The 53,057-nt window shown below is 41.8% G+C and carries 39 protein-coding genes, 1 rRNA gene and 2 pseudogenes; 7 read left to right on the plus strand and 35 right to left on the minus strand.

Annotated features, from left to right (window positions below; genetic code table 11):
• Positions 1-66: 66 nt before the first annotated feature.
• The 13 genes from EKM61_RS02395 to pth all read right to left on the minus strand — a co-directional run bounded on the left by EKM61_RS02395 (position 67) and on the right by pth (position 18,222).
• A 16S ribosomal RNA gene (locus EKM61_RS02395) occupies positions 67-1,635 on the minus strand.
• A gap of 893 nt (positions 1,636-2,528) precedes the next feature.
• Positions 2,529-4,022, minus strand: coding sequence for a lysine--tRNA ligase (gene lysS, locus EKM61_RS02400; RefSeq protein ID WP_164505759.1), 1,494 nt, complete (start codon positions 4,020-4,022; stop codon positions 2,529-2,531).
• A gap of 107 nt (positions 4,023-4,129) precedes the next feature.
• The gene (gene dusB / locus EKM61_RS02405) at positions 4,130-5,149 is read right to left on the minus strand and encodes a tRNA dihydrouridine synthase DusB (RefSeq protein WP_068222759.1); all 1,020 of its coding nucleotides are present in this window, start codon (positions 5,147-5,149) and stop codon (positions 4,130-4,132) included.
• A 385-nt stretch (positions 5,150-5,534) separates the two neighbouring features.
• The gene (gene hslO / locus EKM61_RS02410; protein ID WP_068222757.1) at positions 5,535-6,428 is read right to left on the minus strand and encodes an Hsp33 family molecular chaperone HslO; all 894 of its coding nucleotides are present in this window, start codon (positions 6,426-6,428) and stop codon (positions 5,535-5,537) included.
• Between the two features lie 151 nt (positions 6,429-6,579).
• Entirely contained in the window at positions 6,580-8,694 is a 2,115-nt protein-coding gene (gene ftsH, locus EKM61_RS02415; RefSeq protein ID WP_068222754.1) for an ATP-dependent zinc metalloprotease FtsH, read from the minus strand.
• A 93-nt stretch (positions 8,695-8,787) separates the two neighbouring features.
• Positions 8,788-9,330, minus strand: coding sequence for a hypoxanthine phosphoribosyltransferase (gene hpt / locus EKM61_RS02420; RefSeq protein WP_068222750.1), 543 nt, complete (start codon positions 9,328-9,330; stop codon positions 8,788-8,790).
• A gap of 13 nt (positions 9,331-9,343) precedes the next feature.
• A complete protein-coding gene (gene tilS / locus EKM61_RS02425; RefSeq protein WP_068222748.1) occupies positions 9,344-10,705 on the minus strand; it encodes a tRNA lysidine(34) synthetase TilS in 1,362 nt (453 codons plus the stop codon).
• A gap of 366 nt (positions 10,706-11,071) precedes the next feature.
• Entirely contained in the window at positions 11,072-11,557 is a 486-nt protein-coding gene (locus EKM61_RS02430; protein ID WP_068222743.1) for a S1 domain-containing RNA-binding protein, read from the minus strand.
• An 82-nt stretch (positions 11,558-11,639) separates the two neighbouring features.
• Positions 11,640-12,041: an FtsB family cell division protein gene (locus tag EKM61_RS02435; protein ID WP_068222741.1), complete on the minus strand. Its 402-nt coding sequence runs from the start codon at positions 12,039-12,041 to the stop codon at positions 11,640-11,642.
• Positions 12,042-12,262: 221 nt separating this feature from the next.
• On the minus strand, positions 12,263-12,526 hold the full coding sequence (locus tag EKM61_RS02440; protein ID WP_068222740.1) for an RNA-binding S4 domain-containing protein: 264 nt from the start codon (positions 12,524-12,526) through the stop codon (positions 12,263-12,265).
• A gap of 21 nt (positions 12,527-12,547) precedes the next feature.
• Positions 12,548-14,119: a putative polysaccharide biosynthesis protein gene (locus tag EKM61_RS02445; protein ID WP_068376585.1), complete on the minus strand. Its 1,572-nt coding sequence runs from the start codon at positions 14,117-14,119 to the stop codon at positions 12,548-12,550.
• A complete protein-coding gene (gene mfd / locus EKM61_RS02450; RefSeq protein WP_068222737.1) occupies positions 14,116-17,646 on the minus strand; it encodes a transcription-repair coupling factor in 3,531 nt (1,176 codons plus the stop codon). Before mfd ends, EKM61_RS02445 begins: the two co-directional genes overlap by 4 nt.
• 9 nt (positions 17,647-17,655) lie before the next feature.
• Complete coding sequence (gene pth, locus EKM61_RS02455) at positions 17,656-18,222, minus strand: aminoacyl-tRNA hydrolase (RefSeq protein WP_068222731.1); 567 nt, start codon at positions 18,220-18,222, stop codon at positions 17,656-17,658.
• A 334-nt stretch (positions 18,223-18,556) separates the two neighbouring features.
• Between pth and EKM61_RS02460 the strand changes: the two genes are divergently transcribed.
• From EKM61_RS02460 to EKM61_RS02470, 3 genes are all read left to right on the plus strand, one after another.
• Positions 18,557-19,528: an L-lactate dehydrogenase gene (locus EKM61_RS02460; RefSeq protein WP_068222730.1), complete on the plus strand. Its 972-nt coding sequence runs from the start codon at positions 18,557-18,559 to the stop codon at positions 19,526-19,528.
• 228 nt (positions 19,529-19,756) lie between these two features.
• The gene (locus tag EKM61_RS02465; protein ID WP_068222727.1) at positions 19,757-21,121 is read left to right on the plus strand and encodes a L,D-transpeptidase family protein; all 1,365 of its coding nucleotides are present in this window, start codon (positions 19,757-19,759) and stop codon (positions 21,119-21,121) included.
• A gap of 381 nt (positions 21,122-21,502) precedes the next feature.
• On the plus strand, positions 21,503-23,137 hold the full coding sequence (locus tag EKM61_RS02470; RefSeq protein WP_068222724.1) for an APC family permease: 1,635 nt from the start codon (positions 21,503-21,505) through the stop codon (positions 23,135-23,137).
• A gap of 966 nt (positions 23,138-24,103) precedes the next feature.
• Here the strand turns inward: EKM61_RS02470 and EKM61_RS02475 are convergent.
• Positions 24,104-24,475 (minus strand): PTS sugar transporter subunit IIA domain-containing protein, encoded by a 372-nt coding sequence (locus EKM61_RS02475; RefSeq protein ID WP_068222721.1) that lies wholly within the window; start codon positions 24,473-24,475, stop codon positions 24,104-24,106.
• A gap of 376 nt (positions 24,476-24,851) precedes the next feature.
• Here EKM61_RS02475 and EKM61_RS02480 point away from each other — a divergent pair, with 376 nt between their 5' ends.
• Both EKM61_RS02480 and EKM61_RS02485 read left to right on the plus strand, forming a co-directional pair.
• Positions 24,852-26,192 (plus strand): APC family permease, encoded by a 1,341-nt coding sequence (locus tag EKM61_RS02480; RefSeq protein ID WP_068222718.1) that lies wholly within the window; start codon positions 24,852-24,854, stop codon positions 26,190-26,192.
• 520 nt (positions 26,193-26,712) lie between these two features.
• Positions 26,713-27,920, plus strand: a pseudogene (locus EKM61_RS02485) (IS110 family RNA-guided transposase).
• Positions 27,921-28,363: 443 nt separating this feature from the next.
• On the opposite strand, the gene EKM61_RS02490 reads toward EKM61_RS02485, so the two are convergent.
• From EKM61_RS02490 to EKM61_RS02530, 9 genes are all read right to left on the minus strand, one after another.
• Positions 28,364-29,020, minus strand: coding sequence for an amino acid ABC transporter permease (locus EKM61_RS02490; RefSeq protein ID WP_068222715.1), 657 nt, complete (start codon positions 29,018-29,020; stop codon positions 28,364-28,366).
• An 18-nt stretch (positions 29,021-29,038) separates the two neighbouring features.
• Positions 29,039-29,677: an amino acid ABC transporter permease gene (locus tag EKM61_RS02495; RefSeq protein WP_068222713.1), complete on the minus strand. Its 639-nt coding sequence runs from the start codon at positions 29,675-29,677 to the stop codon at positions 29,039-29,041.
• A 2-nt stretch (positions 29,678-29,679) separates the two neighbouring features.
• Entirely contained in the window at positions 29,680-30,507 is an 828-nt protein-coding gene (locus EKM61_RS02500; protein ID WP_068222710.1) for a transporter substrate-binding domain-containing protein, read from the minus strand.
• Positions 30,508-30,521: 14 nt separating this feature from the next.
• Positions 30,522-31,256, minus strand: a complete 735-nt coding sequence (locus EKM61_RS02505; RefSeq protein ID WP_100071502.1) for an amino acid ABC transporter ATP-binding protein — start codon at positions 31,254-31,256, stop codon at positions 30,522-30,524.
• An 880-nt stretch (positions 31,257-32,136) separates the two neighbouring features.
• Complete coding sequence (locus EKM61_RS02510; RefSeq protein ID WP_068222708.1) at positions 32,137-33,126, minus strand: D-2-hydroxyacid dehydrogenase; 990 nt, start codon at positions 33,124-33,126, stop codon at positions 32,137-32,139.
• A 17-nt stretch (positions 33,127-33,143) separates the two neighbouring features.
• Positions 33,144-34,328, minus strand: a complete 1,185-nt coding sequence (locus EKM61_RS02515; RefSeq protein ID WP_068222705.1) for an aminotransferase class I/II-fold pyridoxal phosphate-dependent enzyme — start codon at positions 34,326-34,328, stop codon at positions 33,144-33,146.
• Positions 34,329-34,623: 295 nt separating this feature from the next.
• Complete coding sequence (locus EKM61_RS02520) at positions 34,624-35,568, minus strand: DUF6681 family protein (protein WP_068222702.1); 945 nt, start codon at positions 35,566-35,568, stop codon at positions 34,624-34,626.
• A 21-nt stretch (positions 35,569-35,589) separates the two neighbouring features.
• Positions 35,590-36,096 carry a hypothetical protein gene (locus EKM61_RS02525; RefSeq protein WP_068222695.1) on the minus strand — a complete coding sequence of 169 codons (507 nt, stop codon included), beginning with the start codon at positions 36,094-36,096 and terminating at the stop codon, positions 35,590-35,592.
• 175 nt (positions 36,097-36,271) lie between these two features.
• Positions 36,272-36,703, minus strand: coding sequence for a Fur family transcriptional regulator (locus EKM61_RS02530; RefSeq protein ID WP_068222690.1), 432 nt, complete (start codon positions 36,701-36,703; stop codon positions 36,272-36,274).
• 330 nt (positions 36,704-37,033) lie between these two features.
• Between EKM61_RS02530 and EKM61_RS02535 the strand changes: the two genes are divergently transcribed.
• Positions 37,034-37,231, plus strand: coding sequence for a hypothetical protein (locus EKM61_RS02535; protein WP_068222688.1), 198 nt, complete (start codon positions 37,034-37,036; stop codon positions 37,229-37,231).
• Positions 37,232-37,379: 148 nt separating this feature from the next.
• Here EKM61_RS02535 and EKM61_RS02540 read toward each other — a convergent pair whose 3' ends face one another.
• From EKM61_RS02540 to EKM61_RS02575, 8 genes are all read right to left on the minus strand, one after another.
• Positions 37,380-37,955 (minus strand): guanylate kinase, encoded by a 576-nt coding sequence (locus EKM61_RS02540; RefSeq protein WP_068222686.1) that lies wholly within the window; start codon positions 37,953-37,955, stop codon positions 37,380-37,382.
• A gap of 233 nt (positions 37,956-38,188) precedes the next feature.
• The gene (locus EKM61_RS02545; protein WP_068222684.1) at positions 38,189-38,743 is read right to left on the minus strand and encodes an ECF transporter S component; all 555 of its coding nucleotides are present in this window, start codon (positions 38,741-38,743) and stop codon (positions 38,189-38,191) included.
• Between the two features lie 4 nt (positions 38,744-38,747).
• Positions 38,748-39,608: a pyridoxamine kinase gene (locus tag EKM61_RS02550; protein ID WP_068222682.1), complete on the minus strand. Its 861-nt coding sequence runs from the start codon at positions 39,606-39,608 to the stop codon at positions 38,748-38,750.
• A 3-nt stretch (positions 39,609-39,611) separates the two neighbouring features.
• On the minus strand, positions 39,612-40,958 hold the full coding sequence (gene gdhA / locus EKM61_RS02555; protein ID WP_068222680.1) for an NADP-specific glutamate dehydrogenase: 1,347 nt from the start codon (positions 40,956-40,958) through the stop codon (positions 39,612-39,614).
• Between the two features lie 578 nt (positions 40,959-41,536).
• The gene (eno, locus tag EKM61_RS02560) at positions 41,537-42,826 is read right to left on the minus strand and encodes a phosphopyruvate hydratase (RefSeq protein WP_068222676.1); all 1,290 of its coding nucleotides are present in this window, start codon (positions 42,824-42,826) and stop codon (positions 41,537-41,539) included.
• 163 nt (positions 42,827-42,989) lie between these two features.
• Complete coding sequence (aroA, locus tag EKM61_RS02565) at positions 42,990-44,282, minus strand: 3-phosphoshikimate 1-carboxyvinyltransferase (RefSeq protein WP_068222667.1); 1,293 nt, start codon at positions 44,280-44,282, stop codon at positions 42,990-42,992.
• 15 nt (positions 44,283-44,297) lie between these two features.
• The gene (aroC, locus tag EKM61_RS02570; protein WP_068222661.1) at positions 44,298-45,473 is read right to left on the minus strand and encodes a chorismate synthase; all 1,176 of its coding nucleotides are present in this window, start codon (positions 45,471-45,473) and stop codon (positions 44,298-44,300) included.
• Positions 45,474-46,470: 997 nt separating this feature from the next.
• Positions 46,471-47,211, minus strand: a complete 741-nt coding sequence (locus EKM61_RS02575; protein WP_068222658.1) for a DUF975 family protein — start codon at positions 47,209-47,211, stop codon at positions 46,471-46,473.
• A gap of 561 nt (positions 47,212-47,772) precedes the next feature.
• Here EKM61_RS02575 and EKM61_RS02580 point away from each other — a divergent pair.
• Positions 47,773-49,157, plus strand: a pseudogene (locus tag EKM61_RS02580) (APC family permease).
• Between the two features lie 451 nt (positions 49,158-49,608).
• Here EKM61_RS02580 and tyrS read toward each other — a convergent pair.
• From tyrS to EKM61_RS02600, 4 genes are all read right to left on the minus strand, one after another.
• Positions 49,609-50,865, minus strand: a complete 1,257-nt coding sequence (gene tyrS, locus EKM61_RS02585) for a tyrosine--tRNA ligase (protein ID WP_068222656.1) — start codon at positions 50,863-50,865, stop codon at positions 49,609-49,611.
• Between the two features lie 415 nt (positions 50,866-51,280).
• Positions 51,281-51,856, minus strand: a complete 576-nt coding sequence (locus EKM61_RS02590) for an NADPH-dependent F420 reductase (protein ID WP_068222653.1) — start codon at positions 51,854-51,856, stop codon at positions 51,281-51,283.
• A 120-nt stretch (positions 51,857-51,976) separates the two neighbouring features.
• Positions 51,977-52,309, minus strand: a complete 333-nt coding sequence (locus EKM61_RS02595; protein ID WP_143445938.1) for a hypothetical protein — start codon at positions 52,307-52,309, stop codon at positions 51,977-51,979.
• A gap of 102 nt (positions 52,310-52,411) precedes the next feature.
• The gene (locus tag EKM61_RS02600) at positions 52,412-52,873 is read right to left on the minus strand and encodes a CinA family protein (RefSeq protein WP_068222647.1); all 462 of its coding nucleotides are present in this window, start codon (positions 52,871-52,873) and stop codon (positions 52,412-52,414) included.
• Positions 52,874-53,057: the final 184 nt, after the last annotated feature.

Below are 53,057 nucleotides of genomic sequence, written 5' to 3' on the forward strand. Positions count from 1 at the left end.
AGTAAACCTCTCAAAACTAAACAAAGTTTCAACAAATCGTGTAGGTTTCCGTAATATTTTCCTTAGAAAGGAGGTGATCCAGCCGCAGGTTCTCCTACGGCTACCTTGTTACGACTTCACCCCAATCATCTGTCCCACCTTAGACGGTTAGCTCCTCATAGAGGTTACCCCACCGGCTTCGGGTGTTACAAACTCTCATGGTGTGACGGGCGGTGTGTACAAGGCCCGGGAACGTATTCACCGCGGCGTGCTGATCCGCGATTACTAGCGATTCCGACTTCATGTAGGCGAGTTGCAGCCTACAATCCGAACTGAGATTGGCTTTAAGAGATTAGCTTACCCTCGCGGGTTCGCAACTCGTTGTACCAACCATTGTAGCACGTGTGTAGCCCAGGTCATAAGGGGCATGCTGATTTGACGTCATCCCCACCTTCCTCCGGTTTGTCACCGGCAGTCTCACTAGAGTGCCCAACTTAATGCTGGCAACTAGTCATAAGGGTTGCGCTCGTTGCGGGACTTAACCCAACATCTCACGACACGAGCTGACGACAACCATGCACCACCTGTCACTTTGTCCCCGAAGGGAAAGCTGTATCTCTACAGTGGTCAAAGGATGTCAAGACCTGGTAAGGTTCTTCGCGTAGCTTCGAATTAAACCACATGCTCCACCGCTTGTGCGGGCCCCCGTCAATTCCTTTGAGTTTCAACCTTGCGGTCGTACTCCCCAGGCGGAATGCTTAATGCGTTAGCTGCAGCACTGAAGGGCGGAAACCCTCCAACACTTAGCATTCATCGTTTACGGTATGGACTACCAGGGTATCTAATCCTGTTCGCTCCCCATACTTTCGAGCCTCAGCGTCAGTTACAGACCAGAGAGCCGCCTTCGCCACTGGTGTTCTTCCATATATCTACGCATTTCACCGCTACACATGGAGTTCCACTCTCCTCTTCTGCACTCAAGTTTCCCAGTTTCTAATGCACTTCTTCGGTTAAGCCGAAGGCTTTCACATCAGACTTAAAAAACCGCCTGCGCTCGCTTTACGCCCAATAAATCCGGACAACGCTTGCCACCTACGTATTACCGCGGCTGCTGGCACGTAGTTAGCCGTGGCTTTCTGGTTGGATACCGTCATAGGACTAACAGTTACTCTAGTCCCTGTTCTTCTCCAACAACAGAGTTTTACGATCCGAAAACCTTCTTCACTCACGCGGCGTTGCTCCATCAGACTTTCGTCCATTGTGGAAGATTCCCTACTGCTGCCTCCCGTAGGAGTTTGGGCCGTGTCTCAGTCCCAATGTGGCCGATTACCCTCTCAGGTCGGCTACGTATCATCGCCTTGGTAGGCCGTTATCCCACCAACTAGCTAATACGCCGCGGGTCCATCCAAAAGTGATAGCCGAAACCATCTTTCATTAAGTGACCATGTGGTCACTTAAATTATGCGGTATTAGCATCTGTTTCCAAATGTTATCCCCCACTTTTGGGTAGGTTACCCACGTGTTACTCACCCGTCCGCCACTCACATCAATTAACTTCCACTGCAAGCAGCTTCTGTTGATATCTGTGCGTTCGACTTGCATGTATTAGGCACGCCGCCAGCGTTCGTCCTGAGCCAGGATCAAACTCTCATATAAAATGAAAATTGATTGCTCAATTGATTTTGTTGCTAGCGAGTTATAATTCAAATTGAATTGACTTCGCAAATGTTTGCTTCTTCCAACCGGTCCGAAGAACGGTTAAAAAAAGACCCTACACATTTGATTTGTCGAAACTTTGTTCAGTTTTCAAAGGTCTACTTCATTGAATCATTGTCAGCGACAACTCAATCAGTATAGCAGATTAAGCGGTTGCTTGTCAAGCAGTAATTTGAATTTTTATTCAATCAATATTCAAGTTTGCTTAACGCGACAACTTTTATAGTTTAGCAAGAATCTAATTTGTTGTCAAGAACTTTTTTCAAAGCTCAGAGCAACTTATGCAGTCGCTTTGACAACAGAGATAACTATACCAAGTTTTTTAGTGTTCGTCAACAATATTTATTTAAAAAAATAAGTCTATTTTAAAGTACAAACATTAGCCTAGTGACTTGCATAAAAGTTCGCTTTTTTAATATAAATTCGTTCTATTCGGTCTATTTCCTTCTCCATTAGTAGCATTCAACCAATACTTAATTAATGCCAAAATAAAAAGAGTCTGGGACCAAAGCCCTAGCCTCTTATATTTCTGATCATTACTCTAGAACGTGTGCCAAAAGTCTAGGGTCACGTGCCCTATTTTAGTTACGATCGCCAAATTATCTGTTGCACAGATAATTTGGCGATCGTAACTACTATTCCGCAATTGAAGATTATTAGCCAAGTACGCTAATAATCCTGATGTTCCATCCGTTGTCCATTCAACTATGGCAAGCACAGAAAACTGCTTTTTCAAACACGGCTACAGCTAATTCAATAACCGTACAATGGTTATTGAATTAGCCTGTGTTACGTAGTGAACCCAAAACCGACTTTTGTTCCGCTCCTTTTATCTATAATTCATCATCCGTTAAAGTCTTTTCAGGTCGCATTGTTGGGAACAGCAAAACATCGCGAATTGAATCAACATCGGTTAATAACATTACTAGACGATCGATACCGATACCCAATCCACCAGTTGGCGGCATACCGTACTCTAACGCCTCAACGTAATCTTCATCAATCCCATGTGCTTCATCATTACCTTCTTCACGTTCCTTGGCCTGCGCCTCAAAGCGTTCACGCTGATCAATTGGATCATTTAATTCAGTGAAGGCATTTGCGTACTCACCACCATGAATAAATAATTCAAAACGACCAACAAAACGTGGATCTTTAGGATCTTTTTTGGCTAATGGGGAAATTTCAATTGGATGTCCGTAAATGAACGTTGGTTGTGTCAGTGTTTCTTCAACAAAGGTCTCAAAGAAAGCATTAATAATATGCCCAACCGTCCACCACTCTTGATACTCCACGTGATGCTCATCCGCTAATTTTTGTGCATCCGCAACGCTCATCTTTGGCCAGAAATCAACACCAGTCTGTTCTTTAATGGCGTCAACCATGTGAATTCGTTTAAATGGTTTATCAAGATCAATTGATTGACCTTGATACGTTATTTGGCCAGAACCGTTTACCTTTTGGGCCGCAAAACGGAAAATTCCTTCAGTTTCGTCCATCACATCAGTTAAATCCCAATAGGCAGCATAAGTTTCTAGCATCGTAAATTCGGGGTTATGTCTTGTATCAATCCCTTCATTCCGGAAAACACGTCCAATTTCGTAGACCCGCTCCATGCCACCAACAATTAGGCGCTTCAAATGAAGTTCCAACGCAATTCGCAAGTAAAGATCAATGTTCAACGCATTATGGTGCGTTGTAAATGGTCGTGCCGAAGCGCCCCCTGCTTGCGTATGTAAAACAGGTGTTTCCACTTCAGTAAACTCATGTTGATCTAAGTATTCACGAACGGCACTAATAATGTGACTTCGTTTCATGAACCGATCAAAACTTTCCCGGTTTGAAATCAGATCCAAATAACGCTGTCGGTACTTTTGCTCAACGTTTTGGAGACCATGATACTTATCAGGTAGTGGCCGTAATGCCTTACTAAGAAAAGTAACGTGGTTGGCCCGAATGGTTAATTCACCAGTATCAGTTTTCATGATACTGCCAGTAATTCCCATGATGTCGCCAATGTCCGAGCACTTAAAGATGTGGTAATTCTCTTCCCCAACTTCGTCTTTACGTACGTAAACTTGAATTCGTCCGTCGCGATCAGCAAAATCGGCAAAACCAACCTTACCCTTACCACGTTTAGTCATCATTCGACCAGCAATTGTAACAATATGTTCTTCTTCTTCAAGTTGTTCTTTAGTTGTCTCACCGTATTTATCATGCAATCCTTGTGTCATTGCATCACGATCAAAACGGTGACCAAAAGGATCAATGCCCTCATCGCGCAGTTCCTGCATCTTCTGCCGGCGAACGCGTAATTGGTCATTCATCTCGTTTGGCTTTTGACCCTTATTTGCCAATTAAAATTCCTCCATTCAACATGCTTCACTACTTATCTTGCCAATTTAATCATGAAAAAGCAAGTGCAAACTCACGATTACACTTGCTTAGCCTTTAAATAAGCCGCTTTTTTAGCTTCGCGCTGTTCTGTCTTTTCAACGAAATCATCAAAAATAGTATCTACTTCTTGTTCCGTTTCGGCCTTATTAACGGCTACCTTAGTTTTAGCCGCACGGGAAATACCTTTTAGATAGTACGCGGAAGAAGTTCGAAATTCATGAACGCCAATCTTTTCACCTTTTAATTCAACTAACCGATCCAAATGGAGTTTAGCCGTCTGAATTTTTTCTCTTGGTGTGGGCTCAGGCAGTAAAACGCCATCACGTAAATATTCATTTGTCCGCTTAAGAATCCACGGATTGCCTAGAGCAGCACGACCAATCATCACTGCCGTGGCACCAACTTCATCAAGCATTCGCTTCGCATCTTCAGGCGTTCGAACGTCACCGTTTCCCATAAATGGAATCGTCAGGTGATCCCGAACATCCTTTAGAATATTCCAATCAGCGTGGCCGGTATACATTTGTTTGCGGGTACGCCCGTGCATGGCCAGTGCTGCAGCACCAGCTTTTTGGGCGGCCACAGCATTTTCAACGGCAAAAATATGGTCTTCATCCCAGCCAGTTCGCATCTTAACCGTTACTGGTTTGCTAACGGCGGCCGTCACTGCGGCCACCATTTCGTATACTTTATTGGGATCCAGCAACCATTTGGCACCAGCATCGGTTTTAACAACCTTGTTCACGGGACAGCCCATATTAATATCAATAATGTCGGCCGTAGTGTGCTGATCCACAAATTCTGCGGCCGCAACCAAGGTTTCCTTGGTCCCACCAAATATCTGAACACTAACTGGGTGCTCGTTGGGATCGACAAAAAGCATACTCATCGTTTTCGCATTATGGTGCATAATGCCACGGTCGCTGATCATTTCGCAGACAACTAGACCGGCACCAAATTCACGACAAGTTAACCGAAAGGCAGCATTCGTTATGCCAGCCATTGGTGCCACAACAACTTGATTTGGAATCGTGACGTTACCAATTTTCCATTCCATAAATTTCCCACCTTATTTAAAACTACTCGAATTTAAAACATCTTACGTATAATAGCACAAATGCTCATTTGACAAAAGAAGTCAGCTAAGAAGTGTCTAGACTAGCTAATTTAAACCTAATTCTATTATCAAATATGGCCCAAAAATAACTTACGGCCGCATTAAAAGAACTTAACAACCGCAAATGAATTTAGATCTTTAATAAAAAGGGGCCGGACAAAAGTCCTAGCCTCTAATTGTTTCCGAAAAATCACTCTAGAACGTGCGCCAAAAGTCTGGGTTTACGTGTCTTAATTCAATACCCCATAGTACGGTTATTGAATTGGTCTACCTTACGCAGTAAACCCAAAACCGACTTTTTGTCCCGCTCCCCTGCTTCAATCTCCTAGTTATTCTTCTTTACTTCAGCGGCCATTTTTAACGTTTTTAGTTCCGCAACTGAAAATTCATATTTATTACCGCAAAATTGGCAAACGGCCTCTGCACCACCATCTTCATCAATCATTGCTTGAATTTCTTCCGGATTCAAACTAGCAATCGATTTACCAAAACGTGCCTTTGAACAGTCACACTTATAGGCAACCGGCATTTTTTCAATGATTTTTAATTCGGCACCAAAAATATCGGTTAAAATTGCCGCTGGTGTTTTACCAGCACGCAACATATCCGAAACTAATGGTAACGCCTTTATTTTCTGTTCCAGCTCTTGTGCGGTTGCGTCGGTTGCACCAGGCATCATTTCAATCAAAAAGCCACCAGCAACATCAATCGAATTATCTGGCTTAACAAAAACCGAAACCCCGATTGATGAAGGAATTTGTTCAGAAGCGGCCATATAGTAGGTAAAGTCATCACCTAACTCCCCGGAAACAATCGGCGTTTGTCCGGTAAATGGTTTACCTAGGCCCATATCCTTAGTCACCGCAATCGTACCATTCTTGCCAACTGCACCGGCCACATCGATATGGTGCTTCTTATTCAATGGCAGGTGGACATGAGGATTTTGTGCGTAACCCTTGACCGTGCCGCTGGTGTTACCATCCGCAACAATTGCACCCACTGGGCCGTCACCCATTACCTTTACTGTCATTTTTTCTGATCCCTGCAGCCCGGCTGAGCTCATTAAAAGTGTTGCAATAAGCGTTCGCCCAAGTGCTGCCGAAGACGCACTCCAAGTACCATGCCGCCGCTGTGCCTCCGCGACTAGCTGACTGGCATCAACTGCGTAAGCACGAACCGTATCATTGTACGCTAGGCTCTTAATTAAATAATCCGCCATTCTTAATTCCTCCGTTTGCTTATTTCTATTTATCTTTGTCTTATAAAACTGCAACTCAGTAACATAAGAAAAGAGTGCGCCAAAAGACATTTTCCGCTAGAAAATCTAGCCTGAAAGTAAGTTGCCTTTTGTCCCACTCTTTATAAATCAGTTAATCATCTTGCTGATCATCTTTTGGTGCTTCACTAGTTGGCGCTGCATCGGCTGATTCGGGACCAGCTGACTCAGGTTTACTAGTATCATCGGAATTATCCGTTTGATCATTTTTCTTTTCCTCAGCTTGTTTTTCAGCATCTTGTCGTTCCAATTCTTTCTTGGATTCTTCAAAAGTTGCTGCCTTTTCACTAGGAAATTCGCTGGAGCCACCCATATTGGGCATAACACCATCTTTAAACAGGCTCATGATTTGCTTTTCATCAAGCGTCTCATACTTGAGCAAACTTTCAGCAATTAACTTATGCTGCGCACGATGAGATTGAATAATGTCGTAAGCACGTTGATGTGCCTCGTTCATAATTCGCCGAACTTCATCATCAATGGCGGTTGCAGTTGCTTCAGAATATGGCCGTACACCAAATTCTTGTTGCTGCATTGCGCGACCTTCATACTGAATATTACCCAATTTCGAGCTCATCCCGTACTGCGTAACCATTGAGCGAGCGAGTGATGTTGCCTGTTCAAAGTCATTAGAGGCACCAGTTGATTGCGTACCAAAGATAATTTCTTCAGCTGCTCGACCACCAAGTAAACCGACAAGCTGCTCGTTCAATTCTTTCTTAGTCATCAAGAATTGATCTTCCCGTGGCAACATAATGGCATAACCACCTGCACGCCCACGAGGAACAATCGTAACTTTACGAACAGTTCGTGAATCACTGAGCACCATGCCAACAACTGTATGCCCTGCTTCATGGAAAGCAACCATGTTACGTTCTTTAGGACTAATAACACGATCACGCTTGGCTGGGCCAGCGATAACACGGTCTTCTGCTTCATCAACATCAGAAGCATCAATTTTTTGCTTACCACGACGTGCGGCAACTAAGGCAGCTTCATTAAGTACATTTTCTAGATCAGCACCCACGAAACCTGGTGTTTGCTGAGCAACTACCTTGAGATCAACATCGTCAGCAAACGGTTTGTTTTTAGCATGAACCTTTAAGATTGCCTCACGACCCTTAACGTCAGGACTACCAACTAAAATCTTCCGGTCAAAACGGCCTGGACGAAGTAAGGCTGGATCCAAAACATCAGAACGGTTAGTTGCAGCAATTACAATGACACCTTCATTACCTGTAAAACCATCTAATTCAACCAATAACTGGTTCAATGTTTGTTCACGTTCATCGTGTCCGCCACCGACACCACTACCACGTTGGCGACCTACGGCATCAATTTCATCAATAAAGATGATTGCTGGTGCATTTTTCTTAGCCTGTTCAAATAAATCACGAACACGACTAGCACCAACACCGACGAACATTTCAACGAAGTCAGAACCTGAAATTGAGAAGAATGGGACGCCAGCTTCACCGGCAACAGCTTTGGCAAGTAAAGTTTTACCAGTACCAGGCGGTCCCTCTAAAAGTACCCCCGCTGGAATTCGCGCCCCTAAGGAAACAAACTTCCGCGGATCTTTCAAGAATTCAACAACCTCAACTAATTCCTGTTTTTCTTCTTCCGCACCTGCGACGTCAGAAAAACGTACTTTGTTAGCTTTTTTATCAGCTGGTTTTACCTTGGACTTCCCAAAATTCATAACCCGATTGTTGCCACCGCCACCTTGGCCTGATTGGCTCATCATCATATAGAAGAAGAAGATGAACATCACAATTGGTAAGGCATAAAGTAACATCTGAACCCAAAAGCCGCTGGATTCTTCCGCTTTAGTATTCATGGTGACATTGTTTTTAGAAGCAGCTTGCGTCATTTGCGATACTTGAGAATCACTGTCAAGCATTGTTGTTGTGAAACTCTTAACGCTGGAACTGGAACTAGGAACAAGGCCAAAACCACCGCCCGTCGACTTCGACTTTTGTGCTTTGCGGTATTCACCGGTAATCTTATAGACCCCGTTATTTGGCTGAACACTAAAGTTTTTAATCTTGTTATCTTTTAACTGAGTGACAAACGCACTAGATTGAATTTCCTTTGATTGCGTGTTGGACTGTCCATTCGTAAAGAAATAGATAACACCCATCAACGCGAGGAAGATAACAATGTAAAATAGACTGTTACGAAAAAGCCCATTTTTCTTATTATTCATATGTGACCTCCGTTCCCGTTTTCTTTTTATAGAAATGATAACTTGTCATATCATTTACTAATTGATAATAGCATAACTGACTTTCATTGACCATTATTTCGTCTGATAAACGGAAGATTTTAAAATGCCGATATACGGCAGGTTACGGTAGTGTTCGGCATAATCTAAGCCGTATCCAACTAAGAATGCATTGGGTACTTTAAAGCCAGAATAATCAACGTGCACTGGGACAACTCGTGTTTCTGGCTTATCCAATAACGTACAAATTTTAACTGACTTTGCTTTGCGATATTTAAACAGATCAGCAATGTAATTCAACGTTCGTCCGGTATCCACAATATCTTCAACAATTAAAACATCACGATTTTCAACACTTGTGTCTAAATCCTTAACGATTTTAACTTCGCCTGAAGAAACTGTTGCGCCACCATAACTTGAAACATCCATAAAATCAAGTTCAACGTGGGTATCAATTTGGCGAACTAGATCAGCCATGAACAAAATGGCCCCCTTTAAAACACAGACAACTAAGGGATTCTTACCGGCGTAATCAACCGTCAGTTGTGCGCCAAGGGATTTAGTGACTTCAGTAAGTGCTTTTTGATCGTATAACACCTGCTCAATATCTTGATGCATAAACGAACTCCTCTCAAACATTTCTCAATACAAGTCTGTAATGTATTTTATCAGTTTGTATTTGATTAAACAATTGTGCTTTTTTTAAATTTAATAACCATAACCCTTTATTTTGGGCCGTTGTAACTAACCAAAGTCGTTCCCGTTTTTCACTTGGAACTTTTTCATTAATCAATAGTCGTTTAACCGACTGGTGACCAGTTTTTATAGCTAATTGATCACCTGGTTGCCGGTGACGCACAATTAACGGTAGCTCTGTTGGTGCTAGGTAAACCGATAATACGTCATCGCCTGGCCTCAAAGTTGCTTGCTCCGTCACCAGCCCAATCTGCTGCTGATCAACTTGCTGCCACTGACCAACGTTCAATTGACACACCGCTGTTTCAGATACTTTTTTCATCTGCCTCGGCCTAAACGCAAATAAATCATAGCTTCTTTCAAACCGCCACGAATTAGCCAAATCAATCCGACTCTGGGGTTTAGTAACCGATAAAATTGCCCGCAATAATTGCTGTTTTTGGCTCTCTTTAACGGTGGTGCCTTGCTGGATCAAGCAGCGCTCAACAATTCGATCTAATAACAACACTTGCTGATCGGGTGAGAAAATTTTAAAGGCACTCACTTTACCCTGAAATCCCGCTACACTAAACTGGCCAATCTGTTGCAATTGTTCATCCGTAAATTGTTGGTTCACCCGAAGTAGTCGCTGCAGGCGCTCCGAAAACGCAACTGCATGTGCCAATACTTGCTGATTATCCTGCTTTAAAATGGGCACAACTTGATGCCGAATTTGATTGCGCATAAAGGTTAAATCATTATTGGTGACGTCATCAAAATACTTAATTTGTTGTTGATTCGCGTAGTCGCGTAACTCTTGCTTCGAGAAAATAAGTAACGGCCGCATTAGCCTTCCGCTGGCAAAAGTACGTTGGCTTCTAATACCGGTCATCGTTTGAATATCACCACCACGAACCAAGTTCATTAAAATTGTTTCCAATTCATCATCACCATGATGCGCCGTTAATAGGATTGAATAGTGATGTTGGCGCATTATATCCGCAAAAAAATGGTAGCGAAACTGCCTTGCCGCCTGTTCAACGCCCGTTAGTGGATGATCCAGCCAACGTGTTTTAAAAAGCGGTAATCGCTGCCTTTGACAGTAAGCAGTTAAAAATACTTCTTCTTGCTCACTTTGTTGCCGTAATTGATGATTAACGTGTACAACACCAATCTTTGGCCGCAAATTTAGCGGTAACCGTTGTAGCAGTGTTAATAGGACCATCGAATCTGCCCCAGTCGACACTGCCACCAAAACGCGTTGACCTGCCGACCAAAAATGATTTGTTTGAACGTGCTGCCGAAAGCGTCTTTCCACGATCTACCTCCTACATTTATAAGAGTGTTGGAAAAAGCGGTTAGCTTCCGAGGATTAGCCTAGATTGACGAATTATCTGTGAAACAGATGATTTGGCGATCGTAACTAAGCACAGGAAGCTGCCTTTCCCAACACGTTTACCCCAAATTGGTCAGATAAACACGATTAAAAGTATTTTCCTAACATAATCCAGATCATTCTCTTAGTATAAAATTTACCACTTCAAAAACCGGACTTCTTCTAAAACTAAAATAGTGGATCAAAAATACTGGTCATTAGTATTAGTGATCTCATAATCACTAACCGAGCCCTAAGACTCGTTACCTAAGTACACAGGATTTCTTGATCCACTCATATTTTTAAAAATTAACTGCGCCGGCCACCACGGCCACCGCGTTTACCTTCAGTATTTCGTTTTAAGTCAGTTAAACGTGACTCACTGTCTTTAAGGAAGTTTGACAATAAATCATCAAAGTCTTCTTTCTTGTTTTCTTGGAAATGTTTTCGGCCACCGCCACCACTGTTACCGTGACTCTGAGAACGACCATTGGAACCTGAATGGTTCGAATTATGATGATTTTCATGATTATGCTCTGGGCGGTGTTCCGTCGCTGGCTTATCAACTGCATGTCGAATTGAAAGTCCGACCTTGCCATCATCACCAACCGACATAACTTTAACCGTTACTTCATCACCAACAGATAACACATCATGAATATCTTTGACATAACTATCAGAAATTTCACTGATATGAACTAACCCAGTTTTGTGGTCACCCAAATCAACAAAGGCCCCGAAATTCGTTATCCCAGAAACTTTACCAGAAACTTTAGCTCCGACTTCAATTGCCATAAAAAAGTTTTTCCTCCTTAGATCATGTAGCTATAAGTATAGCATAGGTCAGCAACAGTGCAAGCGTCAACCTCTTAACAAACTATTCTCCCGGGATCGTTGCCGCTTTATCAGTCGGTAAACTGTAAATTGTTTCGTTTCCTTTTGAATAATAGTATTTTTGGCGAATAACCTTCTGCAAATAGTCATTATTTTGCAGCTGTTTGACTTGTAACTTTAAATCTGCCTTATTCGTTTTAACTTGTTTTAACTTAACGGACTGCAGCGCGACTTGCTGATTAGTTTGCGCCAACGTTTGGTTGGAACGATAAATCTGAAAGCCACAAACTGCAAGAATAACAACGAGTAAGCCTAACAAAAGCGCGATCCGTCTTTTATGTACTTTTTTAACGTGTTCCAAGTACGCCGCCTTTTGATGTCTAGCACCAGCCAACTTTTGGTATGGATTAACATTATCTGCAATTGGTCGTCTAGATTGTAGCATACCCAGTCCTTCTTTCTAAAAAGTCATCGTTAAAACTTAAACCTGTTTTGTAACTAATTTTGCAAGGCCCTCCGTAAAACTAATACCAAATTTCAGCTTATCAATGCCTAAAATCCGAACACCTTTTTAGACATTTTCCAATAAAAAAACCCTAACAAAAGCGCGTAATTATACTGAAAGTATAACAAGCTTTGTTTGGGCTGTCCATGCATTATTCGATTTTAATAGATTTTTTCAAATGTTTCCGACACCGTCTCGTAAAGCTCCTCGGCTGCATCCTTTTTGGTTGTATCCAGCAATTGCTTTACTTTAACGGTCAACGTTTTATTTCCAAACTTAATGGTTAAAACATCCCCTACTAAAACATCAGTTGATGATTTAGCAACCTTATCGTTAACTTTAATTCGCCCTTGATCGGCGATATCCTTGGCTACCGTTCGTCGCTTAATAATTCGCGAAACTTTCAAAAATTTATCTAAGCGCATCATTTTTCCTCATTTCTTAATTTATTTCCGACTTAAAAATTTTAAATACCGTCTTCCTAATGGTAACGCAAGCCACTCACGAATACTAAATAAGTGACCAACAGTTGCTAACAAGACGAAAATAATACCGCCAATCAAAACGGCTAGCAGTGTTAGCAGGCCTGTCAGTAAGCGTCCGGCGGCCAATTCATTGATCAACCACCTTGTACTTGGCCCAATGAGCAACATCATCACAAAACAAATGACTACTAGTTTGAACATAAACTGCCGGGCAACTAAAGCGCGGCGCAATTGATCGTCCGATTGCCACCAAATTAAGCAAAATGTCACCACCAACGCCATAACTGTCACGGCACTGGCACCAGTAATCCCCCACCTAAAAGTGGCCCAGCGATTCAATAGCACCTTTACAATTATTCCCAGAAAAAGTGCAATTGTCGTCAGGTGGTACTGATTTTGACTCTGAAGAACACTATTATAGGTACTGATTAGGGCAACAAAAATAATGCTGAGTAGGTATAAGCCAATTGCAAGATCCCCCTGAGTACTCCCAAATAGCAGCCGGTTAATACCAGGAATAAGCGCAATTAGACCTGCCGTTGCCGCAACTGATAACGCAAAGCTCAAATGAATCATCGTGCTGGCCGTTCGGTAAAAACTAGTTATTTGTCGTTGCTGCCGTGCCTTCGTTAAACTTGGTAACAACGTTGAAGAAAACGACGTGGCCACAACTAGACCAAGTTGAACTAATGGCTGCCCCCGATCATAAACACCCTTTAAACTTTTGGCCAGTCCTTGACTGACGCCACTAGCAACAAGCCCATTTTTAACGGTAAAGGAATCAACCAACTGTAACAAAATAATCATGGCCGAAAATAAACAGATCGAGCCACCTTCTAACAGAAAACGTTTCAGCAAATAACGGTAAGAAATAGTGGCATTGGCTCCAGTTAGTTTTGTTTGTTGCTGCCGAACAAAATAAACCAAAACGCCCGCTGCGGCTAAAGCACCAAAAAGTGCTCCGCTCATTGCCCAACTACCCATTTTATAAACCGACCAGCCTTGTTTAACGGCCAAATAAGCGGCAATCAGGATAACGCCAACACGCACAAGCTGTTCGGCAACTTGGGAAATAGCCGTTGGTACCATCTCAAATGTCCCCTGAAAATAGCCTCGGCTAACAGCCAAATAAGGCATGGCGAGAAACATAAACGAAACGGTTAAAATAAGTGGTTTTAATTGACCATCCCCCATTGCCAACGCAATTTTTCCGGCACCCAACTGTAACCCTAAGAAAATAACGGCGGACAATCCTGCTAAAAGCAGTCGACTCTGTTTTAATACTTGCCGCCTTGCCAGTGGTGTCTTTTGTTCCGCAACTAATTTTGAAATAAAGACTGGTAGCCCCGATAAGGCAAAGGTCATCCCAATACCATAAATCGGATAAATCTGTTGATAAACGTAAAAGCCAGTGTTACCTACCAAATTTTGGAAAGGAACCCGGTAAATTGCGCTTAAAATTTTAGCAATCAGCGAAGCCGCAGATAAGATTAATGCACCGCGCATAACGTGCTTCATTTGCTGATTTTTCATTCATTTTCAACCTTTGTTTCTTCTTGAGTGAAAACCGCCAGCCCCTCTAAAAATTGGTTTAACTCTTTCATCCAATCCTTTTGCTGCATTTTCGGCTGAATAATCAGCGTGGTTACTAGTTTACCATCCGTCATTTTAACCGTCGCCCGTAATTTGGTTGCTGCTAAGGCTTTGAAAACATCTTCTGGCTTAATCTTTTTGCTACCCTTTGGTGACAAAGTAACTTTAATTTGATCGTCAACTTGACGAACGCGTTCAACCAACGCACGATCAGCATTTAATTTCAGCGCACCCACGTTTAAAAGATTAGTGACCTCAATTGGGTAATCACCAAAACGGTCAATCAAATCAGATTCCAATTCTTGTAGATCATCCTGATTAGCCATTTCCCGAACACGCTTATAAATTTCTATCTTCTGGCGCTCGTCTTCAATGTAAGCACCTGGCAAATAGGCCTCAACCTTCAAGTCAATTTCAGAATCAGTCTTAACGACTTGCTTTTCACCACGTTTCTTAGCAACCGCCTCAGACAACATCTGTGAGTAAAGATCATAACCAACTGAATCGATGAACCCATGTTGCTGCTTGCCCAATAAATTACCGGCGCCGCGAATTGACAGATCACGCATGGCAATCTTAAACCCAGAACCAAGCTCGGTAAAATCTTTGATCGCAGCCAAGCGTTTTTCACTTAATTCGGTCAGTACTTTATCCTGTTTATACATAAAATAGGCATAACCAACCCGGCTACTTCGACCAACTCGACCACGCAGCTGATAAAGCTGTGCTAATCCCATGTGATCGGCATTTTCAACGAACAACGTGTTCACATTAGGCATATCAACCCCATTTTCAATGATGGTTGTGGTGACCAAAACATCATAGCCACCGTGAACAAATTCATACAACGTGTTTTCCAATTGGGTTTCCGTCATTTTGCCGTGGGCATAGGTAATGGTCGCATTAGGCACTAAGGCCTGAATATTCGCAACGGTTCGTTCAATATCCTCAACGCGATTGTGCAAGTAAAAGACTTGGCCGCCTCGATCAATCTCCCGTTGAATCCCCTCCCGGATTGCCCCAGCATTTTGTTCCATGACGTAAGTTTGGACCGGGTAGCGATTAGCCGGTGGTGTTTCAATGACCGACAGATCACGGACGCCTACCATTGACATGTTCAAGGTTCGCGGAATCGGAGTTGCCGTCATGGTCAATACATCAACGGAAGCACGCATTTCTTTTAAACGTTCCTTAGCCTTAACACCAAAACGCTGCTCCTCATCGACAATTAACAGGCCCAGGTCTTTGAATTCAACATCCTTCGATAAAATACGGTGGGTGCCGACAACAACGTCAGCCTGACCACTTTTAATATTCGCTAAAGTAGCGTTAATTTGTTTACGCGTTCGAAAACGCGACATCAATTCTACTTGAACTGGAAAATTGCTAAATCGTTCCAGCATCGTATTGTAGTGCTGCTGCGCCAAAATGGTTGTTGGTACCAGAAAAGCGGCCTGCTTACCATCTTGAATCGCCTTAAAAATAGTGCGAATTGCAACTTCAGTCTTACCAAAACCGACATCCCCAACCAACAAACGATCCATTGGTTTGGTTCGTTCCATATCGTGCTTAATTTCAGCGACACTTCGCAACTGATCATCCGTCTCAGTATAAGGAAAAGCATCTTCGAACTCTCTTTGGTAGGGATTGTCCCGTGAAAAGGCATACCCTTGTTCGGCCTCCCGTTTAGCGTAAAGTGCGATTAACTCATCGGCAATATCTTCAATTTTTTCTGAAACTCGCCGCTTAGTCTTAGCCCACTCGCCACCACCAAGTTTATTGATTCGTGGTGTTTTTCCTTCAGCGGAAACGTATTTTTGAATTAAATTCAGTTGTGTTACCGGAATGAAAATCTTCGCGTTGTCCTGGTACAGCACCGTAATGTAGTCTTGATGCGCCCCGTCAACTTCCAACGTTTGCATACCAACATACTTACCAATCCCGTGATTAACGTGAACAACGTAATCACCAGGATTTAGTTCGTTATAGCTCTTAATTCGCTCTGCGTTGGCCAACGTTTGGCGGCGAACACGCTTTTTGACGACCTGATTAAATAACTCCTTTTCCGTCACAATTGCTAGGTTAGCCTCTGCCAGTTCAAAACCATTTTGTAAGGTTGCGGCCACAATTTGGACAATACCGACTTCTAACTGATCAGGCTGGGCCAAAACTGCTTTAATTTTAAAATCGCGTAAAGTCTGACTCACCCGTTCCCGCCGTTCGTCATCACCGACCATGACAACAACCGTCCGTTTTTCAGTCTGCCACCGATCGACCTCTGCTTTGAATAAAGGCATTTGGCCAAAAAATTGCTGCATATTCCGATTTTGAACGTCAAAAATATGATCTAAGCGTAAATTGCCCATTCCTTTTTGAAATAATGAAAAATAAATGTGTGTGTGGTGACTTTTCCGCAACAAACTGGCCAACTCATTGCCAAACGTCTGCGTGTGTAAAACCCGGTGTTGGCTTAATTCTTCAGTGAACCACTGGGCAGTATCGGCCGCTAGGTTTTTCTCCGTTTCGGCCATTCGCGGATAATCATCTAAAATCAAGTAGCCCGCCGCAACCAAATAATCGGCTAGAGTTGTCTTCTGACCATAAATCAAATCGCGGTAACGGTTCAGATCTTCAGTCAGATCACCCTTTTCAAAGGCAGTCAAAACGGGCGCAAAGTTAGTCTCCAATTCTTGCTGCTCAGTACTATCCTTTATTGTTGCCAGCTCAGCTTGGTAGGCCTTCCTCAATTTTGGGGCAGCCTTTTTCAATAGCTCTGCTGGCGCAACAAAATCAGTTGCCGGTAAAATCGTAAATTGTTCGATGTTCTCCAAGCTGCGCTGCGTGCTGGCCTCAAAGTAACGCAATGAATCAACTTCAGTATCAAATAAATCAATTCGAACAGGATTTTCGGCGTTTAACGGATAAACATCAATAATATCACCACGCATGGCAAACTCGCCGGGCTTACCGACCAATTGTTCCCGAGTATAGCCAGTAGCAACAAGTTGCCCCCGCAATTTTTCTAAATCAATTTCGCCACCAACCTTAACTGGAATTGCACTCTGTTGCCAGATTGCAACAGGCGGTAAGTATTGCCGCATCCCAGAAAGGGAAGTTACCACAATTCCAGCTTCCCCCTGGGCTAAAAAGTTTAGTGCCTGAACACGTTCACTACGGTATTCTGGTGAACTCGTTGCAACTTGGGCGGCCATTACTTCATCAACTGGGAATAACTGAACGGATTCATCTGGTAATAGATTGGTTAAATCATCAACCAATTGACTGGCATTATAAGAACTATTTGTCACAACCAACAATGGCTGTTTTTTTGCCCGCACCAAACCAGCCAAGACCAGAGTTCTTGCGGAATCCTGTAGTCCGGTGACTAATTGCCGACTATCGGGCTTAATTTGGCCCAACCAATCACGAAAAGTTGGTGCTTGTAATAAAAGTTCCGTTAAATCCATAAACAGTAACTATCCTTTCCGGTTGTATTGATTCATGATTTGCATAAAATCTGGCTCAGCCGTCCAACTTTCGACTGCCGCACTCGCTTTTTCGATACTCTCATCAATTAATGGCCGAACATTCTTGGCAAAGGGTGTTAACACCCAATCCACAACTGTTCCCCGGCCTGGATGATCCGTTCCAATTCGAATTCGATTGAAATTGCTAGTCCTCAAATAGCTGATCATACTCTTAATCCCGTTATGACCACCAGCCGAACCATGTTGCCGTAACCGAATTTTTCCAGCCGGCAAATCCATATCATCATAAATAACCAATAGTTCGTCTAACTGCACTTGATAATAAGTCATTAGCGGCTTAACTGCCCGTCCCGAATCATTCATGTAAGTTTGGGGCTTGACCAAAAACACCTTTTCACCATTTAAAAAGAAAGTACCGTAATTGGCCTCAAATTCATTTTTATTTAAAGTGACGTCGTGTGCCTTAGCAATTGAATCAATTGTCATAAAGCCAACATTATGTTTTGTTCCTGCATACTTTTTGCCTGGATTTCCCAGACCAACGATCATTTTCATTAGTTCTACTCCTTTTTCAATCTTATAATTCCTATTTTGTGTTACCCACAAAAACTTATTGGCGCAAAACGTCCACTTGGTATTCGTCAAAAACCATGCCCTAAAAACACGGCCTTAATGACCTCGTTAGACACGAAAAAGGTACGTAAACCTAAAACGCACCACGTCATTTTTAACTTCAGTTATTTATCCCGGACTATTATAGCATAGTCCGTAAATTTTCCCCGCTAACAAAATTATTCCTTAATATTTTTTCAAAGACAAAGCGCTTACATTTGTGTTAATATAACTAATGTAATAAAAATTTTTCTGCATACGAAAGGATGATTTTATCGTGGCAACATTTAAACATCAAAAAGTTCTTCTTGTCGGTGACGGCGCTGTAGGTTCTAGTTATGCATTTGCTTTATTAACCCAAGGCATCGCACAAGAAGTTGCAATTGTTGATATTGCTAAGGAAAAGACCGAGGGAGATGCCGTTGACTTATCCCACGCATTACCTTGGAATTCACCTAAGAATATCTATTCAGGTAGCTACGCCGATGCGAAGGATGCTGATCTTGTTGTGATCACTGCTGGCGCACCACAAAAGCCTGGTGAAACTCGTTTAGATCTTGTCAGCAAGAACTTAAAGATTTTGAAGTCAATTGTTGATCCCGTTGTTGAATCTGGTTTTGACGGTATCTTCTTAGTTGCCGCTAACCCAGTTGATATTCTCACCTACGCTACTTGGAAGCTCTCTGGTTTCCCTAAGGAACGTGTTATTGGCTCCGGTACATCGTTAGACACTGCTCGTTTACGCGTGGCCGTCAGCGAATTGGTTGGCGTTGAGCCTCGCAGCGTCCATGGTTATATTATGGGTGAACATGGTGATTCTGAATTTGCCGTTTGGTCTCATTTAAGCTTTGGTGGCCTACAAATGCACGAATGGATGGAAAAGCATCCCGAAGTCACCCAAAAGAAATTAGACGAAATCTTCGTTAGTGTTCGCGATGCGGCCTACGATATTATCAACAAAAAAGGTGCAACTAACTACGGAATTGGTGCCGCTTTGGCTCGTATCACTAAGGCAATTTTTGATGATGAAAACACTATCTTACCGTTATCCGTTTACATGGACGGCGAATATGGCCTGCATGACCTTTACATTGGGACACCAGCCGTCATCAACCGGAATGGTTTACAACAAATCATCGAATTACCATTATCCGATCGTGAAGCAAGCGAAATGACTAAGTCAGGTGCAGCACTTAAAGAAATTGCTGACAAAGCCTTCAAAGAAAATGGCATTGAATCACGTCAATAATTAACTATTCAATCCGTAAGAAGCTTGGGCCTATACCTAAGCTTCTTTTTCTGGCCTACATTACTTCGGTCCACCTTCAAATAGTCGCCTAAACATCGAAAAAATGGTGCTTTTTTTCATTTTTAAAGTGATCGTTACTAAAAATTAAGGTCAACTGTCTTTTCTTTCCGGCCTTTTTTGGGTAGAATAGGGAAAGTTACTGGTCACCATCATAGGAGGGACGACCACATGAAAAATCGTAACCGCATTTTAGCGGTGAGCTTAGTTGTCGTTATTTTACTTGGCATTTATATTGTCAAAGGAATGCAGTACCGCAATACTTTTCTACCGCGAACTAGTGTCGCTGGCTTAAGTATTGGCGGTAAAACAACAACGCAGGCTAACACAGCACTTAAAGAACATTTTCATAATCAAAGTTTTACTTTTATGGATGGTACTAAAAAAGTTGGATCATTTAAAGGTAAGGACGCCGGGGTAACACCAAACTTCAAGGACAGCTTAACAACATTACAGGCTAGCCAAAATCCTTGGCTGTGGCCACTACACCTCCTCACTGGTGGTAACGTCAGTGCCGATCAAAGTCTGGATTTAAATAATCAGACTTTTAACCAATTTTTTAATACAACTAACGAACAGTTAAACAAAGGGCGTAAAGCGAGTCAAGATGCAACCGTTGCTAAACGCAGCAATGGCTTTGTTGTCACTAAGGCCGTTTATGGTAATCAATTAGATAGTGCCAAATTAAAGACGAGTATTAAAACTAGTTTGACTAGCGGTAATACAACGGTGCAACTTAAGAATGATTACAGCAAACCAACCGTTACTGGTTCGGCAACCCAATTAAAGACCGCAAAAGCCAAATTGGAAAAGATTCATGCCGAAAAGATTACTTACAAAATTAATGGTAAAACACTGCAAGTCCCAGCAGCAACGATCTACGATTGGGAAACCTATAACAACGGTAAAATTGCTGTAGATACCGCTAAAGTTAAACAATACGTGGTTGGGCTAAATAATCGCTACGCCACTTACAATAAATCAATCGAATTCAATAGTACCAAGCAAGGCAAGGTTAAAGTGCCTGCCGGTAACTATGGCTGGAGTATTAAGACCAGCAGTGAGTCTGCGGCCCTAGCTAGTGAAGTTTTGAAAGAAAAAGATTTCACCCGCGAACCCGTGACGGTTGGGATTGGTTACGGTAAGGATGGCATCGGTAATACTTACGTTGAGGTTGATAAATCTGCGCAACACATGTGGGTTTATAAAAACGGTAAATCGGTATTAGATACTGATGTCGTGACTGGTAAACCTGGCCAAGATACGCCATCTGGAGTTTACTTTGTTTGGAATAAGCAGCGTAATACTAAATTGACCGGTAAAAATGATAATGGCTCAGCTTACTCTTCAGCCGTTAGTTACTGGATGCCGGTTGACTATACCGGTGTCGGAATCCACGATGCCTCGTGGCAACCAACATTTGGTGGCGATTGGTACAAAACACACGGTTCCCATGGCTGCGTTAACACGCCGCCAACAACAATGGCAAAAGTTTACGCCGATGTTGCTTTAGATACACCAGTGATTATTTTCTAATAAAAATCACCTAAACCAGTCAATGAAGTTTCACAAAAAAATGGCAGTAATGACTATCAGATTCAATTAGTCTTTACTGCCACTTTTTATGGCCTAAAATCACGTTTTCCTTAAAATGGCGCCGTTCGACCACACTAATAATCGTTAATTCATTTTGCCAAGGCCCACTGCTAAACAAATAATTAATTTGGTTAAGACTTTCTTTCGTGAAAAATTTATGGCATTCACTAATAAACATCACTATACTCAATATAGAAAAAAGCTAAGGAGGAGTCGAAGCAATGCTTGTCTACTTGTACCGCAAAAATAAGTCTCCGGGTCAAATCAGTGCACATTTAAACGCCGCACAAAAAGATTTGAATTAACTCGGAGGATTATTTGATGAAAGATGATGGATTAGAATTAGCGGGTAACCGCAATTTTATTAAGTGGCCAGTTGTTGCCCTTATGGATTTCGTAACCGTTATCGGTTTCGACGATATTATTTATAATTTTCAAAATCAAGGTCTTGGTGTTGTTACATCATGGATCGTTATGCTATTTATTTACGTGCTTCCCTACTCACTAATGGTTGGTCACTTGGGCTCGGTCTTCAGTCAAGAAGGTGGCGGTTTAACTTCGTGGGTTCGGGGAACGAGCGGTGACAAAGTTGGTTACTTCGCTGCTTGGTTCTATTGGGTTGTTGGATTACCATACATTGTCGACGTCGCCAATTCCGTGGTTGTTGCCTTTGGTTGGCTAATCAGCGGTAACGGTAACCTTGAAGCGTACATGTCAAAAGCGATGTTTGGTATTTTAACCACTGCTATTTTTATCGGTTTTATTTTCTTTGAGCATTTATTCAAAAACAAATCGCTGGAAATTATGAGTGTCATCGGTGGTGGTGCAATGTTTCTGATGACGGTCCTATTTGTTGTTATGACCATCACTTCCTTAGTTAAGGGATTCCACATTGCAACCCAACCGTTCACGCTAAAGGCCTTCTTGCCTAAAATTGATGGCCATTTTCTGACGACGCTAGGTTTACTAATTTTTGCCATGAACGGTTCTGAGCTGGCCGCGCCTTACGTTACCGATATGAAAAATCCGCGCAAAGATTTCCCAAAGGCAATGATTATGATCGCAATCATGACCGCCTTTCTAACCGTTTTTGGTTCTTTTTCACTAGGTGTTTTCTTCAACGCGCACCACTTACCCAACGATCTCAAAATGAACGGTTCCTATTACGCCTTTCTTGCTCTAGGCCGCCAATTTGGCTGGGGTAAGATTTTGATGTATGTCTTTGCGGTTACGCAAGCAATCTATATGTGTGCCCAATTGGCGATCTTACTGGATGCTGGCACACGAGTCTTTCTTGGTGACATCAGCAAAAAATACATGCCTAAGCAATTATCTAAACTTAATGCGGACGGGCTTCCGATCAATGGTTACTGGATGACCACCGCAATTTGTGCCATTATTATGTTTCTTGGTGGCTTGCTCCCCCAAATCAACGATATTTTCAATTGGTTATTGAACCTTAACGGGATCGTTTCGCCCTTTGCAACTTGCTTCTTATTTTGGGCCTTTATGATGGTTCGCCGGCACAGCGATCGCTACCCAACGCCAGCCTATACTTACATTAAAAACGATCACCTTGCCTTTATCGTTGGTGCTTGGATGTTTTTCATCACTTTCTTTGCTGCCGTGGCCGCGTTTTTCCCGACGGATGCTAAACCAGGGACAGCACTCTACGCCGATACCTTAATTATGAATGTCTTAGTCACACTGGGCCTGTGTGCGATTGGTCTAGTTATGCCCATCATTGCTCGCCGGCAGCGCAATAATAATGGTGCCGCCTATACAATTGGTCAATGGCTCATTATTTCACTCATTATTATCATCGGTATCATACTTAGTTACACGATCTCACGGGTTACCGGTATTGCCCTATTACTCCGCCTACTCTACATTTTAATCGTTGATGCCCTATTAATTTCCTGCCTCACTTTTGTTGGCAGAAAAACTCGTGCCTAGTGCATCGTAGCACTCATATTTAAAACCATTAGTTAATTTTCAGAACGCCAAAACTTAACTGGAACAAGCCATAATAGATCAGATTCCATTCCGGTGCGCGAGGACGTAACGCGTGGCGGGTTGGCGAGCTAACTTTTACCAAATAAAGGCAAAGCGGGGGTAAAAGTTAGCTCGCCAAGCCCGCATGATTCTACTTCACAATAGTGGGTGAATTTCGAAACGAAAATCTTAGATATTGCGGACGATGACCATTCAACTAAGGCATAAAACACCAAGTTGAAACATGGCTCCAAATGGCCCAAATCGCCATTAAGAATCACCGACACAGCCGGTCCTCGCGCCCCAAAATGAAATCTGGCCGCAGTGGCACATTTAAAAATTATTTGTTTCTCTGGCAGTTATATCAACCCGTTATTGTGTTGCAAGTCAGTGAAAACTGCCCTTGTCAATGTTATGGCTAATTAAGACCACCGATAAGTTGCACAGCATTAAGGCTGTGGTTCCCACTCAATGGTACTAACTAAACAATTAAATTGGTCAATAATCATGGCTCAACCACTGCCAAGGTGAAATGGAGGCGCTGGCGTATCAGCTGTGTCGAAGGTACTTGATGACCGAATTGTGGTCATTTAGTACCTTGCGTGATTGACAAGATCCATTTTCTTTTCCGTTGGGGTTTAATCGGAAAGAAAATTAGCTTGTCAACGCGCCACGCGTTCCATACGCCAGCGCCGGAATGGAACCTAACTAAATCTGAGCAAGTGCAATTCAGTGGCCAAGCAGCATAAACATTATTTTTAATAGCAATATAATTCAATTTAAATATGAACGCTACACGGCATTAGATCGTGTTCGGAAAATACCTTTACCAGTATTTTCCTGATTAATTTGGCGCAACCGTATTTGAAAAAGAGGCCAGGATAAAAGTCCTGGTCTCTTTCTATTTCTAATCATCATTCTCATAAATTAAGCCTTAACTTGTAACGCAAGTAGCTGCTTGTCCAAACCAGCGCGGTCAACACCCGCTTGTAGGCTAACCGCGGCGGTATGTGCGCCTTCAACTAATGCGACATCATATAAATGAATTGGTTTGGCGCTAAAAGCACTGGCCAATTCTACATTACGTCGGGCGCTCCCAAAATCATAAAAGGCCAATAACTCCGTTGCTTCATTCGTGTTTACCGCTAATTGAACTTGACTCATGCTAGTCCCAATTTGACCCATGCTATTACCACCGGCAAACGTCACCGGCACATTTTTGGCAATATGCCGCAACAACCGCGCTAATCCCTCGGCCATCTCTGGTGTATGGGTGACAATAATAATCCCTAAACTCATTTTTCTTACCTCGTCTTCAAATTGACTTCAATAGTCTAAGTATTACTGAGTCACCCTAAAAATTCAACTATTTTTCCGATAAATCTGAAATTATGGTAAAACCGCTTTAGAAGTGATTCAAACTAATATTAGTCTATGCTACTTCAGATCTTTTTAGAATTAATTTAGTATGTGTTTAAAAAACGGCCTAACGGGAAAATATGATTAAAATAATTTTCAATCTTATTCGTGCTTAAAAATTGTTTTTACGGCCATTTTGATCTGACCACATTCCCACGGCCAGTTAGTAACCACGCCTAATTTAGGCTTGGCCAGTTAATTAAAATATGGTATGATTGTCTCATTAAATTTTAATTAAAGGGAGCTGGGGTTTTAAATGCAACAGAAGGAGAATGTTCAACTCAATCGTTCACTTGGCCTTTGGTCGGCACTAGCGCTTGTTATTGGGACAGTTATTGGTTCAGGTATCTTTTTTAAACAAGCGAGTGTTCTATCATTGGCCGGATCCACAACCACAGCACTCTGGGCCTGGTTTCTCGGTGGCGTCATTACGCTAACGGCTGGGCTAACGATTGCTGAAATTGGCGCCCAAATGCCACATACAGGTGGCCTATACGTTTACATGGAAAAAATGTACGGCAAATTATGGGGTTTTCTTTCTGGCTGGATGCAAATTATCGTTTATGGTCCAGCTATGATTGCCTCATTAGCTGCTTACCTAGCAATTTTATTGACTGATTTCTTCCACCTTAGCAGTAATTTACGCATTCCGTTGGCGTTGCTGGCAATCCTATTTATCGGCCTAATTAACTTTCTATCCAATCGTTTTGGAGCAACGATTCAGATCTTAACAACATTAGGTAAATTACTTCCAGTTGCTGCCATTATTATTTTTGGTCTTTTATTCGGTGATCATGCTGCACTTAATCAAACAGTCACAACGGCCAGCAGTAGTTCCAACGGTAGCTTTGGTGTTGCCATCTTAGCAACACTCTTTGCTTATGATGGGTGGATCTTAATTGCTAATATGGGTGGTGAAATTAAGAATCCGAAAAAAATGTTACCCCGGGCCATTTCTTTTGGAATCATCCTAGTCCTTGTCTGTTACATGTTAGTAACTCTGGGGGTTTTTCGGACAATGCCCGCGCAACGTATCGTCAACCTTGGTCAAAATGCAACGCCTGCCTTTGCAGTAACAGCGTTTGGTGATATTGGCGGTAAACTACTCAATATTGGGGTTATTATTTCAATCTTAGGTTGTATGAACGGAAAAGTCATGACCTTTCCACGGATTATGTACGCCATGGCAAAAAATCACGAAATTCCCTTTTCTAAAACCTTAAGCTACTTACACCCAAAGACCCGGGCACCATTATTTTCAACAACAGCAATTATGTTAATTGCCGGAATTATGGTTATCTTTTTCAACCCTGATCGGCTATCCGAAATTTGTATTTTTACCGTTTACGTCTTTTACGTAATGGCCTTCGTGGGTCTCTTTCTATTACGCCGACGTAACCCTAATCAAAAACGGGCATTTAACGTGCCACTTTATCCATTAACTCCTATCGTCGCCATTGCTGGTGCCCTATTTGTTATTATTAGTGAAATCCAATCGGATATTGTTGGTGTTGGCGTTTCGTTCATCTTCGTTGTCATTGGCATTCCGATCTATTACTACGAAAAGGCGCAAGAACGCAAAGAACTGAAAAAATAAACTAGAGCGTGTTTGAAAAAGCGACCAGATTCTGCTTCGCAATTAAGGATTATTAACATAGACCACTAATAATCCTGAGGCTCCATCCGTTATCCAATTCATTCAACTACTACTTCGCAATTACGGTTAGTTATTTGCAAAAATCGCAAATAACTTATGATGCTTCGAATGTTGTCTATTCTTGTGGCAAAAACATGGCATCCGCAGAAATCTGTTTTTCCAAACACGACCAAGTTCCAAAACACTCGTTAAATTTACCAGACAAACAATCTAAGATTAGTTCTGATGTTAATCGATGAAAATCGATTAATATCAGAACTTTTTTTGGTTACACTGAGAGTGAAGCTAAGGTCGAACATACTCCCTGGGACTTCGAGTCCGTAATTTAAAAAGACCTCCATCACTTTCAACGCACAAATATGATTTAAGCTTGAGGACCCTCGAGGCCGTGTTTAGGAAATGATATAACACGTTGAACGTGATAGAAATAGCTTCATCATTTTTGGAAGGAAGCGATATTTTGTCTGATGTTATCGCGTTGGATGTTTCAAAGAATCATAGCTACATTGTTTGGTATCAAGGCAGACGCTGTTTACGTGAATTCGATTGTTCACATAATCAAGTTGGCTTCCAACAGCTTAAAAAGGTTGCGGCTTCGGCTGATAATCCTGTGTTTTATTTTGAGGCCACTGGTGTTTATTCGCGGCCGGTGGCTCGTTTTTGCCAAGATAATCATTTCCCCTATGTTCAACTAAATCCACTAGAGGTCCACCTACGATCTGAAAATCTGCGCCGAGTTAAAACGGATCAACTAGACGCCCATAAAATTGCCCAGACAGTGATGGATAATAACTTTCGCCTGACTGGTACGTGGTCAAAAAACTATCGCCAATTACGCGAACTAGCGAGGTTTTATGGCCAAATTATTGCTGAAATTAAATTGAAACAGGTGAGACTTTATACAGCGTTGGATCAGACCTTTCCTGAGGAGGAACAGCTATTTAAAAACCGGGTTTCAAAGCTGGCCCTAAATGTTATTTCTTTGTTCCCGCACCCTGATTTTCTTCAAGGCCTATCGCAAACGCGTCTAAAGAATAAATTGATGGCCCAAACCGCTAAAAAATTATCGAAAACCAAAGGCTTGAAGTATGCCAAAAAATTACTTGAATTCGCTCAACATAGTTATCCAGCCACTGATGCAGATAGTATTCAAGTTCAAGAAGTTCAGTACTATTGTTGCCAACTAATTGATTTGACCAAGAAAAAAAATTTTTGATTACTCAGATGGAAGCCTTAGCACAACCAATTCCAGCCTACAAAATTTACATTTCAATGCCGGGAATTGGTCCGCTATCGGCAGCACAGCTACTCGGCGAGTTAGGTGATATTACTAGATTCGATAATGCTAATCAGCTGAACGCCTACATTGGTATTGATTTAAATCGTTATCAATCCGGACGATATCAGCGTCAAGATCACATTAATAAGCGTGGTAATCCTCACGGTAGAGCGTTGGTCTACCTGATTGTGCGTAATATGATTCGATTACAGGCGACAGCACCTAACCACATTGTCGATTACTACTACAAATTAAAAAAGCGACCCCTCCCGAAACGAGATAAGGTCGCAACTGTTGCCTGTATGAACAGGACATTAAAGTGTCTCTATGCCATGGTAATGGCGGACACTAAGTACGTCTATGCGTACACGGACTCGAAGTCCCAATAAAAATCCGGAGTTAAGTCACTCCATAACTGCATGATAGTTCATTCTTCAATATTTTTAAAGCATAATATTGAGGCTTATTTAGTCTATTCAAATTTTTACGTTGTTCGTTGATTCCTAACACGGTTAGAGTCAAACGACAATTCAAAATCAAAATCCTAGAATCTAGTGCTTGACTAAGCGTAGGAATAGGGAGTGTGACAAAAGTCGGTTTTGGGTTTACTGCGTAACGTAAGCTAATCCAATAACCGTACTATGGTTATTGAATTAGCTGTAGTTAGGCACGTAAATTCAGACTTTTGGCGCACGTTCTAGAGCAATGTTCGGAAACAGTAAGAGGCTAGGACTTTTTGTCCCAGCCTCAGACAAAAATAACGGTTAAGCCTAAATTGGCCTAACCGTTATTTATTTTCCTAAATTCAATTGCCACTTAAATCAAATCTAATTTAAGCACTCAATCGTTTCTCTAGTACCCGTGACAACAAGGACAACGCGTAACAAACGATAAAGTACAAAACAGCCAAAGCCAAGAACATCGGCAAGACATAATTAGAGTTTTGTCCGTAGATAATCTGGGCGTGGTACATCAACTCTGGTAACATAATGATCGTTGCCAGTGATGTATCCTTGATTAACGAAACAAACTGACTAACTAACGGTGGAATCATCTTTCTAATTGCTTGTGGTAAGATAATATGCCACATTGCTTGAACATAGGTCATTCCGTTACTCCGAGCGGCCTCCATCTGTCCTGCATCAACGGCAACAATCCCACTGCGGATGATCTCGGCGACCATTGCCGACTCAAACACCGTCATTGCTAAAATTGCAGCCGGAATAACTTCTGGCTTAAAGCCTAAATTTGGCAATCCAAAATAAGTGAAAAATAAGATCAATAGTAATGGCAAATTACGAATAATATCAATCACAAACCCAATAATTGCCGAGACGTATTTGATTTTAACATAGCGTAAAATACCAAGTAACCCGCCAATAATGAAACTAAAAATAATTGAAAGTACTGAAACTTCTACTGTGACCCAGAGTCCCTCAAGAAGGTAGCGGATATTGAGCCATGAATAAGCTTGGATAAAGTTATGCATTTACAATTCCTCCTTCAACTAGGCCAACCGTTTTTCAAGATAACGCATGAAGTAACTTAACGGTAAAGTCAAAATTAAGTACATTAAACCAACCGCCAAGTATGTGTCCGACGTATTAAACGTCGTTGCTGCCACAACATTGCCTTGGTACATCAAATCAAAACCAGCAACAAAGGCTAATACAGACGAATTCTTCACTAAATTAATGAACTGATTGCCCAGCGGTGGAATCGTGATCTTAATTGCCTGCGGAAAAATAATCTGAACCATTGCCTGAGTGTAAGTAAGACCAGTTGAACGGGCAGCTTCCATCTGTCCAGTATCAACGGCCTCAATTCCAGCCCGAACGGTTTCCGCAATAAATGCCGATGTGTAAATTGTTAAACCAATTGTACCGGCAGTAAATCCGTTTACTTTAGCAATAAACATGGGAATAACCACGTAAAAGAACATCGTAACAACCAACAATGGAATATTCCGAAAAACCTCAACGTAAACCCGGCCAATAAATTTAACCCATCGATGCGAACTGATTTCCATAAAGGCAAAGAGTGTCCCTAAAATCAAACTACCCACCAAAGCTAATAAACTTGAACCTAGGGTAGATAGTAAGCCTGACCATAATTCCGGCCAATAACGAACCAAAATATTAATCATACCTAATTACCCCCTTCTTCAAAGCCTTGGACATTGCCGAACCATTTATTAACAATCTTCTGGTATTCACCAGTCTTTTTCATCTGCTTAACCGCAGCATTAACTTTGCGTAAAAATGGTTTTTGACCCTTGTTAACGGCAATGCCGTATGGTTCCTTGGTAAAAGCACCACCAGCAACAACGTAATTAGGGTCTTCCACGGACATCCCGTAAAGAATCCCATTATCCGTTGTTAAGGCAACCCCTTGACCAGATTTCAACGCAGTAAAGGCCTGGGCGTAATCAGATAACTCCAAGATATTTGCTTTTGGTGCGTACTTTCTAACGTTTTGAACTGAATTTGAGCCTTGAACACCTAAAATTTGGGCGCCCTTATAGTTTAAATCACGGATGTTCTTAATTGAACTACCTTTTTTGACCAGAATGGCTTGGCCAGCGTGAAAATATGGTTCTGAGAAATCGACGACCTTTGCACGATCTGGCGTAATCGTCATTGTCGCGATCAAAGCATCGACATTCCCATTCTTTAATAACGGAATCCGGGTATTACTCGTTACCTGAACAAGCTTGGCCTTACCATCCTTACCCAGGATTTGTTTAGTAATCGCCCTGGCCATATCAATATCAAAACCTTGAACTTTACCATTTTTAATATTCATTAAACCAAATAAACGTGTATCTGCCTTAACGCCCCAAGTAATCGTTTTACTTTGACGATCATTTGTTAACACGTCTTGTTGCGACAAACTCTTTTTACCGCACCCACTTAAAATTAAAACCAAACTAAACAGGAAGGCAATCGGTAAAAGATAACGGACAAACTTTTTCATTGTCCCTCGCCTCCTTAGTGGTTAATAATCTTACTTAAGAACTGCCGTGCCCGTTCTTCTTTTGGATGAGCAAAGAAGGATTTAGTATCATCATCTTCCAAAACTTCACCATCAGCCATAAAGATCAGCCGGTTAGCAACTTCCTGCGCGAAGCCCATTTCGTGGGTAACGACAACCATGGTCATCCCTTCATGGGCAACCTTTTTCATAACATCCAGCACATCACCGATCATTTCTGGATCAAGCGCGGAAGTTGGTTCATCAAATAATAGTGCCTGTGGCTTCATTGCTAAACTACGCGCAATCGCAACTCGCTGCTCTTGCCCACCAGACAACATACTTGGTAATGACTCGGCCTTATCAGCCAGTCCAACCAAATCAAGCAGATCCATGGCCTCTTTTTTACTCTGCTCTTCATTTTCTTTTAAAACTAGCCGCGGTCCCAAAGTAACATTTTCTAGTACCGATTTATTAGCGTACAAATTAAAGTGCTGAAAAACCATTCCGACATCCCGCCGAATCTTGTTCATATTGGTCTTTTTATCTGCAATATCAAAATTATTAATCACTAATTTTCCTGAAGAAATTGTGTTTAATCCATTAATAGAGCGGAGCAACGTACTCTTGCCCGAACCTGATGGCCCGATAATCACGACAACCTCGCCTTTATCAATTGTAAGGTTGATGTTCTTTAAGGCGTGAAAATCGCCGAAGTACTTTTCAACGTTGTGAAATTCAATCATTGACATAAAAATTTCCCTCCAAACTAAACTCACCGAGCACGGCTAGGTAAAGTGTATTCTTCCGTCATTAGGGAGTGTTCAGCAAATACTCTCACTAGTATTTACCTCACTAGTTTAGCGTAACTGTGTTTGAAAAACAGATTCCTGCGGTGTCCGCGCCGAACTTAGTCGCGGACAGTTACGGACTTTATAGCTGTGATCCTTAAACTTTGCCACAAGAATGGCCATCGTTCGTAGCATCAAGATTATTAGCGTTTTAGGCCGCGACCCAGGTTTCGGTTTATCCTAGTCCGATCGCCAGCGGCAGCGAAGCCAGTAATAATCATCAATTACAGAGTAGAATCTGAACACTTTTCCAAACACTCCCTAGATTCTAAGAATCCTTTGAACCAGAAAGTGATCTCCTAGCAGTACTCAAATAACAAAGACCCAACCTTTTTAAATATAGTTAAAAGCCAAAGTTACATTTCAATTTTAATTTATTTTTAATCTCAGCGCAAATTAAATTGGCTTACTTTAGTGTAATAATTGTCATATTTGAGCAAAATGAGAAAAATCTTATTTTTCAAGAATTAAAGAAGCTGTGTTTTAGCATAATCAAGCGCTTAACTAATTGAATAGATATTTTTTATTAAAGTGCCACTAAACCAAATGGCCATTCATTTAACTCAGTGCTGGTTTTTTATTAAAATTAATAAAAGAAGGAGTGCACGAAAGTTGGTTTTGGGTTTAGTAGGCTAATCCAGACTTTTGGCCCACGTTCTAGAGTAATAAAAGAAATGGAAGTAGCTAGCTCTTTTGCCCTAGTCGCTTCCATTTCCTTTATTACTTAATATTACACGTATCCAATTTATATCTGGCATCTGGGTGCTCTTCCAAACACGCCCTATTCCACTGGATGTGTTGCCTGACCACCTTCGATAATCTTTTTGGCATCATCCAAACTAATATCGACCATATTTTGAACCGCAACGTTAGTGTAAAAACCAATATGGGGCGTTAAAATCAAGTTAGGCATCTTCTGCAATTCAACAAATTGCTGATTTTTAATCGTTTTACCAGTTAAATCAAAGTTATTAAATTCTTGCTCACCTTCAATTGCGTCAATCGCAACCCCAGCCAACTGCTTTTCTTTTAAAGCCGTAACTAAGGCCTTTGTATCGATCACTGGCCCACGAGAAGCATTAATCAAAACAGCACTAGGCTTCATTAACTGAAATTCCGCCGTACTTAATAAGTGTGTTGAGCTAGGATTTAAATCTGGATGCAAATCAACGACATCGGCCTTTTTTAATAGTGTTTCCTTATCAACGTAGGTCAAAACATCCTTTAAATCATCATTTTCAACCAGATCATTTGCCAGCACTGTGGCTCCTAAGGCGTGGAACAGTCGGGCAGCAGTTCCACCAATTCGGCCAGCACCAATAATACCGATTGTTAACGTGTGGATTTCGTGGGCAATCAAACCGCCCCAACGGAAATCTTGGTGGGCGCCTCGAGCATCGAATAATTCTAGATTGCGAATTAAACGGAAAGTTTGGGCCAACGAATATTCAGCGACAGAACGTGGTGAGTAAGCAGGAACATTGGTCACGATTAAATCATTAGCCTTGGCGGCCGGTAAATCAACCACGTCGTAACCGGCACTACGTAAGCCAAGTTGTTTAATGCCGTATTCGTGTAACTTTTGGTAAACGACAGCACTGTCAATTGCCGCGTGCTGCACAATAACAACACCATCGTAGCCTTGCGCTAATCCAACTGTTTGACTGCTCATGTCTTCCTGGTTGGTGGCCACAGTGACTTGGTTGCGTTTGGCCCAAGCATTAATTGCGGGCATCTCATCATCACGAACGCTGTACATTAATATTTTCATTATTATCTTCTCCTAATTTACGATTTCTGGACCAAATAATTTTTTAAGCGTTTAACAGCTTCTTTAAGGTCAGTCAGACTAGCTGCATAGCTAATGCGAACGTAGCCTTCACCACCGCCACCGAAGCTAGCACCAGGAATCAAGGCCACCTTGGCCTCCTGGGCTAATTCATAACAGCATTTAAAGCTGTCCTGAGGCAAACTTGCCGGAATTTTAACAAATAGGTAAAAAGCCCCTTCTGGTTTAACGCACTCAAAGCCAATCGCCTGTAAGGCGGTGAATAAGTAATCGCGGCGTTTTTCATAAGCCTGTTTCATCTCTTGACCGTCATTTAAGCCGTTTTTAAAAGCCTCTAAGGCCGCATCTTGTGCAACCGTGGTCGCGCTAGTGATCGCAAATTGATGCACTTTGCCAATCTCCTGAGCAATAGCTGCTGGTGCCGCCAAGACACCTATCCGCCAGCCAGTCATCGCGTGGGATTTAGACACACCATTGAGTAAAATCGTTTGTTCCGGCAAAAGCTCAGCCATGGAAACGTGCGGCTCTCCATAAGTTAATTCACTGTAGATTTCATCACATAATACAAAAACATTGTATTGACGTAATACTTTGGCCAACGCCTCCAAGTCCTTGCGCCGATAAGTTACACCCGTTGGATTGGTTGGGTAATTTAGTACAAGCACCTTGGCCCGGGGATGATCTTTTAACGTTGTTGCCAATAGCTCTGGCGATAAAACAAAATGATTAGCCGACGTATCCATAAAGACTGGCACACCTTGGTTCACAGTTGTATCTGGTATGTAAAGTGGAAAAATTGGTGTTGGAATTAATACTTCGTCACCTTTTGAAACAATCGTTGTTAGCGCCGAAAAAATGGCCTCAGTGGTCCCCGCCGTCACCAAAATTTCGCTGGCCGGATCATAATGCACGTTGTACTTTGTTGCTAAGTAATTTGCCGTGGCCTGCCGAACCTCAATTTTCCCCGCTGAATTAGTGTAATGACTGTCATTTTGTTCAATAGCACTAACACCGGCGGCCTTAATGTGTTCTGGTGTTGTAAAGTCTGGTTCCCCCAACGTTAGTTTTAAAATTCCCGGGATCTTCGAAATATCTTGGTTGAATTTTAAAATTGAGGAGGGCTTAACCGCTGCCACCTCAGGCTTTAACAGTTTGACTAGTGCACTTAACTTATCTTCTTGCATCTCAATCATCCTTCCTGCTACCAAAATTTGTAATAAAAAAACCACAGCGACTAATTCCGCTGTGGTTGATAATTGGCTAATTCATTAAGGTAGCCCACACAGCGGAAATTAATTCTGCACTATGTGGTCAAAACACGTTAAAACACTTCTGGCCGCATAGTCTACGCGAAATACCAAAAGTAAAAGTAGTTATTTAATTGTACATTGATTAGCTGCATATTAAAAACTCCTTAAATTAACTATCTTAATTCTAACCTTACTATTAGATTACGTCAAGTTAAACTTAAAATCGGCATTAACGTTGATGCCGTGCCCGGCGACTAGGTGCCTGTGGCTCGCGACTAGTTGTTTGCGTAACCGTTTGTGTCTGAGTTTGTGCCTGGGTTAATCTGGTTGGTTTTTCTTGGGGTGCGTTCTTATCACGGTAGGCAACTTGAACCGCAACACTATAAGGATTATTCCCTGCCATTACCCCTGAACGGCCGGCAACCTTATACGGACCGCCTGTCAAATAAGCATTGGCCAGCACAAGTTGGTACTGATTTTGCGCATCTTGCACTTGCATGAGACCAATTGAGCTAATTTCGCCAACATTAAGACTATCAATCGCATTTTTACCAGCATAAACGTAAAGGTGATCGCCTTCTTGGCGCATTTCGTAAAATGGTAATGGCGTGGCTTCACCAATTGCGTAAAATGGCTCAGGATTAGCATGGGCGTGGCGGTAAATTGCCTCATCCGAAAGTCCACCATAATTGAGACTAAGGTACCCACTAGCAACTAAGTTAGTGACCATTTCATTAATATTCTGTTGAGTTAATTCATCCACCGTCACTTTCGCCGGTAAGAGTTTATCCTGATTAAAAAGGCCTGCTGCTGGCATAACTCTTGTCCGACCAGCCGTCGCATTCGCTTTACCACTTCCAAGCATTGGATCGTCACTGGCTGAGGCTGCCTTACCACCTAACATTTTTTCAATTTTAGGTGAAATATCAAATTTCGCAGTTTTAGTTGTAAAGTAATAAATTACGTTTAAGGTTAAGAAATAGGCCAAAACAAAGAATAAGAGCATAAATAATAATCCCCGTCCCCAAACTTGCAGCCGTAAAAAATGGAAAGCCAAATAACCAATATAAATATCACCTAAGATACCTAGAATGGTATAAACACGGTTTTTCAGCTTAACGTTCATATTAAAAAAGCCTAAATAGTGATTAAGCATATCTAAAAGACTAAGCACAAATAATTCCTCCTTTCCAGATTAGTTCGCCGTTGTGGTTGTATCCTGCGTTGCTCCAGTGGTACCTGTTCCGGTTTGATTTTGGGAAGTTGAATTTTGTGTGTCTTGCCCACCTGTAGTTGTCGCCGAACTAGCCGTAGTTGGCGTACTAGAACTGCTGGCGGCTGTACTGCCCGTCGTCGCCTTATCGCTGGCCGAACTAGCATCAGTGGTTGCGGCCCCGCTAGTTTGATCAGTTGATGTTTGGTTGGCCTGATCACTACTTGTGCTTGGTGTCGAAGCTGTCACACTACTGCTACTCTCAGCCGGTTCGCTAGTAGATTCACTGGCCCTGCTGTCCCGTGAAGAAGACGCTTCTGAGTGACTACTTGATGACGTAGCGGCTGAGCTATCATTATTTGTTTTAGTTGTTGTCTGTTCCTGCTTGACTGGTGCAACTTTGTCAGCGACAACGTTAGTCGCTGCTAAACCAAGCACGATTGAAACAATCGCAAATGGCGTGATAAATGGCGGCGTTCGGTATGCCATTGTCAATTCCCCCTCATTTAATTTTATTAAACCATATAAATGCATAGAAAGCTTGACTAAAAGCTAAAGAATTCATTAAAGAATGTGTGGTTTGCTAGTAAACAAAAAAGAGGCCAGGCATAAAGTCTAACTTCTACGTTTCAACATAATTATTATACCGCAATTTAACAACGGCCTACTTTAACTTTTGCTTACAAGTGCCACATAATCCGTAAAGTTCAAAGTTATGGCTGTCAATTTCACAGTCAGGAATCTGTTCAGAAAAGAAATCCAACGGGCACATGGCAAGCTCGATTACCTTACCACAGTTTCGGCAAATAAAATGGTGGTGGTGTGGGTGCTCAAAATCACATTGGTATTTGACGGTTGCCTGTTCACCACGATTGCGTTGCTCCACAATTCCAATTTCGGCAAAAGCTTTAATATTTCGATAAATCGTATTATGACTCATACCTGGATATAAGGCGCGCATATGACCATCCACGGCCGTAACGTTAATGTAGCTGTGCTGAAACTGACTTAGATAAAGCAGCATATCCCGCCGTTGCTTAGTGACCTTATACCCATTTTGTTTCAATAAGGTTAATGCATTCCCTTTTACTTGCATAGGAAGCCCCTTTCACCATCTATTGTAAAACGTAATCATTATTGTTTAAAAATTATCTAACCAAGTTTAGCATAGTTGTTCCAATAAAAAAAGTTGCTTGATCAGACATCGCACCACGAATGCCAGTCTAAAACGGATCCATTAGATTGTTACTCTTTTCACTTGCATAACATTAAAAAAAGTCCTATGCTAAATGTAAGCAATTTCTTAAAACAATTATAATTGATAAACAAAAAACTTGTTCTTCTAAAAAAATGGTTGTATGCTATTGTTATTACACATAAAAATCAGTTAAACATTGTACCTTAACTGATCAAGGAGGCTTTAAATATGAAATTTGGAAACTTTTCAAATAGCTGGTACCGCATTTCTTTGGATACCGAGCAGCAGATTTTCTACGCAACGAGTAAGCAACATCCTGAGCAAATTGCCAGTGGTATCACAATTGATGACGCAGTTCGTAAATTGACCGTTCAAACACAGCACATAGATTCCTTTAAGGGAAATAGTCAAGATCAAACTGCCTAAGGAAAGCTCAAGGGCTTTCTCTTTATACATAAATGCTTAAGTCGTGTTTGGAAAATATGTTCACTAGTATTTTCTAGACTAATTTAATGTAACCGTGTTTGAAAAGGTAGATTCTAAGGATTAGCCTAAACGCCTTTCCAAACACTCCCTAATCAGCTACTACCTCTTGCTTGATTTGCGTCATCAAGTGATCAGTCTGTTGCTTAGCTTGCTGCCAATCGTCGTTAATAATGACGTGAGCAGCTTTTTTTAATGCCGCCGGAATGATTAAATCCCGCTGATATTCTTGACTTGCCAACCGCTGGGCAATCATCTTAGTATTATCACCACGCTGGCTTAGGCGCTGAACAAGCACTTTCGGATCATCAACCATTAAATAAATTAAAACAACTCGCGTTCCAAGTGTTTTAACGTAAGTTGCTGCACCCTTAGTATCCAAAACAATACTTGCAAAATTATTTTTCTGCCAAGCCTTAGCCAACCCTTCATGCGATGAGCCATAGCTATAATCGGCGTACGTCACCCGTTCGATAAAGTGGTTCATTGCAAAAGTGGTTGGTGTTTCAAAATAATAATCAACGCCATTGGTTTCGGCGTGGCGTGGTGGACGCGTTGTGTGCGTTACTACCCGCGGAATATTGTAAGCTTGGCTCAAATAATGACTCACCGTAGTTTTACCACTCCCGGTCGCCCCAGTAATCACAAATAATCGTTGTCCCGTCATTTTCCGACTCCTTTAAATTAGCTAATAACCCTATCTTAACGGTAACGAAAAAAGAGTGCAATCAATTTTGCTGCAAGAATTTTTAAAAAGACGTTCGGCTTTTACGCTACAATTACGAAGTAGAACCTGAACGCTTTTGCAAACACTCTCTAATTGAATACAAAAAAGGGCCGCGCCAAAAATAAATCTTGGCACAGTCCTTTATAATTCTTATTTGAAATGCGGAACAAAGATTAGTTCATTCTACTTCCAGTAGCTCTAAATGCACCACGTAATAAATAATATAGTATTGGCACAATAATCGCCGTTGAAATAGAATTAATGATCGTTGCCGGTAAACTAAGAAAAGCTGAGACTACGGCAACTTTAAAAAGAGTTCCCGCCATTAAGGCTTCAACGATTGAAACCAAATAAGAAGTAAAAATCTTAGTGACACCTGCTACAATCCCAATTGTGACAATATGGCTGGTCCGATCATCAAATTTAAACAGCCGGTAAGTTGTGTGCACAACTAAAGCAATAACTAAAACTTCTAAAACGGTTAGCCACGAAGTCGCCGCGTAACCATTTAATAAATCAAAACCACCCAACCCAACTGCACCAGCAATTGCACCATTACGCGCGCCTAGAAATAAAATGGCAAGTACTGTCAGTGCATTTCCAAAATGAATAAATGGGCGGCCAACTAGTGCCGGAACCGGAATTCGTAAAACGGAAATTCCAATAAAGATGATTGCGGCAAATAGGCCAGTAAAAATAACTGCTCGTAATGAGTTTTTCTGTCGCATCTACTTACTCCTCTTGTCTTTTTTGCACGGTTTCAATTAATTCAGTAATCCCCGCCGCGTAGTTAACACCGTAGCGAACGTCACTTCCTGCTACTTGCGTTCGCTTAATTGCCTCTGTAACAAATTTTAGAGCAACTTCAGTGGCCGTTCGCAGTGCTAGACCGCGCAATACACCGCCAAATAATACACTAGCAAAAATATCACCGGTACCGAAATAATGACCCGTTAAACGCTTTTGCTGATAACTCCACGTTAATGAATCTTTCAATTCGGCGCCAATAATACCAATTGTACCATCAATCAACGGCACACCAGTAATAACAACTGCCGGAATACTGAAAACTTCAGTTAACTTCTGAGCTAGTGCCTTAGCTGTTGCAAGGGTACAAGGTACCGTACTCATATTTTCACCTAAAAGTAATTGTGCTTCGGTTAAATTGGGGGTTAATAAATCAGCTCGTTTGGCCAAATGGCGCATTTGTTCAACGTATTCTAGTGTAAAACCACTATAGAGTTGACCTTGATCAGCCATCACTGGATCAACTAAGACCTTGGCCTGTTCTGTTTTTAAATCAGTTAGGTGCCGCAAAATAACCCGTAATGGTTTGGCACCTAAATAGCCAAAGTAAAGCGCAGAAAATTTTAAGTCTAGACTTTGCCAGTGTTCGATGATTCGTGGCATTTCGGCCGCCAAATCAAGGTAACTTGGTGTTCCGAAGCCACCAGTATGCGTTGATAATAGCGCAGTTGGCAATAAACAGGGATTGAAATCAAGTGCGGCAAAAAGCGGTAATGATGCGCACAGCGAAACTTGACCGACACAAGAAAGATCTTCACTGATTAAAATCTTTTGCTGCTCAACCATTGATTAAACGATTCCTTGGGCCATCATTGCATCCGCAACTTTTAAGAACCCGGCAATGTTGGCGCCTGCAAGGTAATCACCTTCAACACCGTATTCTTTAGCAGCATCGGCAGATTCTTGATAAATATTCTGCATAATCTTCTGTAGGCGTTGGTCAACATCTTCAAACGTCCAAGAAAGACGGGCACTGTTTTGACTCATTTCAAGAGCTGAAACGGCAACACCACCAGCATTGGCAGCCTTAGCTGGGCCATAGAGCAAGTTAGCGTCCCGGAAAACTTTTACTGCTTCAGGAGTACTTGGCATATTTGCTCCAGCGGCCACTAATTGAGCACCATCTTTAACAACGAGCTTGGCTTGCTTGGCGTCAATTTCATTTTGCGTTGCACATGGTAAAGCAAGATCATAATCAACATCAAAGTCCCAAACTGAACCTTCATGGTAAGTCGCTGTCTTAACCCGATCAGCGTAGTCCTTAATTCGACCACGTTCAACTTCCTTAATTTGTTGAACAACTTTGTAATCAATTCCATTTTCATCGTAAACAAAACCATTAGAATCGGAAACGGTTAGGACAGTTGCGCCTAATTCGGCCGCCTTTTGAACCGCATAAATGGCGACGTTACCTGCACCCGAAACCTTGACTTTTTTATTATTCAAAGTTTGGCCATGATCTTTCAACATTGCGTCAACGTAGTATAATAAGCCAAAACCAGTTGCTTCAGTCCGTGCTAAACTACCACCATAACTGAGTCCCTTACCAGTTAAAATACCATTTTGTGAACCATTAAGACGTTTGTATTGGCCGTAAAGATAGCCAATTTCCCGGCCACCAACACCAATATCTCCAGCAGGAACATCTAAATCAGGACCAATGTGTTTTTGCAATTCAGTCATAAAGCTTTGCGTAAAGCGCATCACTTCACCGTCAGACTTACCCTTAGGATTAAAATCACTACCGCCTTTACCACCACCAATTGGTAGTCCAGTCAGGCTGTTTTTAAAGATTTGTTCAAAACCTAGAAATTTAATAATCGATAAATTGACAGTTGGATGGAAACGTAAACCGCCTTTATAAGGTCCAATCGCTGAATTAAATTGAACTCGGAAAGCCCGGTTAACTTGAACTTGGCCTTGATCGTCTACCCACGGTACCCGGAACTGGAAAGCCCGTTCCGGCTCCGTAAGTCGACCAAGTAGATTAGATTCCACGTATTCTGGGTGCTTTTCCAATACTGGTTTGATAGTTGTAAAGAAATTAGTCACAGCTTCAAGAAATTCTGGTTGGTTAGGGTCACGCTGTTCAATTAATTTTTGAACACTTTCTAGATATTCGCTTGCTTTAGACATAAACAAAAACCTCCTTAAGGTATTAAACAAAGTGTGATCAAGGTGGGTAAATCTTATTTCGTAATTACGGTTAGCCAGCAATTTTCCTAATGTTCAGGTAATCAAAGAGGTTGGGATAAAGGTCCTACCTAGTCACCTGCTATTTTCTGAACCTTATTCTAGGACGTGGGCCAAAAATCTGGGTTCACGTGCCTTTCAATAACCATAGTGCGGTTATTAGATTAGCTTACATTACGCAGTAAAACCAAAAACCGACTTTTGTCCCACTCCGAATCAATGCCGCTACACCATCCAACAAACTTGCTCATCTTTCGCACATTCACGACAATTCACTACTCTCTTAACCATCAATTAACTAGTGGTACGTGTTTGAAAAAGCAGATTCGGCAACAAAGCCCGTCATGGCCATCAACCACTACGAAGTAGAACTTGACCGCTTCTCCAAATAATCACTGATTATCTGATAGATAACATTATAGCACAATTAAAATACGGAAAGAATACTATGAGATAATATTTTTATAAAAAAAGAGTGCGATAAAAGCTAACATGCTTTTATCACACTCTCATTTTAAAAATTAATCAGCGTCAACGTCATTTGGAAATTGAGCAACGGATGCTTGACCATTTAATTCTTCTTCAATGCGTAATAATTCGTTGTACTTAGCAATACGTTCTGAACGAGCCATTGCGCCGGCCTTTAATTGACCACCAGATACGGCAACGGCAAAGTCAGCAACAAATGGATCTTCAGTTTCGCCTGAACGATGTGAGATCATTGTTGTGTAGCCATTCTTCTTAGCTAAGCGAATTGCTTCAATCGTTTCTGAAACTGAACCAATTTGGTTTAATTTGATTAAGATTGAGTTAGCAACGCCGGCCTTGATACCCTTACGGAAAATTGAAGGGTTTGTAACGAAGATATCGTCACCAACCAATTGTACTTGGTCGCCAAAGTCTTTTGTGAATTTAGCAAAGTTTTCCCAATCGTCTTCTGAGAATGGGTCTTCCATTGAGATGATTGCTGGGAATTTCTTCTTCAAATCTTTATAGTAGTTAGCCATTTCGTCAGCGTTAAAGCTGTGGCCTTCGAAGTTATACTTCTTAGCATCTTTATCATAAAATTCTGATGAAGCAGCATCTAAAGCAATACCGATATCAATGCCTGGTTTGTAACCAGCTTGTTCGATAGCCTTATAAAGCATTTCAACAGCTTCAGTTGTTGACTTCATGTCAGGAGCAAAGCCACCTTCGTCGCCAAGGCCTGTTTGGAAACCAGCATCTTCCAAAACTTTTTTCAAAGTATGGTAAGTGTTAGCAATCTTTTCAAGACCATCACGGAAGCTTGTCTTCTTAAGAGGTGTAATCATGAATTCTTGGAAATCAATACCATTGTCAGCATGAGCACCACCGTTGATAACGTTATGGAACGTTTGTGGTAATTCAATGTTAACTCCGCCTAAATAACGGTATAATGGTGTGCCTAATGCATTAGCAGCAGCACGTGCAGTTGCCATTGATACGCCTAAAATAGCGTTGGCACCTAAACGAGCTTTGTTTGGTGTGCCATCAAGGTCGATCATAATTTGATCAATTTCAGCTTGGTTAAAAGGTGAAACGCCCTTCAAAGCATCGTTGATTTCTGTGTTAACGTTGTTGACTGCTTTGCTAACACCCTTACCTTCAACACGATTGCCACCGTCACGTAATTCAGTTGCTTCAAGTTCACCTGTTGAGGCACCTGATGGAACTGATGCGCGACCTAATGTACCATCTGTTAAGATAACGTCAGCTTCGACAGTTGGGTTACCACGAGAATCGAAAACTTCGCGAGCTTTGACACTTTCAATTACTGCTGATTTAGCCATAAAATTGTTTCCTCCTTAAAAGAACGTTGCGTATGTAAGTAACGTCAAAAGCAGACGTTGCCCCACCACATAATTTCACTTAATATGTTAGCACCTTATTTTTTGATTGACAACTTTGGAAAGCGCTTTTTTAAAAATAACTTTAAAAAGCGCTTCCTAACCCCTAGTTAAGTAGGTTTGTTAAATCGGTAAAAAAGGCCGGATACGAAACATTAATCGCCTCAGCAGCATTTAAGGTCAAATGGCCTTGACTGATTAAAGCGGCGACGGCCAACATCAAACCGATGCGGTGGTCACCATGACTATCAAGTTGATCACTGGTAACAGCCTTCAAAGGTGTTGGCCCTGTAATCACCATCCCATCAGGTTGTTCTTCAATCTGGGCACCTAGCTTGCGGAGCTCAGCTGTCACAGTGGCAATCCGATCAGTTTCCTTAACCCGCAGTTCTGCGGCATCTTTAATGACGGTCGTTCCTTGGGCCTGGGTTGCCGCCAGTGCGATTAACGGAATCTCATCAATAACATTGGGAATTTCTGTGCCGCCCACTTCAGTTGCCTTAAGTGAGCTAGTGGACACAATTAAATCACCGCTAACCTCGAAGTCAGAATCAATATTTTCGACGCGAATATCAGCACCCATGCGGCTAAGAACGTCCAAAAATCCTGTTCGTGTTCCGTTTAAACCAACTTGTTTTAGACGTATTTCACTGTTAGAAACTAATATTGCCGCCAAAATAAAGAAAGCGGCCGACGACATATCACCGGGAACACGAAAGGATTGCGCTTTTAGCTGCGGTTGCGGTGGCACCGTTAGGGTTAGCCCCGTAATATCTACCTGCCCGCCAAATTTGCGCAGCATTCTTTCCGTATGATCCCGGGTCTGCGCCAGCTCAGTTAAATGGGATGGTTCATCAGCCTGCATGGCCGCAAACATTAAAGCGCTTTTTACCTGGGCACTGGCCACCGGGATCGTTTCGTCCAGAGCAGTCAACTTGTGATTACTTCGAATCGTTAATGGTAAATAGTTATCATCCGTTGCCGTGATTGTCGCGCCCATTTTTTGTAAAGGTGCAATCACCCGCTGCATTGGTCGCTTGCTTAAAGAAGCATCACCACTAAACGTTATTGGAAATGGCTGTTTACTTAACAATCCCATTAAGAGACGCGTGGACGTTCCTGAGTTTCCCAGATCAATTGCCTGTTTGGCCGGTGTAAAGCCATTGAAACCGACACCTTCAATCGTTACTGAATCAGTGGTGCGTTGAATTTTAACGCCAAGTGCTTGTAAGGCACTAATTGTGTGTAAACAGTCGTCGGAAAAAAGAAAATGACTAATTTTGCTGGTTCCTTGAGCGATCGCACCAAACATAACACTGCGGTGGGAAATACTTTTGTCACCGGGAATCATTAATTCACCCTGTAAATGCGTGGCAGCCGTTACTAATTCTTTTTGCATATTTTTACTCCTCGTCTAGTACTGCGCTAGTTCGTCATGGTAAGCCTTAACCTGCGTTTGCAAACGAGGTAAGGCGTCGGCGTCAAACTTCGCCAAAACGGCCTGCGCTAGCGTAATCGCCACCATTGCCTCGGCTACAACTGCAGCGGCAGGTACCGCCGTCGTATCCGAACGCTCCACGTTAGCAACGTATGCCTCTTTAGTGTGAATATCGACACTACGCAGTGGTTTATATAACGTTGGAATTGGCTTCATAACCCCTTTAATGACTAGCGGCATTCCGTTAGTCATCCCACCTTCAAAACCGCCGAGATGATCACTGCCGCGGTAGAAGCCTTTAGTTTCGCTATAAAAGATTTCATCCATATCCTGACTACCAGGATGATCCGCCAAACTAAAGCCATCCCCAAACTCAACCCCTTTAAAAGCATTGATACTAATAATTGCCTGGGCCAATTTAGCGTCAAGTTTCGTATCGGCACTGACATAGCTACCGAGACCAACCGGCAAACCAGTGGCAAGCACTTCAACAACACCGCCTAATGTATCACCAGCCTTTTTTGTTTGATCAATTAGGCTGTGCATTTCAGCGGCTGCGGCTGCGTCATAAGTACGGACATCGCTGGCATTGGTCACCGCCGCTAGTGCTTTCAAATTACTAATTTTTGGTAATTTAGTTAAATCGGCTTTCACCGTTCCTAATTGCTGAACAAAACCTAATACCTCGACACCAATCGCTTGAAGTAATTGTTTGCAGAGACTACCAACTGCAACCCGCATCGTTGTTTCCCGTGCACTGGAGCGTTCCAAAACATTTCGCAAGTCCGCGTGTTGATATTTTTCGCCACCGACCAAATCAGCGTGCCCCGGCCGCGGCTTGGTTACTTGCCGAACTGAGTTGGCCGCCGTGGCTTCGGCCGTGGGACTCATAATCTCATCCCAATGAGCATAGTCGCGGTTAGTCACCTGAAGTGTAATTGGTGAACCCAAGGTTTTTTGATGACGAATGCCAGATGTGATCTGAACCTGATCAGACTCAATCTTCATTCGATTTCCACGGCCGTAACCTTGCTGCCGTCGTTTTAAATCAGCATTAATTTGTTCCACCGAAACCATTAGGCCGGCGGGAATTCCTTCAATAATTGCCGTTAGTTGTGGACCGTGTGATTCACCTGCTGTTGTGTAGCGCATTTTATTGCCACCTTTCTCATCTTAAACTCATTTTTATTGCTATTAGCTTAGCATAAGTCAACGACCTTGTGGAAATTAATTAGCGAATGGTCAAAAAGGATGAACGCTGTTTTCTTTCGAATTGAAGTACTAAGCCACAAATTCAATACTGGCCATTTAACTAGATCGTGTTTGGAAAATACCTTTATTAGTATTTTCCTAACTATTTTGGTGTAACCGTGTTTGACTACTTGATTAAGGCGCGGCCAAGTTATTTACTTGCCGGTCAACAAAATTTCCAGTAAAAATATATCAGGCCCCAAAATTAAGTAACCGATTTCTTTACTAATTTATTAGTCTTTATTCATAATTTCTTCACAACTTATCTCTATCATTAATAGTGTTGAAAGATTTGGTTGACTGACGTCTTAAAACTAGTTGCCCCGCGCCTTTTTAGTGCTTGAAGGCTCTGAAAAGTATAAAAATTAGTTTACGTCCTTAAAGGAGCACCAGAATATAAATTATTGTAGATAGAAATGGCATCAGGATAAAAATCCTGATGCCATTTTATATACTCGGTTTTACGGGGAGATTTAACAGATAAAGTGCCTGCTTATAATTTGGTGTAAACGTGGTCCAAGAAGCAGATCTCTGCGGTTGCCATGTTTCAACTTGGCGGTTTTTGCCGTAGTTGAATGGACAACGGATGAAGCATCAGGATTATTAGCGTGTTTTTGCTAATAATCTTCAATTGCGGAATAGTAGCTGCAGAAGTCGCTTTAGCTGTTTCACAGCAAAAGTGTCTTCTTAGGCTGCGACTCGGACTTCGGTTTATCCTAGTCCGATCGACATCGTTAGTAATCCTCAAAATCTAGGCACTTCTTACCTGCAGCAAACGTGGCCCAAGAAGCAGATTTCTGCGGTTAGCTACAGAAGTCGCTTTAGCTGTTTCACAGCAAAAGTGACTTCTTAGGCTAATCCTCAAAATCTAAACGCTTCTTGGGCCACTCTCTCTTTTTTAATGTTCAATCACTTTTGGTTCTGTCTTTATTTGTTCATCGCGTGCGCGTTTTAATTCATCGTAGTAACCCGCGTAGGTTGCGTTTTTATATGGATTCAACCAAAGGAAACCAAGACCAAAGGTGATCACCGATAAAATGTCCCAACCTAAAAAGCTTAGTTGCAGCACAAAATAATCAATTTTGTGACCATACATCAACGCCCGACTCTCAGTAATACTACCTAAGAAACTAACTGGTGCGTCGCCCGATACATCTCGTCGGTCTTTATAGACAAAATAACTTTGCTTATACGCATAGGATTTAACAATTCCAGGAATAATAAATAGGAGTGACCATAACCAAACGTAAATCATTTGGATAAAGAACAAACCAATTGTCCCCCAAAAATAGGGTTGTGAGAAAACTTGGAAGGCATCCCGTAATGGATGAACTTCATAATCACGATTACGCACCCAATCTAAGAAAGTATACTGAATTCCGACTAAGAAAACCGTTGAAACAATACTACCAATCATATTACCACCGTTATTGCCACCATTAGTGGAATAGTCAGCCGCATGACTAATTGATTCTTTAACATCATTTAAGTTAAAGCCCATCCAGCCCAACGCTACAATAAATGCAGCGATGAGTACTAATTGAATAATCGTTGGAATTAGATTCAACAAAATACCATTAAGCCAATTACCGCGCAATAAATCCTTGGACTGTTCCTTTAACTCACGTCTTGTTTTCACGCTATTTACCTCGTTTCTAAGATCAAATCAATTCTAAACTTTGTACCCCAACTCATGATAATCAATTATAACTGTTTTAAGTGGGTAAAGACAAAAAAGCTGCCAGAGTGTTTGAAAAAGTGGTAGATTCTGAGGATTACTGACGATGTCGATCGGACTAAGATGAACCGAAGTCCGAATCGCAGCCTAAACAGCCGAATCACCTTTGAAAAAGGTGATTTGGCTGTTGTAGCTACTATTCCGCAATTGAAGATTATTAGCAAAAACACGCTAATAATCTTGATGCTTCATCCGTTGTCCATTCAACTACGGCGAAAACCGCCAAGTTGAAACATGGCAACCGCAGGAATCTGCTTTTTCAAACACGTTTATACTACATAATCAAAAAATCACAACCATAAAAAACTGCCAAAAACCACCTAATTTAACGAGGCCCTCATTATCCGTAAAATTAAAGTCGACTGAGTGTTTTAATTTTCTTTTCATAAACTAACGGCTATGCTAAGATTATAGACATTAAGCCTTAATTTATTCGGTTGTTTGGTGAAGGAGTGAAGTTTTATGTCAGTTTGGGACAAAATGTTAAAAAAACAGAGTCTCGATAAGTATTTGGCTAAAGATAAACAGTTTGTTAAATCAATGAATGCTTTCGATCTGATGTCCTTGGGTATTGGGGCGGTTATCGGTACTGGTATTTTTATCTTGCCAGGAACCGTTGCCGCGTTGAAGGCCGGCCCGGCCATCGTATTGTCATTTGTCGTCGCCGCCATTGTTTGTTCAATTGCTGCTATGTGTTACGCTGAATTTTCTTCGGCCATGCCCATTGCCGGTTCGGCCTATTCTTACGGAAACGTTGTTTTTGGAGAATTTACTGGCTGGGTTTTAGGCTGGGCGCTCATCCTTGAGTATATGTTGGCTGTGGCCGCTGTGTCCACAGGATTCTCGGCTTACCTTTCCTCGTTTTTACAGGGCTTTGGCCTAGAAATCCCTAAAATATTTAGTGGCCCCTTTGATCCGGCTCACGGAACTTACCTTAACCTTTTTGCCGTTTTAATCGTTTGGCTAATCACTTGGATGCTTAGTCACGGGATGAAGGAATCTGTTCGGATCAATAACGTAATGGTCATCGTCAAAATAACGATCATTGTCATCTTCTTACTTGTCGGCGCCTTCTACGTTAAACCGGCTAATTGGCACCCCTTCTTACCATTTGGCGTTAAGGGCATTTTTAAAGGTGCTTCAACCGTTTTTTTACCTATTTAGGCTTTGATGCCGTTTCGTCTTCTGCCGCCGAGGTCAAAAATCCTCAGCGTAACATGCCGATTGGTATCATTGGAACACTGATTGTGGCGACAATCTTATACATTTTAGTTTCCGCCGTTTTAACTGGCATGGTGTCTTATAAAGACTTAAACGTTGCTAACCCAGTGACCTACGCCCTGCAAAAGGTTGGGCAAAATTGGGTTGCCGGTATCATTTCAATCGGTGCCCTGGCCGGTATGTTTACCATGATGATCACTATGATTTACAGCAGTTCACGCTTGGTGTACTCAATTGGCCGTGATGGTTTACTGCCAAAGTTTTTAGGCCAACTACAAAGTAAAACGCATTTACCTCAGCACAGTTTAATTCTGGTGACGATCATTATTTCTATCTTAGGTGGCCTAATTCCACTAGACGAATTAACCAACTTAGTTAACATTGGTACTTTGATCGCCTTTACCTTCATTTCCATCGGCATTATTCCGTTACGCCGCCACAAGGAAATCAAAAATACTGGTTTTAAAGTTCCTTTGTCACCCGTTCTACCAATTATTTCCGCAATTTTTTGTATTGGTTTAATGGCCATCTTACCCGCAGAAACCTGGATTGCTTCGTTGATTTGGTTTGCCATTGGACTACTCATTTACTTCACTTACGGCATTCACCACGAAAATATTTCTTAATCTGAAAAGGCGGCTAGGAGTGTTTGAAAAGGCGGTTAGATTCTGAGGATTACTAACGTTGTCGATCGGACTAGGATAAACCAAAGTCCGAGTCGCAGCCTAAACAGCCGAATTACCTTTGAAAAAGGTGATTTGGCTGTTGTAGCTAACCGCAGGAATCTGCTTTTTCAAACACGTTTACATTAAATTAGTCCGAAAAATACTAGTGAGAGCATTTTCCAAACGTGAACTAGATTCTGAAGACAGTGTTTTAGTTTGGCGATTTTTGTCCCATTTAAAGTTCTCCAGACTATAACAAAGCATCCCTAAATCACCGAATTATTTATGAAAGCGACTGTTTGGTGCTCGAATTAACTACAGAAGCTCAATTTTCAAACACGTTACCAAAAAATAAGGTTGCTGGCAAAATTAATTCTGCCAGCAACCCTATTTTTTACTCTAAATTAGCGAACTATTTCACACGTGCTAAGAAATAACGTTTCTTACCCCGGCGAACAATCACAAAGCGGCCATCAAAGGCAGCCGCAGGATCAACAGTGAATTCCAGATCCCGAATTCGGTCACCATTAATTGTAATGGCGCCATTAGTGACGTCCTCACGAGCCTGACGCTTAGATTTTTCAATCTCGGTATCAACCAAAAACTGAACAACATTATTAGGTTCTGTTGAAATCGTCATTGATGGCACATCCGCGAAACCTTGCTCGATTTCCGCCGCAGTTAATTCTTTTAAATCCCCCGAGAAAAGCGCTGCGGAAATATGTTCGGCCTGCTTAACAGCAGCCTCACTATGCACAAATTTGGTAACTTCTTGGGCTAAACGACGTTGGGCTTCTCGTTTTTCTGGCTGTGTTTTAACCTTATCGGCCAAGGCAGCAATTTCTTCTTGCGACAAGAAAGTAAAGTATTTCAAATATTTAATAACATCACGATCATCTTGGTTTAACCAGAATTGATAAAATTCATAAGGTGACGTCTTTTCCGGATCAAGCCAAACTGCCCCACCAGCGGTCTTCCCAAATTTAGTCCCATCGGCCTTTAACATCAGTGGGATTGTCAACGCGAAGGCCTTTGCATCAGCACCTTCTTGCTTATGAATTAAATCAATTCCGGCCGTAATGTTTCCCCACTGATCAGCGCCACCAATTTGTAGTTGAACGTCTTCATGGCGGTATAAGTGTAAGAAATCAATTGATTGCAGAATTTGATAAGTAAATTCAGTAAACGAAATACCAACTTCCAAACGACTGGCCACAACCTCCTTATTCAACATCGTATTTACGTTAAATAATTTACCGTAATCCCGTAGAAAATCTAATAAAGAAAGTTTGGATAACCAATCATAGTTATTAACAATCCGAAAATTGTCCGTGCCAAATAATTTCTCCATTTGCGCGGATAAATGATCCTGATTGTGTTGAACTTGAGTCATCGATTGCAAAACACGTTCTGAATTTTTACCTGATGGATCGCCAATTGCGCCGGTGCCCCCACCAATAACAATCACTGGATGATGGCCAGCTAGTTGAAATCGTTTCAACATCATGAACGGAATCAAGTGTCCAATATGTAAGCTATCGCCGGTTGGATCAACGCCACAGTATAAACCAATCTGTTTTTCACTCGTTAATTCGCGCAACCCAGCTTCATCCGTCGTTTGGTTAACGGCGCCCCGCCACTTAAGTTCATCAATAATATTCTCCGTCATTTTATAACCTCCGTTAATACTGTTTAAAATTATCATAACTAACAAAAAAAGTCCCCGACCAAGTCAAAAACTTGATCAGGGACGAAATTTTTCCGCGTTACCACCCAAAGTTATAGCTACTGCTATCACTCTTTCATTTGTATCGAAATGACCCGTGACATCCGCGTAAAAAGTGTAATTCGCGTTGTAACTTCGGTTAGTTTTCAGCCACCACTAACTTTCTGAACGATTAGTTACGCCACTACTGTACTTCTTATGTCCGTTATGAAATTAAGTTCACTATAGCTTACGCCGCGGTGCCTGTCAAGCCGCCACCCAGAACGCGTTAATCAACCAGTCAGTCCCTTTTTATGGACATAATCAATATTGACGTAATCGGTTTAGGTACGCTAATAGGCCCTCTTTTTTAGATTCACTACTTCAAGTAGAATTTCAAATTGGGCTGCTTGTTAAGCTGAATCGCCGCTTTAATCCAGAGGAAGCCTAGACTATCTAGAAGTGGACTATCTTGCAACGATAGTGCCTGGGGTACAAAGCCCATTTGCTTAGCCAAATCCGTTACTTGTTTCACTGCAGCCTGATCGTCGCCAGCAAAGAATTGAACGCTGCCCTCTGGCTTAATCATGTTGGCAGAGCCTGTTTGGTTGAAGCCCTTAACAACTGCCGTATCCGGTAAAGTTTCTTGAAGTAACTGGGTTTGTGACTTGCCAGCGAAAGTTTTTGGACCAGAAAAGTCACTAGTAATGGCGTTAGTCACGTCAACCAAAATCTTACCCTTCAAATCGGCCTTTAACTGCTTGGCCAAATCAAGCACTGTCTGACCAGGAACCGCTAAGATTAGTAAATCAGCAGCCTTAGCCACATCGGCATTGGTTTGGTAATCGGCTGTTGCCTTTCTTGAACCAAGCAATGGTGTATAGCCATTCGTCGTTAAATTCTCTTTTAAAGCCGTGCCAACTTGGCCACTAGCTCCTAAAATTCCAATTTTCATAATCGGCCTCCTTAAAAACTTTTAAATCAACTTCATTTTACTACAAACTAATTTTACTAGTACCGATTTTTACTTACTCGTTTTTCAATTAATTCTATCTAGATGCAGATTTTAAAGAAACTAATTCTTATCAGGTCGACGTTTATACCAACCTAAGCCGATTGCAATAAGCACAAGGCCGCCGCCTACCCAAATTAGATAATTTTCTTGTTGTGATTGCGTTCGCGGCAGACGTTCAACTGCTAGGTTTCTTACCTCAGAATGATTTGGTTTACTGACTAAGTGCGGTTTCTTTGTCTCCAGCGGCTGGGAAGATAAATCAACTTGACCCGAATTGACGTTACTATCAGTTTGTTCGGACCCAAACACGTTTGATTGCAGCAGCATCCCTACGCCGGCCACCATTAAGCAGTTAAGCATTAAATATAACCACCTTTTATTATATCCACTCATTATTAGCCCCTCTCACTCACGGAGTCAAATACCCTATACCTTATTTACAACTGTTCATTAGGCAAAATTGTAATTAAAGAATGTAGAATTTTACTGACGGCCTTAAACTAACTTTTCCCCAATTAACGTTAGACCCATTTCACAAGTTTGTGCTAAAACATGCTTTACTTCGCCTTTAAAATAGTACTTCTTTGCCATTTGTAAATTGGGACCAACCAGACCAATGCAAACAGTTCCCGCCGGCTCACCAGCGAGCGCTTCCGGACCAGCGGCGCCCGTAAAAGAAATCGCGTAGTCCGTCGCCGCCAGATCTTGGGCCTTAATTGCCATTTGTTGCGCAACCTCATTACTGACGACACCATACTGCCGAATCAATTTCGGCGCCACGCCCAGCAATTGCGTTTTTGATTCGCTTGAATAAGTGATAAAGCCCCCTGGATAAACGTCACTAGCCGCCTCAGTTGCCGCCAATTGGGTTTGAAATTGACCACCAGTCAAACTTTCAGCTGCAGTTAAGGTTAATCCTCGTTCTGCTAAAAGTTGTGTTAATTCAGAAAATTCCATTTATACACCTCATTTTCAAAAGAACGTTCAAAAAAAGAACAACTATTGCCACATGTATTTTTTCCCACAAATTATCAATTACGTTTTTTGCAAACCTACTTTTTTTCGAAACTGTCAAATCTTTTGTGTAAATAGATCTTTCTCATAGATTGATTTTTTATTCTTTATTTAATCAAAGTAAGAT

Origin of the sequence: Loigolactobacillus backii, from assembly GCF_003946275.1 — a bacterium.
GTDB lineage: Bacteria > Bacillota > Bacilli > Lactobacillales > Lactobacillaceae > Loigolactobacillus > Loigolactobacillus backii.

What these genes read in the sequence shown, in the direction of transcription:
- lysS (WP_164505759.1), bottom strand. Translation starts at nt 4,022, where the DNA reads ATGAATGACCAATTACGCGTTCGCCGGCAGAAGATGCAGGAACTGCGC.
- dusB (WP_068222759.1), bottom strand. Translation starts at nt 5,149, where the DNA reads ATGGAATGGAAAATTGGTAACGTCACGATTCCAAATCAAGTTGTTGTG.
- hslO (WP_068222757.1), bottom strand. Translation starts at nt 6,428, where the DNA reads ATGGCGGATTATTTAATTAAGAGCCTAGCGTACAATGATACGGTTCGT.
- ftsH (WP_068222754.1), bottom strand. Translation starts at nt 8,694, where the DNA reads ATGAATAATAAGAAAAATGGGCTTTTTCGTAACAGTCTATTTTACATT.
- hpt (WP_068222750.1), bottom strand. Translation starts at nt 9,330, where the DNA reads ATGCATCAAGATATTGAGCAGGTGTTATACGATCAAAAAGCACTTACT.
- EKM61_RS02430 (WP_068222743.1), bottom strand. Translation starts at nt 11,557, where the DNA reads ATGGCAATTGAAGTCGGAGCTAAAGTTTCTGGTAAAGTTTCTGGGATA.
- EKM61_RS02435 (WP_068222741.1), bottom strand. Translation starts at nt 12,041, where the DNA reads ATGCTACAATCTAGACGACCAATTGCAGATAATGTTAATCCATACCAA.
- EKM61_RS02440 (WP_068222740.1), bottom strand. Translation starts at nt 12,526, where the DNA reads ATGCGCTTAGATAAATTTTTGAAAGTTTCGCGAATTATTAAGCGACGA.
- EKM61_RS02445 (WP_068376585.1), bottom strand. Translation starts at nt 14,119, where the DNA reads ATGAAAAATCAGCAAATGAAGCACGTTATGCGCGGTGCATTAATCTTA.
- mfd (WP_068222737.1), bottom strand. Translation starts at nt 17,646, where the DNA reads ATGGATTTAACGGAACTTTTATTACAAGCACCAACTTTTCGTGATTGG.
- pth (WP_068222731.1), bottom strand. Translation starts at nt 18,222, where the DNA reads ATGAAAATGATCGTTGGTCTGGGAAATCCAGGCAAAAAGTATGCAGGA.
- EKM61_RS02465 (WP_068222727.1), top strand. Translation starts at nt 19,757, where the DNA reads ATGAAAAATCGTAACCGCATTTTAGCGGTGAGCTTAGTTGTCGTTATT.
- EKM61_RS02470 (WP_068222724.1), top strand. Translation starts at nt 21,503, where the DNA reads ATGAAAGATGATGGATTAGAATTAGCGGGTAACCGCAATTTTATTAAG.
- EKM61_RS02475 (WP_068222721.1), bottom strand. Translation starts at nt 24,475, where the DNA reads ATGAGTTTAGGGATTATTATTGTCACCCATACACCAGAGATGGCCGAG.
- EKM61_RS02480 (WP_068222718.1), top strand. Translation starts at nt 24,852, where the DNA reads ATGCAACAGAAGGAGAATGTTCAACTCAATCGTTCACTTGGCCTTTGG.
- EKM61_RS02490 (WP_068222715.1), bottom strand. Translation starts at nt 29,020, where the DNA reads ATGCATAACTTTATCCAAGCTTATTCATGGCTCAATATCCGCTACCTT.
- EKM61_RS02495 (WP_068222713.1), bottom strand. Translation starts at nt 29,677, where the DNA reads ATGATTAATATTTTGGTTCGTTATTGGCCGGAATTATGGTCAGGCTTA.
- EKM61_RS02500 (WP_068222710.1), bottom strand. Translation starts at nt 30,507, where the DNA reads ATGAAAAAGTTTGTCCGTTATCTTTTACCGATTGCCTTCCTGTTTAGT.
- EKM61_RS02505 (WP_100071502.1), bottom strand. Translation starts at nt 31,256, where the DNA reads ATGTCAATGATTGAATTTCACAACGTTGAAAAGTACTTCGGCGATTTT.
- EKM61_RS02510 (WP_068222708.1), bottom strand. Translation starts at nt 33,126, where the DNA reads ATGAAAATATTAATGTACAGCGTTCGTGATGATGAGATGCCCGCAATT.
- EKM61_RS02515 (WP_068222705.1), bottom strand. Translation starts at nt 34,328, where the DNA reads ATGCAAGAAGATAAGTTAAGTGCACTAGTCAAACTGTTAAAGCCTGAG.
- EKM61_RS02525 (WP_068222695.1), bottom strand. Translation starts at nt 36,096, where the DNA reads ATGGCATACCGAACGCCGCCATTTATCACGCCATTTGCGATTGTTTCA.
- EKM61_RS02530 (WP_068222690.1), bottom strand. Translation starts at nt 36,703, where the DNA reads ATGCAAGTAAAAGGGAATGCATTAACCTTATTGAAACAAAATGGGTAT.
- EKM61_RS02535 (WP_068222688.1), top strand. Translation starts at nt 37,034, where the DNA reads ATGAAATTTGGAAACTTTTCAAATAGCTGGTACCGCATTTCTTTGGAT.
- EKM61_RS02540 (WP_068222686.1), bottom strand. Translation starts at nt 37,955, where the DNA reads ATGACGGGACAACGATTATTTGTGATTACTGGGGCGACCGGGAGTGGT.
- EKM61_RS02545 (WP_068222684.1), bottom strand. Translation starts at nt 38,743, where the DNA reads ATGCGACAGAAAAACTCATTACGAGCAGTTATTTTTACTGGCCTATTT.
- EKM61_RS02550 (WP_068222682.1), bottom strand. Translation starts at nt 39,608, where the DNA reads ATGGTTGAGCAGCAAAAGATTTTAATCAGTGAAGATCTTTCTTGTGTC.
- gdhA (WP_068222680.1), bottom strand. Translation starts at nt 40,958, where the DNA reads ATGTCTAAAGCAAGCGAATATCTAGAAAGTGTTCAAAAATTAATTGAA.
- eno (WP_068222676.1), bottom strand. Translation starts at nt 42,826, where the DNA reads ATGGCTAAATCAGCAGTAATTGAAAGTGTCAAAGCTCGCGAAGTTTTC.
- aroA (WP_068222667.1), bottom strand. Translation starts at nt 44,282, where the DNA reads ATGCAAAAAGAATTAGTAACGGCTGCCACGCATTTACAGGGTGAATTA.
- aroC (WP_068222661.1), bottom strand. Translation starts at nt 45,473, where the DNA reads ATGCGCTACACAACAGCAGGTGAATCACACGGTCCACAACTAACGGCA.
- tyrS (WP_068222656.1), bottom strand. Translation starts at nt 50,865, where the DNA reads ATGACGGAGAATATTATTGATGAACTTAAGTGGCGGGGCGCCGTTAAC.
- EKM61_RS02590 (WP_068222653.1), bottom strand. Translation starts at nt 51,856, where the DNA reads ATGAAAATTGGAATTTTAGGAGCTAGTGGCCAAGTTGGCACGGCTTTA.
- EKM61_RS02595 (WP_143445938.1), bottom strand. Translation starts at nt 52,309, where the DNA reads ATGAGTGGATATAATAAAAGGTGGTTATATTTAATGCTTAACTGCTTA.
- EKM61_RS02600 (WP_068222647.1), bottom strand. Translation starts at nt 52,873, where the DNA reads ATGGAATTTTCTGAATTAACACAACTTTTAGCAGAACGAGGATTAACC.